Annotated in this window: 48 protein-coding genes, 1 tRNA gene and 2 riboswitches; of the genes, 6 read left to right on the top strand and 43 right to left on the bottom strand. The window is 33.5% G+C overall.

Annotated features, from left to right (window positions below; genetic code table 11):
• Positions 1 to 455, top strand: a 455-nt coding sequence (locus tag ABS911_RS05160; protein WP_350466627.1) for a transposase, incomplete at its 5' end; no start/stop codon positions are given.
• Between the two features lie 317 nt (positions 456 to 772).
• Here ABS911_RS05160 and arr read toward each other — a convergent pair.
• The gene (gene arr, locus ABS911_RS05155; RefSeq protein WP_350466626.1) at positions 773 to 1,522 is read right to left on the bottom strand and encodes an NAD(+)--rifampin ADP-ribosyltransferase; all 750 of its coding nucleotides are present in this window, start codon (positions 1,520 to 1,522) and stop codon (positions 773 to 775) included.
• Between the two features lie 193 nt (positions 1,523 to 1,715).
• Here arr and gloA point away from each other — a divergent pair, with 193 nt between their 5' ends.
• Complete coding sequence (gene gloA, locus ABS911_RS05150; protein ID WP_350466625.1) at positions 1,716 to 2,096, top strand: lactoylglutathione lyase; 381 nt, start codon at positions 1,716 to 1,718, stop codon at positions 2,094 to 2,096.
• Between the two features lie 300 nt (positions 2,097 to 2,396).
• On the opposite strand, the gene ABS911_RS05145 is transcribed toward gloA, so the two are convergent.
• The 22 genes from ABS911_RS05145 to ABS911_RS05040 all read right to left on the bottom strand — a co-directional run bounded on the left by ABS911_RS05145 (position 2,397) and on the right by ABS911_RS05040 (position 27,229).
• Positions 2,397 to 3,818: an ApeA N-terminal domain 1-containing protein gene (locus tag ABS911_RS05145; protein ID WP_350466624.1), complete on the bottom strand. Its 1,422-nt coding sequence runs from the start codon at positions 3,816 to 3,818 to the stop codon at positions 2,397 to 2,399.
• 97 nt (positions 3,819 to 3,915) lie between these two features.
• On the bottom strand, positions 3,916 to 4,158 hold the full coding sequence (locus tag ABS911_RS05140; RefSeq protein WP_350466623.1) for a hypothetical protein: 243 nt from the start codon (positions 4,156 to 4,158) through the stop codon (positions 3,916 to 3,918).
• Positions 4,159 to 4,542: 384 nt separating this feature from the next.
• Positions 4,543 to 5,454: an abortive infection family protein gene (locus ABS911_RS05135; RefSeq protein ID WP_350466622.1), complete on the bottom strand. Its 912-nt coding sequence runs from the start codon at positions 5,452 to 5,454 to the stop codon at positions 4,543 to 4,545.
• 626 nt (positions 5,455 to 6,080) lie between these two features.
• A complete protein-coding gene (locus ABS911_RS05130) occupies positions 6,081 to 7,727 on the bottom strand; it encodes a recombinase family protein (protein ID WP_350466621.1) in 1,647 nt (548 codons plus the stop codon).
• Between the two features lie 2 nt (positions 7,728 to 7,729).
• Complete coding sequence (locus tag ABS911_RS05125) at positions 7,730 to 9,139, bottom strand: recombinase family protein (protein ID WP_350466620.1); 1,410 nt, start codon at positions 9,137 to 9,139, stop codon at positions 7,730 to 7,732.
• Between the two features lie 219 nt (positions 9,140 to 9,358).
• Complete coding sequence (locus ABS911_RS05120; protein WP_350466629.1) at positions 9,359 to 11,257, bottom strand: DUF927 domain-containing protein; 1,899 nt, start codon at positions 11,255 to 11,257, stop codon at positions 9,359 to 9,361.
• A 73-nt stretch (positions 11,258 to 11,330) separates the two neighbouring features.
• Positions 11,331 to 11,729 (bottom strand): hypothetical protein, encoded by a 399-nt coding sequence (locus ABS911_RS05115; RefSeq protein ID WP_350466619.1) that lies wholly within the window; start codon positions 11,727 to 11,729, stop codon positions 11,331 to 11,333.
• Complete coding sequence (locus tag ABS911_RS05110) at positions 11,729 to 12,169, bottom strand: hypothetical protein (RefSeq protein ID WP_350466618.1); 441 nt, start codon at positions 12,167 to 12,169, stop codon at positions 11,729 to 11,731. Before ABS911_RS05110 ends, ABS911_RS05115 begins: the two co-directional genes overlap by 1 nt.
• Before the next feature lie 234 nt (positions 12,170 to 12,403).
• Positions 12,404 to 13,426: a hypothetical protein gene (locus ABS911_RS05105; RefSeq protein WP_350466617.1), complete on the bottom strand. Its 1,023-nt coding sequence runs from the start codon at positions 13,424 to 13,426 to the stop codon at positions 12,404 to 12,406.
• A gap of 105 nt (positions 13,427 to 13,531) precedes the next feature.
• Positions 13,532 to 14,053, bottom strand: coding sequence for a DUF1643 domain-containing protein (locus ABS911_RS05100; RefSeq protein ID WP_350466616.1), 522 nt, complete (start codon positions 14,051 to 14,053; stop codon positions 13,532 to 13,534).
• Positions 14,054 to 14,237: 184 nt separating this feature from the next.
• Positions 14,238 to 14,525, bottom strand: a complete 288-nt coding sequence (locus tag ABS911_RS05095) for a hypothetical protein (RefSeq protein WP_350466615.1) — start codon at positions 14,523 to 14,525, stop codon at positions 14,238 to 14,240.
• Between the two features lie 4 nt (positions 14,526 to 14,529).
• On the bottom strand, positions 14,530 to 15,021 hold the full coding sequence (gene radC, locus ABS911_RS05090) for a RadC family protein (protein WP_350466614.1): 492 nt from the start codon (positions 15,019 to 15,021) through the stop codon (positions 14,530 to 14,532).
• A 55-nt stretch (positions 15,022 to 15,076) separates the two neighbouring features.
• Positions 15,077 to 15,385, bottom strand: coding sequence for a hypothetical protein (locus ABS911_RS05085; protein ID WP_301426078.1), 309 nt, complete (start codon positions 15,383 to 15,385; stop codon positions 15,077 to 15,079).
• 117 nt (positions 15,386 to 15,502) lie between these two features.
• Positions 15,503 to 15,808, bottom strand: coding sequence for a DUF960 family protein (locus ABS911_RS05080; protein ID WP_350466613.1), 306 nt, complete (start codon positions 15,806 to 15,808; stop codon positions 15,503 to 15,505).
• Between the two features lie 540 nt (positions 15,809 to 16,348).
• Positions 16,349 to 18,205: a DEAD/DEAH box helicase gene (locus tag ABS911_RS05075; RefSeq protein WP_350466612.1), complete on the bottom strand. Its 1,857-nt coding sequence runs from the start codon at positions 18,203 to 18,205 to the stop codon at positions 16,349 to 16,351.
• On the bottom strand, positions 18,195 to 19,466 hold the full coding sequence (locus ABS911_RS05070) for a hypothetical protein (RefSeq protein WP_350466611.1): 1,272 nt from the start codon (positions 19,464 to 19,466) through the stop codon (positions 18,195 to 18,197). Before ABS911_RS05070 ends, ABS911_RS05075 begins: the two co-directional genes overlap by 11 nt.
• A complete protein-coding gene (locus tag ABS911_RS05065; protein WP_350466610.1) occupies positions 19,459 to 22,386 on the bottom strand; it encodes a type III restriction-modification system endonuclease in 2,928 nt (975 codons plus the stop codon). The genes ABS911_RS05070 and ABS911_RS05065 overlap by 8 nt, the downstream gene beginning before the upstream one ends.
• Before the next feature lie 17 nt (positions 22,387 to 22,403).
• Positions 22,404 to 24,431: a site-specific DNA-methyltransferase gene (locus ABS911_RS05060; RefSeq protein ID WP_350466609.1), complete on the bottom strand. Its 2,028-nt coding sequence runs from the start codon at positions 24,429 to 24,431 to the stop codon at positions 22,404 to 22,406.
• Between the two features lie 1,060 nt (positions 24,432 to 25,491).
• A complete protein-coding gene (locus tag ABS911_RS05055; RefSeq protein WP_350466608.1) occupies positions 25,492 to 25,992 on the bottom strand; it encodes a BAR domain-containing protein in 501 nt (166 codons plus the stop codon).
• Between the two features lie 111 nt (positions 25,993 to 26,103).
• Positions 26,104 to 26,361 carry a hypothetical protein gene (locus ABS911_RS05050; protein WP_350466607.1) on the bottom strand — a complete coding sequence of 86 codons (258 nt, stop codon included), beginning with the start codon at positions 26,359 to 26,361 and terminating at the stop codon, positions 26,104 to 26,106.
• A 139-nt stretch (positions 26,362 to 26,500) separates the two neighbouring features.
• Complete coding sequence (gene rlmH, locus ABS911_RS05045) at positions 26,501 to 26,980, bottom strand: 23S rRNA (pseudouridine(1915)-N(3))-methyltransferase RlmH (RefSeq protein WP_350466606.1); 480 nt, start codon at positions 26,978 to 26,980, stop codon at positions 26,501 to 26,503.
• Between the two features lie 66 nt (positions 26,981 to 27,046).
• Positions 27,047 to 27,229 carry a CxxH/CxxC protein gene (locus ABS911_RS05040; RefSeq protein ID WP_041556015.1) on the bottom strand — a complete coding sequence of 61 codons (183 nt, stop codon included), beginning with the start codon at positions 27,227 to 27,229 and terminating at the stop codon, positions 27,047 to 27,049.
• A gap of 262 nt (positions 27,230 to 27,491) precedes the next feature.
• Between ABS911_RS05040 and ABS911_RS05035 the strand changes: the two genes are divergently transcribed.
• A complete protein-coding gene (locus ABS911_RS05035) occupies positions 27,492 to 28,001 on the top strand; it encodes a ClbS/DfsB family four-helix bundle protein (RefSeq protein ID WP_350466605.1) in 510 nt (169 codons plus the stop codon).
• Between the two features lie 67 nt (positions 28,002 to 28,068).
• Here ABS911_RS05035 and ABS911_RS05030 read toward each other — a convergent pair whose 3' ends face one another.
• The 7 genes from ABS911_RS05030 to ABS911_RS05000 all read right to left on the bottom strand — a co-directional run bounded on the left by ABS911_RS05030 (position 28,069) and on the right by ABS911_RS05000 (position 35,957).
• Positions 28,069 to 29,292, bottom strand: a complete 1,224-nt coding sequence (locus ABS911_RS05030; RefSeq protein WP_350466604.1) for a S1C family serine protease — start codon at positions 29,290 to 29,292, stop codon at positions 28,069 to 28,071.
• Between the two features lie 195 nt (positions 29,293 to 29,487).
• Positions 29,488 to 30,300 (bottom strand): MBL fold metallo-hydrolase, encoded by an 813-nt coding sequence (locus ABS911_RS05025; RefSeq protein WP_350466603.1) that lies wholly within the window; start codon positions 30,298 to 30,300, stop codon positions 29,488 to 29,490.
• Positions 30,301 to 30,487: 187 nt separating this feature from the next.
• Positions 30,488 to 31,327 (bottom strand): two-component system regulatory protein YycI, encoded by an 840-nt coding sequence (locus ABS911_RS05020; protein ID WP_350466602.1) that lies wholly within the window; start codon positions 31,325 to 31,327, stop codon positions 30,488 to 30,490.
• Between the two features lies 1 nt (position 31,328).
• Positions 31,329 to 32,630, bottom strand: a complete 1,302-nt coding sequence (locus ABS911_RS05015; protein ID WP_350466601.1) for a YycH family regulatory protein — start codon at positions 32,628 to 32,630, stop codon at positions 31,329 to 31,331.
• Entirely contained in the window at positions 32,627 to 34,471 is a 1,845-nt protein-coding gene (gene walK / locus ABS911_RS05010) for a cell wall metabolism sensor histidine kinase WalK (protein ID WP_350466600.1), read from the bottom strand. Before walK ends, ABS911_RS05015 begins: the two co-directional genes overlap by 4 nt.
• 6 nt (positions 34,472 to 34,477) lie before the next feature.
• Entirely contained in the window at positions 34,478 to 35,185 is a 708-nt protein-coding gene (gene yycF / locus ABS911_RS05005; protein ID WP_350466599.1) for a response regulator YycF, read from the bottom strand.
• A 196-nt stretch (positions 35,186 to 35,381) separates the two neighbouring features.
• Positions 35,382 to 35,957, bottom strand: a complete 576-nt coding sequence (locus ABS911_RS05000; RefSeq protein WP_350466598.1) for a PTS sugar transporter subunit IIA — start codon at positions 35,955 to 35,957, stop codon at positions 35,382 to 35,384.
• A gap of 315 nt (positions 35,958 to 36,272) precedes the next feature.
• Between ABS911_RS05000 and ABS911_RS04995 the strand changes: the two genes are divergently transcribed.
• Together ABS911_RS04995 and ABS911_RS04990 are read left to right on the top strand one after the other, a co-directional pair.
• Positions 36,273 to 36,728: a DUF948 domain-containing protein gene (locus tag ABS911_RS04995; RefSeq protein WP_035021013.1), complete on the top strand. Its 456-nt coding sequence runs from the start codon at positions 36,273 to 36,275 to the stop codon at positions 36,726 to 36,728.
• A gap of 32 nt (positions 36,729 to 36,760) precedes the next feature.
• On the top strand, positions 36,761 to 37,144 hold the full coding sequence (locus ABS911_RS04990; RefSeq protein ID WP_350466597.1) for a YtxH domain-containing protein: 384 nt from the start codon (positions 36,761 to 36,763) through the stop codon (positions 37,142 to 37,144).
• A gap of 121 nt (positions 37,145 to 37,265) precedes the next feature.
• On the opposite strand, the gene thiE is transcribed toward ABS911_RS04990, so the two are convergent.
• From thiE to ABS911_RS04970, 4 genes are all read right to left on the bottom strand, one after another.
• Positions 37,266 to 37,886 carry a thiamine phosphate synthase gene (gene thiE, locus ABS911_RS04985; RefSeq protein ID WP_350466596.1) on the bottom strand — a complete coding sequence of 207 codons (621 nt, stop codon included), beginning with the start codon at positions 37,884 to 37,886 and terminating at the stop codon, positions 37,266 to 37,268.
• A gap of 4 nt (positions 37,887 to 37,890) precedes the next feature.
• Positions 37,891 to 38,706: a bifunctional hydroxymethylpyrimidine kinase/phosphomethylpyrimidine kinase gene (gene thiD / locus ABS911_RS04980; RefSeq protein ID WP_350466595.1), complete on the bottom strand. Its 816-nt coding sequence runs from the start codon at positions 38,704 to 38,706 to the stop codon at positions 37,891 to 37,893.
• Positions 38,703 to 39,446, bottom strand: a complete 744-nt coding sequence (gene thiM / locus ABS911_RS04975; RefSeq protein ID WP_350466594.1) for a hydroxyethylthiazole kinase — start codon at positions 39,444 to 39,446, stop codon at positions 38,703 to 38,705. Before thiM ends, thiD begins: the two co-directional genes overlap by 4 nt.
• Before the next feature lie 143 nt (positions 39,447 to 39,589).
• Positions 39,590 to 39,688: riboswitch (TPP riboswitch) on the bottom strand.
• Between the two features lie 57 nt (positions 39,689 to 39,745).
• Positions 39,746 to 39,844, bottom strand: a riboswitch (TPP riboswitch).
• 148 nt (positions 39,845 to 39,992) lie between these two features.
• Entirely contained in the window at positions 39,993 to 41,453 is a 1,461-nt protein-coding gene (locus ABS911_RS04970; RefSeq protein ID WP_350466593.1) for an alpha-amylase, read from the bottom strand.
• A 208-nt stretch (positions 41,454 to 41,661) separates the two neighbouring features.
• On the opposite strand from ABS911_RS04970, the gene ABS911_RS04965 reads away from it, so the two are divergent.
• A complete protein-coding gene (locus ABS911_RS04965; RefSeq protein WP_013709710.1) occupies positions 41,662 to 41,877 on the top strand; it encodes a DUF378 domain-containing protein in 216 nt (71 codons plus the stop codon).
• A gap of 106 nt (positions 41,878 to 41,983) precedes the next feature.
• Here ABS911_RS04965 and ABS911_RS04960 read toward each other — a convergent pair whose 3' ends face one another.
• From ABS911_RS04960 to rpsF, 9 genes are all read right to left on the bottom strand, one after another.
• Positions 41,984 to 42,796, bottom strand: coding sequence for a ZIP family metal transporter (locus ABS911_RS04960; protein WP_502880500.1), 813 nt, complete (start codon positions 42,794 to 42,796; stop codon positions 41,984 to 41,986).
• A gap of 180 nt (positions 42,797 to 42,976) precedes the next feature.
• Positions 42,977 to 43,049, bottom strand: a tRNA-Lys gene (locus ABS911_RS04955).
• Between the two features lie 152 nt (positions 43,050 to 43,201).
• Positions 43,202 to 44,494, bottom strand: a complete 1,293-nt coding sequence (locus ABS911_RS04950; protein WP_350466592.1) for an adenylosuccinate synthase — start codon at positions 44,492 to 44,494, stop codon at positions 43,202 to 43,204.
• Between the two features lie 187 nt (positions 44,495 to 44,681).
• Positions 44,682 to 46,070, bottom strand: coding sequence for a replicative DNA helicase (gene dnaB, locus ABS911_RS04945; protein ID WP_350466591.1), 1,389 nt, complete (start codon positions 46,068 to 46,070; stop codon positions 44,682 to 44,684).
• Between the two features lie 191 nt (positions 46,071 to 46,261).
• A complete protein-coding gene (gene rplI / locus ABS911_RS04940; RefSeq protein ID WP_023176499.1) occupies positions 46,262 to 46,717 on the bottom strand; it encodes a 50S ribosomal protein L9 in 456 nt (151 codons plus the stop codon).
• Between the two features lie 4 nt (positions 46,718 to 46,721).
• Complete coding sequence (locus tag ABS911_RS04935; protein ID WP_350466590.1) at positions 46,722 to 48,722, bottom strand: DHH family phosphoesterase; 2,001 nt, start codon at positions 48,720 to 48,722, stop codon at positions 46,722 to 46,724.
• A 210-nt stretch (positions 48,723 to 48,932) separates the two neighbouring features.
• The gene (rpsR, locus tag ABS911_RS04930) at positions 48,933 to 49,172 is read right to left on the bottom strand and encodes a 30S ribosomal protein S18 (protein WP_013709704.1); all 240 of its coding nucleotides are present in this window, start codon (positions 49,170 to 49,172) and stop codon (positions 48,933 to 48,935) included.
• Positions 49,173 to 49,202: 30 nt separating this feature from the next.
• The gene (gene ssb, locus ABS911_RS04925) at positions 49,203 to 49,727 is read right to left on the bottom strand and encodes a single-stranded DNA-binding protein (RefSeq protein WP_041556011.1); all 525 of its coding nucleotides are present in this window, start codon (positions 49,725 to 49,727) and stop codon (positions 49,203 to 49,205) included.
• A gap of 46 nt (positions 49,728 to 49,773) precedes the next feature.
• Positions 49,774 to 49,972 (bottom strand): 30S ribosomal protein S6 (gene rpsF, locus ABS911_RS04920; protein ID WP_350466589.1); only part of this gene is annotated, 199 nt, incomplete at its 5' end.

Here is a 49,972-nt window from a genome sequence, read left to right as displayed (position 1 = left end):
CAAAAGCAAAATACCAACATTGTTGTATCCATGTGTCTCGTAATATTGCTCATAAAGTACGTGTCAAAGACCGAAAAGAAATCTGTGATGACTTTAAGACTGTTTATCAAGCCAATTCAAAGGAAGAAGCGAATACCTTCTTGTCCTGTATGGTTGAGAAGTGGCAGAAAACTTATCCTAAAGTGACGCAGTCACTCATAGAAAACCAAGATTTATTGACTTTCTATGAGTTTCCGCCTAGTATTCGCAGAACCATTTACTCAACCAATCTGATCGAGTCTTTCAATAAGCAAATTAAGAAATACAGCCGCAGAAAAGAACAGTTTCAAAATGAAGAATCATTAGAACGTTTCCTAGTATCCATCTTTGATACATACAATCAAAAATTTCTAAACAGAAGCCATAAAGGTTTCCAACAAGTAACCGATACATTAGCTTCAATGTTTACTAAGTAACAGATTATTTTGCAGAAGGGCGATTTATTTACACAAACTTATTGACGCTCTCCGATTCTGTTTCTAGGATATTTGCAAAACTCCGCTCACAAGCATAACTTACTTTAATTATTCCAACTATTTATAATGTATATATACATTATTGTACTAAAATCCTAAATGATTTATATCAATAACAGCAGAAAAAGACGAAGATAAGTCATCATTTAACAATGGCTTCTCTCCGTCTTTATTAGTTTTCATTAAAGTGTATAAAATTGATAGAAAACCGTAAATGCTAACATAACCCATTCGTTGCACTGCTATGATCGTTAGTTTTAGTTAATAATTTCCCCTTTATTCTTAGCAAGTTTTTCATCCCATTCCTGTCGTTCTGAGCGAGTCAGTTTTTCCCAGTTCGTTACTTCTCCCAAAATTTTTAGCGGTTCTTGTGAACGATATGAACGTGTTAGGTTACCAGGGAATTTCTTGTCAGTTACATTAGGGTCGTTTTCAAATTCACCGATAGGTTCTATGATATAAACACGTTCGTTCCCTTCGCCTTTTGATAATGCTGCAGCAAGTCCCGCACCATTGATATTTGCTGTGAAATAGATGTGGTTCATTTTAAGATCTTTTTCGTAATTTGATTTCTTGCCCGCTGTCAGCAAATCACCAACTTGCAAATCTGCCTTTGACCCATGATAAAAGGGACCAGCGTCAGTCGGTCTACCTTGATATGAATGTGATAATTCACTATTTTTTCTAGCATTTTCAGTATCATTCGTTGCTTCATAACAGTTAGCGATAGTTAAATATAAAGTTGGATAAGCACTCTTAACATCATCATCATTAATTTTTAAAGCAAGGGCCAATGATTTTTCCATCCATTTTAACTTATCGTCGACATTATTTTGTCTTAATCCTAATTGATAAGCTACAATAAATTTTTCATAGTCGTCACTTGTTTGGTCCCATGCTTTAAGAAAAGTTTCGATGGCACCATCCAAATTCCCACTTTCTTCTAGGGCCATCCCTTTCATACAAAGCTGGATAATAGGATTACTTGGGTCAAATTTCATTCTCATCTTATTTTTCCTCCTAATTAACTAACTAACTTTTTTTTACTACTTATTATACGGATCCCTAAACCCCTCTAGTAAATTTTGTGCTTTTTGACTATTGAGGTAATAGAAAGCACTATAGAAGATAACATGGGCGTGCCTATATGACCTATTCATGCTAGAATAAAATAAGAAACTATTGGAGGATGATATTATTATGAAACAAGAACTCGTTGAGATTTGCCTGCGTGTCAGAGATATTGAGGCTACTTTAGACTTTTATACTAATCTATTCGATTTTGAAGTTGCCAGCCGCAGAGAATTCCCTAAAGATAAATTTGATTTAGTTTATCTGAATTCACCCGGTTCTTCTGTACAAATTGAACTCACTTACAATTACGATGCTGAGCCATACAATGTAGGAAACGGCTTCAGTCATTTAGGTGTGACTGTTAGTGACTTAGAAAAAATGCATGAAGTTTGTAAAGCTTCTGCTTACCAAACAGGTGATTTAAGAGGACTTTCAGGCGGCACACCCTCTTATTTCTTTGTGACGGACCCTGATGGCTATCGAATTGAAGTAAAGCGCGCAAAATAATTTTTCGAATATTTTAAATGTAAGCATGTTGGTTGTTGCCAATGTGCTTACATTTTTTAATTCTTTCTTATCATTATCCGTATTTAACTGATTAGCAAACATTCTAAACCATTTCGTTTAGATAATTTTCAATACTTCAATCGCGTACATCCCTAATGTTATCTTGCGTATATAAATCACTCTTTATCACCACTCAAGATTTCTTGTTAATTCATTACTATCTAAAAACCCCATTTACTTATGATACGGTTCTGCGTATCATATTAAGATGATAAAATTTATCTAAAATGGAAAATTATTTCATGAATGATTTTCTTCTATATCTCTTATTTCAAATCCAGTTCGAATATTATCAACTGATTCCCAGATTTTACTTCTTCTAAATTCAACATCTCCGAAGCCTAATTCATTAAGTAAATAGTATTCCAAAATTGTGGCTAATATTCTCACATAGGGAGATAATTCTTTTTCCTTTATGGATTGTTTTTTTAGTTTTTCATCGTAATGAGTGTAATAATTTCGCGTTTTAGTAATGACCTTTGGGAAGTCTTTGTAATCAACTTTTCCAGTATAAAAGTGTATTTCAAATTCTGCCAATAATAATTCAGCTAATCTACTTTCTAATGTTACGAAACTTTTTGAATTTGCTAGTAAAAACTTTCTATCTGCTCCCTTTAAAGAATCGGATCGTTTTGCTAATATAATCTCTTCAATTCTCTTTTTGTATCCTTTAATATTTCCGCCGTATATAAATCTAGAATGGTATGTTTCTAAGGCCTGAGTTACATTTAAAAATGCACGTACCGCTGAAATTTCATTTGAATAAACAATATCTAAGTATAAATCAATTATTGGTTCCAATTTATCCGCATTTTTAATATATCTAGAGAAATCACCGTATTCGTCTATATCACTAAGCTTAAACAAGTATGAAATTCTGTCTGATAGTTTTACACTCTTTTTATTTCTCACTTTTATTAAAGAGCTATTAACTTTTATCGAAATATCGTAATCAAACCCATTCTCCTCCAAAATTACTTTTGTTGGATAAGATCTAATTTCGATTAAATCTATCTCTTTCTTCATTGCTATTTCAATATATCGTTTAATTTTCTTATATTTTTCTACAAAATAATTAAACTCTTGTGGGCTTTCTGCTTTAATAATAATTGTCGGTTTTTGAGTTAAGGTGATTTTTTCAACAAGTAAAGACGTTTCAACAACTGGTAACATAGTTCCAAAGACATTATAACCAATACTAAATTGACTATTGGCGAAGATCTTTATTTCGCTTTCATTTAAATTTTCGGCTAGGCTATAATTATCGTTTATTTTATATTTAGACTTCTCTCCCCAAAGTAATACATCAGGTATCACGAAATTAACTTGGGTAAATTGATTATATTTAGTTTCTGGAATCTTAATCCCTTCAAGCATAAATGCTGCTGCATATGTAAATGTGTCCCTTGAACCGACATAACTATGCGTATTAGTTCTTATACAATTAATTAATGTAAGTTTAAAACCATTAGTGAGTTCACCAGAAATATAATCTATTTTAATTGGTAATTTAAGATAACTTAAAGGTCCACCCTTATGAAATATCTCGATATCTAACACGATACCTCCTTGTTCAGGATTCAAGTAAAGATTTCCATGATACTTCTTATCTTGATTTTCTATTTTGAAATATCCACTACCAGTAAAATTTAAACTTAACATGAAATCACCTTTCTCTTACTTTACTATTATAAATAGCCCCATATCCTTTTTTAATAGATATGGGGACTTATAAACCACAATAGTTCCTTTATTTCCCTTAATACATATTCCATTCGAAGTGATTAGGAATATAGTCTAAGTTGATTCCTTTACCTTCTAAATCCTTGTATACATCTTTTACAAATTCATCATTATCCGGTACATCAACATCAGTAACGGTTGGTGAAGAAACATAGTAATCTACTTTATACATATTTTTATCCATATCCCAAAGGAATTCGATGGTGACATTCACTTCATATTCAAAGTTTTTCTCTTCACCACTATTAAAGTTTTCCAAGTAATATCCATCCTTATTATATCTATAACTAAACTCAAAATCGTTAGTATCATCATTCTTAGAACTGCCAAATAAATTCTCCAAAAAACCCATAAGAATCAAATCCTTTCTTTTTCTTGATTTTTAACTCGTTCCTGCTTCTTTTATAATATTAAAGGGGAGGGCGATTTACCACGTTCTCCAATTTTGCTTTCTATTTTCTTTTTCAAGTCTTATTAGTCCGACACAAAAAACATATTTATTTTACGGCGTGCATAAAAAAACTCTTCAATTTAATATATTCTTGTCAAACAAAATACTTGATAGATTGCGTTGATGTCTCTGTGCTTATTTCCTTAATAATATTAACTTAAACTTATAATTTAAATTCTACAAATAAACTATTCAAAAATCAGACTTCTTTTCTTGATAGGTTTCCCATATGAAATAAACTATAGTAGTTGATGTTCCTACTGCTAATCTTGCGTATCTAGCAGGAAGGGATACAAAAGTTTTTGATTTTCCATGGCCATCACCAAAAATATTTCTTAACTCGGCCATACTTTGTGGGATTGCTCCCAAGTTTCCTAATAGTTTTGCCGCTATTTTCCCTGATGAGTCATCTTTCTCTTGAGTTTTAGAAGATAATCCTAGCTCTTTCATAACTCGTTTTAATAATGGAGTGAAATCCATTTTATTATCATAATCAACTTTTAATTCATCTAAAATTGTTTTTGCGCAGGATTCTAACAGTTCTTTAGATTTACCAATAGCTATATTAGGATTTTTTTCTACATTTTCCAACATAACTGATATTTGAGAATCAATATATTCTGAGCTAAATTTCACTTTTATTTGCTCACTATAATTTGTAATTACCTTTGAAGTTTTGATTGATGTTATTTTATACACTGGTCTACCACTTAACGTCTCATCCACATTTAGTTGAACATTATCATAATATAATATAGTATTTATTTTATTTAGATAGTCCTCCCAGTTATCCTTATCATCCCTAACATTTGGATTGAATATTTGTTCAATGAAATTGATAAATAGTTCTTCATCTCGTAAAAGTTTTAATCTATCATCGTAAAACACCCAATCTACTTCCCAATCATTGTTATTTACAGTATGTTGACGAATATCTTCTGTCATATTATTAAATCTGCTATCATTGCTAGATAAATCTTCTAAATTAGTTATTCGGCTTAAAAAACTAATTTCACTTAACCTCCCATGGTAATAAAATTCGCAGTTATTACGTCCTAGGGTTAAAATATCTATAATATCTCGTTTTGAAATTTCAGAAATCAAATTCTTCTCTCCCTTCACGCTTCTATCTAAAACGTTCTCATAATTCTTTTAATCAGTATGACTTCTTGCTACAGATTTGGTTAAATTATTCCATAATGCTTAGCCTCATAGGACAAGTCAGTCATTACGTAATCAGTAGACTGAATCTAGCAGATTAATCCGTTAGTCATACACACAAACCTTGATTCATTTCATTGTATCATTTTTTTGCGGCATGATAAGTCTAAACTTTCCCTCCCTATGGTTTCTGGTATCCCGCTGTCTTTATTTTAACGTCTATATTTTCCCCGGTAACCCGTAATTTTAGTCGATAAGAGGCCAATTTTTATAGACTGTTTAGGTTTTTATCCTTTTCAACTTAGTTTAGATACTATAAATAAATTTAAGGGAATACGGGATAGAATGAACAATTCATTGTTATCATTCGCTTATTATGATCCCGTTTGACTCCCGCTATCTCTAGGATAGCGGATAGCTGTGGGATTTCTTTAAATATAAGGGCTAGAAAATCAAAATTCCCTCACAAAAATTGATCATCACCTCACTAGAATCTGAGCAAATAAAAATAACAACACTAGGAGGGAATATTTATTCTTCTAGCACATGCACATGTTACCTATTTTATTTTATAGAATAAGATAGGTATTTTTAGACAAAATAATAGAGCCCTCATCCTCTAACGAAGATGAAGGCTCTATTTCAAAATTGTTGTTTAACTTTATTAGTATTTCCTTATTAAAGACTAGATGAACGTTTACTTCCTTTGTAGATTTATTGAAAGTAATTTTATCAATAAATGTCTTGTAGATTTCCTTTAGTTCTTTTTTCTCTTTATCCTTTATAGCTATACCAAGTAAGTCCAATACTCTTTGTGTTTCTTTCTTAGAAATTGACTTCCTCGTTTGATTTAACCTGTTTTCCATCTCTCGTTCTTGATTTAGGAGCTCATAACGATTATTTTCTAATTCTTTTATTCTAACATGTAAATCTTCTGCAATCTCAGGAGCGTGAGTTATTAATTCTAAAAACCGCTGTATATTTTTTTCCGTTATCTCAATTTTAGATAGAATACTTTTACGATTTTTCTCGAATGGTTCCTTTTCTTCAATCATTTTTTTGTTCATGTTCTCTATAACGGCATCTAAAACCTCTGATTGTTGTATGACTGCACTTAGTTTAGAAGCAACTTGTTCTTCTGCTACATCGGCTCTTATACTATTTGCATGACATACTGCTGCACCTTTATTTCTAAATTGGCTACAGCTATAATACCGGATTACCTTCTTAGTCCCATCTTTCAATTTATTGGTAACATTGTTTATAACCATAGGTGAACCACACTCAGGACACTTTAAAATCCCCGTTAATATACTTGCACCTTTATGATTCCATGCAGGGTTCTTACTACTCAATGCTAGCTTACCTTGTACCTTTTCCCATAATTCGTTATCTATGATCCCTTCGTGCTTACCATCAACTATAAAGACATTCTTACTTAGGCCATTTCTCCTCTTATCTGACCATTTCTCATATTTGTTATATCTTATTTTACCAATGTAAACGGGGTTCTTTAAGATATCCCTTATAGCTACGGAACTAAAACTGTTACTAAATTTTGTTTTATAGCCTATTCGATTTAGCTGATTTGCAATAGAACGATAGCCTTTTCCCTTTGCTGCTTCATGAAAGATGAGCTGTATGATTCCAGATTCTTTTTTATTAATAGCTAGTCCCTTTTTCTCATTAGAAAGTTCAATATTATCAAATCCAAGAGGAGCTTTTCCAGATATCCAATACCCCTCATGAGATAGCTTTGTCATGCTTAGTTTAACGTTCTCAGCGATTTGATTCCGTTCCATTTCATTCGTTGCAGCCATGATTTGGAGCATAAAGCGACCTGATGATGTATCTACTTGAAACTGCTCACTAATACTATAAAAGGCAATATTCTTTTTCTGTAGCAGATTAACAATCTCCAATAAGTCTACTAAATTTCTAGCAACTCGACTTATTTTCCATACTACAACACAATCATAATTCCCTTCTTCGGCATCTTGCAATAATCTTTGCATCTCGTCTCGTCCTTTAATGGATTTACCACTCTTTCCTCTATCTGCGTAAACGAACTTTAAATCTAAGTTCTCTCGCAAACAATACTCTCTAATTGTTTGCGTCTGGGCATCAAGAGAGTAACCTTTCTCTGCTTGTTCTGTCGTACTTACTCGAATATATCCAACCGCTCTCTTCTTCTCAATAGTTCCTGAATTCATCATATTTATTCAACCTCTCTCTCTAGCATACTTAAAACGTTCTTATCCATTCCTTTTAGGTAAAGACCAGTAAGCATCTTATATTCATTCACAACAATACGATCTATAATTTCTTGAAAAAACTGGTACTGCAACACAGTTGGCATAGCTTCTGGCTCCCCTAACTGCTGCATTCTTCTACTCAAATCTTTAACATCGACTATATTAGGTATTTCTTCAGTTGGTAATTTTAAAGACTGCTTATTTAAATAAGCAATCTCTTCTCTTAGTTTTTCTTGACTCAACTTTCCAAGCTCAAATTCACAAAATAACAATTGCTTATCTTTAGCCTGTTGTTGTTTATCAAGAGTCTTACTTTTTTTGATGTGTTCAATTTTCCGATCTACACTTACTCCTATCTGCTCCAAAATAGTCGTATTCAATAAAAAGCTCATGATGTCTTTTACAACCTCTGCTTCAATCTTTCTAGTGTTCAGTCGATATCCTCTACATACACTTTTTCCGTTAGCTATATAAGAAGAACAAGTATAGTAATAAATTTTGCTTAATTTGCTTAGATCTTGCGCATATTGAATAGTCAGTGCTTTATTGCAATAAGGACATTTTATTTTTTTTACTAGAAATGATCTTCTCCAGTCTTTGCGCATAAGTTGTTTACTCTCTCTAATTCCTTTTGCCTTCTCAAACAATTGAGGAGAAACGATGGCCGTATGTTGTCCTTTTACAATTCCAAAATGATTATCGATTATCCCCGTATATACAGGATTGATTAACATATTTCTTATGTGACCACTATTAAACATCTTTCCTTTAAACGTGACCTGCTCTGCATTTAAAAGGTTACTTATTTTTCTATATCCGTATCCTGTTAAATACAATTCATAAACCTTTTCGACTATCTTAGCTTCTACAAGGTCAATTTCCATTAACTTATTTTTGTATTTATATCCATAAGCTACATGAGCAGACAACGCCAGTCCTTGGCTATGTTTCTGCCTATTTCCTTCTAATTTATTTTCTCGTAGAAGTTCACGTTGCATTTCTGCAACACTACCAATTACTGAAATATGAAATCTTGTCATAGTTTCTGTAGTAACATTGATTGGATCAGCTATACTGATAATCTTAACTCCATAGCTTTGGCAAAAATCATAAAACTTAAGCATATCTGATGTGTTTCTGCTAATCCTATCCATTCTCCAAACATATAAATACTTAACCTGCTTCTTTACAAGCAATTGTTTTAACAGCTGTATTCCTTTTCTATCTAAGTTCTTACCACTAGCCTTATCTGAAAAGACATGAGCTATTTGATGATGTCTTTTTTCAGCTTCTTTTAGTAAAACGGATTCCTGTGCTCCTAAGCTTTTTTGGATTTTAGTAGACTGTCTAACATATCCTACTACCTGCTCCATAATAAACGATGTCCCATGTCACTACCACGAGACACCTTCCCTCCTCTTACCATTGGTTTTTATACAAATGCAATTCATAACTCCTTAGCCATTATTCTTTATTTGCCATCAGCCTCATCTCTTTCAATATACTTATATTGAAAGATCGATATCAACTGCTCTGCTACTGTTTCAATAAATACTTTCATTTTCTCATCTTGCATCTTTTCTCCTCCTTTTTCACAACTCAAAATCTTGCTCATCAATTGTTTGCAAATCTTTTGTATCTATTCTTTTTGAAGCATTATCAAATGACATAGCTTTGAAACTACTAGCTATAGGTATGTTTTCCTGTCTTGACAAGTTTAGTAATAGGTCATGGTATTCTTCTGGAATCTCAAAAGTGTAGGTCGTTACACGCTCTTGTTTCCCATCTATAGAAAGCAGTTTACGAAGTGTGAGTCGGTCACCCTCAGTTTTTAAAATATTTTTTCTTTGCCATTCTTTAATTACAATTTTTGCGTCTTGATAGTTTAGTTCTTCCATCATTGCTGCAAATTGATTCGTAATAATCGCCACTTCAACTATCTTTTTACTGCCATTTAATTTTATCGATAATTTACCCATCACTTCATAAGGGGTATGACTAGAATTTTCCCGTAATAGTTTTGATTGATTGGCCACCAAATACTGAGATACATCATCAAGCGCTTTTGTTGCCATATCTCTGGAGTCAAAATTCTCTCGATCGTTTTCAATGAGAAAGTTTTGTAATGCTGGAATATCAATATCTAATATCTCTAGCTTCTTAAGCAAGCTCGCTGTTGTTGTAATAGCTGCAAGCTTAATCGATATCCTTTCTGAAGTATCCGACTTAGGAATTTCAGAAAGGATATTTTTCCTTTGTAACTTGAATTCCTCGTCCACGCTATCCAACCCAGAAGCCAATAGTTCACTTACAAACAGAGGTAATAAGTGGCCATAATTCCTATTGGTTGTTTGCTTGATCATTTCTGACTGTTCAGCCGACTCTGTCCAAGCAACGTGAGCAAACTCCAAAATTCTCACACGTAATCCTAGGTTATTGTCCAAACGATTGAATATTGAGACTTCCCCGTTACTAATAATAGTTGTGGCCCATTCAGCTATTTCTCGCTGTGATCCATCTTTCCTTAATCGAGACTTTTGCCTACCTTCTGTCATAGAGTATAAAAGAGATGTTAAGTTTTTACTGCTTGACATTGAGAGCTCATCAAATGCTATAGGTATACCCTTGACATGATCTAAATGGCCAGTTATCCCATTTTGAGTGCTGTTCCACGACTTTAATAAGCCGTTGTCTCTAGATGTTGGATTGCCAGCGACGGAAAGAGCTAGCATTGTCATTGTGGTCTTACCTTGACTAGACTGGCCCGTAACGTTAACGAATAGTGTTTTTAGATCGTCATATGTTTTAGTTAAATATGCTATCACGGGTGCAGAGCACCCCAATACAACAGCAAACTCTAGAGGTGTCTTGCCTCTAATGAACCTCTCATAAGTATTCATCCATTCGTTTAAGGTCCCTTTTGGAGTTAGATTTAGTTTAGCTGAATCAGCTAGCCTGTATTCTTCTAGGGTTCCCTTTGAGGAAATAGCATTAGCATGTAGAAACACCTGTTGTTCATTAACTTCTGACCAGCCGTAGTGGTTGTAAGTGTTTAATACTTTTGCATAACCTCTAGTTTTAATTAGCACCTCTGACAATTCCTTCTTATTTCCAGCATGGACATCAATTCCATACTTCATTAAACTTTCAATTCTCATACCTGTTAACGCTTCTCCTGAAACAAGAACATGGTCTATTTTACGTGAGCTAGATCTATAATATTCGATTTCGTAATTTTCTGTATTTAAAGAAATATCGTGATTTATAGTTGAAATACGTACATAGTCAGCTAGATTTACATAGTCTTTACCCTTCTTAATTGATACTCCTTCTGTAGGGCTAATAATATACCTACCGAATTTAAGCGTCTCAGGGAGATGCTTATCCTGAGACGTAGCAACACTTTCCTCTACTAAAGAATTTTTCTCGACCTGCTGTACTGAACTTTGAAAGCTTAATTGATCTCTTGCTGCTGTATTGATTGGCTTCATTCTCTTCACTCTTTTATCCTCCATTTATATTAAAGAAATTGCTGATAGATAGACATAATGATTGAATTGGTCATCATTTAAGTGACATCACAACAATGTTTTCGAACTTCGTCTCGAATCTTCTTAGTTTTTTAACATAGCGAGGTCTAACACTTGCCATTACAAGTGCTCCTTTTAAATCAACGAGATTGACAGAACCGTCTGTATAGATTGGCAACGAGGAACCGACCCACCGAAATAATTTTTCATAAGGTGCCTTTTGATTAGCTCTAACTGACGGAAGTAGACAATCTACAATAGAATTATTTATTTCAAAAAGTAAATTATTACTATACGTTTTTTTCATAAGAAAGCGAATTTGGATTCGCTCATCTGGTAATACGCTGATATATAAGACTTCTCCTATAAAATGGACTAATTCATCGTTCTTCTTGAATAAATAGTCACTTTTTTTCATTAAAAATTGCTCCATTATTGCTTTCCCTCCTCTTCGAGATCTTGTTCTTCATTGCCAATATAAATAAGATTTAATAGATTGAAAAAAGCATGATCATTTCTTGAATCAACCTTTTTTTGAATCGTAATAAAAAACTCACGATTAATTAGCTCGGTTAAATCAACCAGACCATTTTCATATTCATTTAATTGACTGACTGATTCTAGCAGACGCGTATATGCATACGGTGCTCGACTTTTGGCATACTCAGGTGAAGGTAATCTACATACATAGAGTGATTGTATTTCAGGTATTCGATATCCGTATACGTCCCCTACGCAAAATTCTAGTATTAAATTCCGATATTGATCTTCGGTAAAATATATATTCTTTAGTTTTGCTATTGCGTGCATCCTCTTGTCCTCATCTTTGGTGAAATCATATTTATTGATCAAAATTTGATTTGAATTACTCATCTGATATGCCTCCTTTGTTATTGTGAAAAGCAATTTGCTTTACTCCTAATATTCTATCAATCTTTTTTTTGACTCCGTAGGCCTATCTGACCTCAATTTTGACCACTCGATAATACTAATACTTTTTATATTCTTGAAAGTTAAATTAGACAAAAAAAAACCAGTATAATCATTAGAGACTATACTGGTTTCAAACTACTATTAATATTGAATGTTTGTTTCGTAAAGTCTTAATTATAATGGAAATTTTTCATTGATTTTTTTAACCATCCTCTTATCTTCTTCACTCAGCTTTGCTAACATATCCTTTAGTGGATTCATATCTTCTCGTTTTTTATATTCAAGAAAGTCCTCTAATTGAGAAGAATTTGCCCATTGATTATTTTCTTTTATCTTACTTTCATATTCATCTGAAGATTTAAATTCGAATAATTCTTTAACTACATTTTTCATTATTTGAATATCATTTTCGTTCAATTCATGCATGACTTCATTTAATTCTATATATCTTTTAAATCTTATTTTTGGTTTGTCTCCCCATGAATGCTTTTCTAATATAATTAAATAATGTTTCAATTCAGGCGATTCAAAAATTTTATTAAATGAAAGAAATTCTTTGTGAAAGAACTCTAAAGCCTCTTTCATGTGTTGCATTACCTCAATGAATTCGCTACTTTTACATGAGTCTAATTTATTAATAGTGCTGTTTAATATATGGTTTAGATATAAATCTCCTACTAGCTGATCTCCATTTTGCTCAATAATATCAGTCTTGATACTTATCCCCTCTGTACTTCTTGTTAAAACTTTATTCAAGTCACTGAGTATACTAGTGTATTGATAGATGGTATCTCCTAGCTTACGTGTATAGAGTGAGTTATAAGATACAAAAATAATTAGTAAAAACATTAATGGTTTTGAATTAACCTCCCATTGATGCGTCTCTTTAGGGGTTTTATTTTTTATAATATCTATACAGTTATTTTCTAATAAACACTGCTCAAGTAGAGTTACCCCCCAATCTTCTTCAAAAATCAGTTTATAAGCTGTAGGAGAATATGCTAACAACTCAATAGTGGATGCTAAGACATTTTTTAATTGTTTACGTCTAGATGCGCCTCCATCAGCCCAATTTGTATATTCATTAGTGGATGTTATAGCTTTTCCTCTTTGTCCTTCTACTATCTTTTCTTTAACATAATTCGGGTTTCGTTTTGGTATAAAAAAGGCAAAATCATATAAACCTATAATTTTCATTTCTATCCCTCCTAACTGAATTATTATGCAAAAACTAGTTATAATCAAGTATCTTCTAGAAAAGGTTTAACTGTCCTGGAGTCCTTTATAATAATTGATTCTTAACTACCCATTTTTAAAAGGTATAAGATTCCACTTTGTCCGAACCTTACTAGTCAATGGATGATAATAGTTAGTAGAATGCTCATCACTTAGTATAAAACATTTTTTCTTTTCTTTATTTAACTTTTCTACTAATTTTTCTACTCTTTCTTTTACTATCCTATTTTTTTGGGGCAAGCTACCCCATGCAAAGATAATTTGCTTTGATTCCTTTGCACATTCTAGTATCAATTTGTCATTCTCAGTATTATTTGCTTGTTTAAACTTTTTATTCGCACTATCTGCTATTCCTATCATTGAATATAAATTCACACTAAAAAAACCACCAAATCCTTTAGTATATAATTGATTGGTAATTAACATTTGAGTCGTATCTGACAGAATAAGATCAGCTTTTCCAGGATAGAGGGTAATTATAGTCGCTAGTGGTTTTTTTGTATCCCATACCTTCTTCAATACATAGCGATGCTCGTGATTATCTGATTCTATTACATCCACTTTAACTGTAGCATTCATATTTATCATAGCGCAACTCTCCAATCTAGAAAGGTTTCTATTATAACAATTGCAATATTCATAAATAGTTGTAACATTCTTTTTTTCATTTTGTCAGCTCCTCAACTTAGTTCTTTTTTTAATAACTTGGCCATTAATTTTAATCCATCTAAAAATATTCTCAATAATTTTTCATCCATCATTTCACCTCACACTAATTGAATGGCTTGCTGTACACTAAATAATCATCTCTTATAATACCAACAAGCTGCCACTTGTTATTTTCTGCACCAGCAATAATGTATATGACATATTCTTCCATATTATAAAAATGAACCAATAACTCTTCACCTGTTTGTAACTCATCAAAATACTCCGGTAGCAAATCTGGATCTAGTTCATCTCGTCCTAATAGGATGCTCTCATATCCAAAGTCAGCTACTTCAGCTACAACATCAAACTGCTCTTTTAATAAATCAATTACATATGGCATGTTATCCATAACTTTATCCCTCCGTTCTAAAATTACCTCTCTCTTTTAAAGAAATATAAGTATCTTCGCCAATAATTAGATGATCTAACAATCTAATGCCCATTAAATCTCCTGCCTCTTCTAGTCTTTTAGTCATCATAATATCTGCTTCGCTTGGTTCTGGATTGCCTGATGGGTGATTATGTCCCACCATAATAGAAGCAGCATTACTAAGTATAGCTGGTTTGAAAACTTCTCTTGGGTGTACGAGTGAAGAGTTTAAACTTCCAATGTGACATATATTCAAAGATGTCGGCTGGTTTTTAGTGTCTAAACACATCACAATAAAATGCTCTCGGTCTACATCTCCTAAAAATTGTTTCATTAGATCAAATCCATTCTGAGGCGAGTGAACTGTCCGGTTTTTATATAACAATGACCCCTCTTTTACCATTTGGATTTTTACAATATCAACTCTTTTCGCCGCTACTTTCTTATTCTCTGTAATTACCATCTCTTGTTCCATCGTTTTTTTCCTCCATAATCAATATTATCTATGATTTATTAGATCTCCGAGCTCTTTAACTATCGTTTAATACTTCTTCATATATTTTCACACCATCTTTTAGGCAATATAAAAAAAGTGGATAGCTTGTATCGGCATCTGAGGCCACACAAACCATCCACTCTATTTCATTTATCAGACAAGTATATGTTTCAAATAAAACTAACTCGGTTACTACCTCAATTAAATCATCGGATATTTTTTCTTTATTAAGTTCATCTTTATAAAGTAATTGTGACTCTTCCTTTATTTGATTCTCACATACATTAATATTATATTTGGTAAATAGAAACAAACTAAAATTTTCCTTTCCAAAATAACACATTTCAATCCCTCCTCAACTTTGTTTTAGTATTACTTTATATACTTTTATTTTGCTATTTTAATATTACTATCAATTTCATATTGATTTTTCATTTCATATACATCCTCCTTTAAATGGTTAGTAGTCTTCCGGAAACAACATTGTTTGATACTCCACATCATCAATTACCCAAATAGTTTTACTTATAAAATCTTCCATAATGATTGGTAAAACTGTTTTATAGCTTCGCCTAGGCTTTTCTTGACTATGTCTGATCTCTTGACCCGCGTCAGTAATGTTCAATTCAAACTTTTGGAGATAATCCATTTCATTACCTTTCTTCACTTGATCGTCTATTAATCCCCACAAAATTAATTGCATCTTTGGAGATAAAGTATTATCAATACTCCTAGTAACGTAACGATTGTTCTTTGATTGAAACATATCTCATCCTCCTTTCATTTATTATTTTAGGCAAAAAGAATAGACCAAAATCCATATTTAGGATCTTGGTCTTCTTAGTTCTCTTAGTTAACAATATTCCATAACTATAATATATATTTAAAAACAAGGATTAAACTATTTAAGTAGATTACAGATTTATAGTATTAGCATGGCGAAAGAAAGCGCGTTTAAAAAGATTATCATAAGAAATACAGATATAACCGAGCTTCTATATCCCCTATGACTAAAACCTAACTCATGTATGTAGTTGTTTAATTTTCATGTACATTTGTCATTTATCCACCTTTTCCATCTACTAACAATAAAATTTTACTATCTTATCATACTATAAAGTCGGTTGTATTTTAGAAATGTGGCCCATTATTATCTGGCAAAAATGGTCTACTTTAGTTTAGCCGTTACATATGCTATCATTACCCCAAACTGGCGAGTGGACTAATTAAAAAGTGATAAGTTAATATTCTCCAGTTATGGATTTACTTTGGAGAATGATAGCTGTGTCAACATTAGAACTTAATATTAACTTTCCAAAAACATCCTCTTTATATCATCTAAGTAATTATCCGATACTTCGGGTGAAAGATACTGACCGTCAATTGCATTCAACATTATCGCTTCTTTTTCTTTCAGACGATTGTAAACTTGTTTGTCAATAAATCCATTATGAGCTGAATCGCCCTCAGTCATCAAATAATAATATCGAGTATATTGATCTTTTGCTAAACCTAAACGATGAATACGATCTCTAGATTGCAACATGAAAGTTAGATTGAAATTATACTCAAAATAAATGGCATCATGCACTGTTTGATGTAAAGAAATGGATTCACCTAGGGTAGCTGGATTCGAAATTAGAACTTGAATATCTCCATCACGGAATTCATTAATTAAATCCACTCGCTTATCTTTTGGGGTTGCTCCATAAATTAGATGAGTAGAAATGCCATTTCCATTCAATTCTTCATGAATTTTTCCCATCGTTCCGACAAACATGCCCCATACGATAACTTTCTTTCCTTCAGAAACTAGCTGACGTATCAACTGCATTCCTTTTTCAAATTTAGGCGTTCTAATACTTTCAACACCTAAATCCAAATACATACGCTGTTTAGCTTTATTTTTTTCATTTGCATCTAGAGCCGATTCAACACTAAAATCAATTTCATCAAATAAAAAGCCTAAATTATGCAAGTCAATTTTTTCAGTCAGTAAAGCTGGGTTAGTAGACGCTTGGAGTAGACGAATATACCGCCCTAATACATTACCTTCTACTTCATGAATTGTTTTAGCTATTTCTTGTTGTTCCGTACTAGGTAATACTTCTAGAACTTTGTCCATATCTGCTGGCGGTACATTCAAGTCCTCTTTATTTGTTCGCCAAAAGAATGGCTGTAACTTCTCATTAATCTCAGATGTGTTAGGATTTTCTAAATCAGCAATTCCCCAACCAAAAAAAGTATTATACTCGTTATCATAAAGTAAATGTAAGAAGTTATAAATGTCTTTGTATGAATTAGGAATAGGGGTCCCTGTCAAAACATAATGATAACGCGCTTGTTTTCCTAATTTTAAAGCACTATTAGCTCTTTTTCCTTCAGGATTTTTCACCCGATGAACCTCATCAAAAACAATCATTGTTTTTTCATTAATTAATCCATTTAGAACAGATAGTTTCCAACCAAACAAAGATTCATAATTCAACACAATCACATTAGCGACACCCCAATTTGTACGAATATTACCAACATCATTATAATCTTTCATATTCATATAATGCAGTTTACGTTTTTCCCCAAAAACTTCTTCAAACTCTGTTCGCCATGCTTCAAATGCATTCAACGGTGAAACCACTAAAATTCTATCTACTTCATTAATTTTAGGTGCACTTAAATAAGCAAATGCTCCGTACATCATAGCGGTTTTGCCAGAGCCTGGGACGCTAAAGTTAGCAGCACGCTTCATCATGGCAAGAAAGAAACTGGCTTGAATCTGTTGCATTTTTAGAGGGCGCGTAATTTCTTTATCTATAATCAATTGGAACTCTTCTAATTCTTTATTCCATCGCTCGTCGTATTCTTTTATAGTTATTCCAGCAATACGCTGTTCTTCAATAGCGTAACGGTTTTGAGAAATAAATGCTTGAATTTCGCCATCAATCTCAAGTTCGGTATCAATTCTAGCATTAATTTTATCTATGAGTTCAATTAATTCAACATAGTTCAATTCAGTTGATAAGTTTAAATTATCAAAGTCTTCAAAGTATGATCGATAACGTTCAAATAGACGTCCAACTTTACGCGATTTCAAAGCTCCATCATCACTATCAATAAATCTGAAAATACTATTATCGCTAATCAACTTTGGGTTATAATTCATCCTCATACACCTCAATTAAATCTCCACTAACAAGATTAATTTTAATGAGTATTTCACGAATTTCTGAAACTTGATCTTTGCTAAAGTTATTGAAATGCAAATTTCCTGTCAACCCATCTCTACGTTTAATATCTTGTAGCATATTTAAGGTTTCTTTTATATCAGAAATAAAGTTATCGACATTCTTCCCCCTATTCTGACGGTTGATAGTATTATTGTAAACCTCAGTCACTTCACGCAATTCTGGGGTAGCTTCTTCTAATCGTTTACGATAATCTGCTGCGGAAGTTATTTTTTTAGATTCTAATTTATCTCGAATCTCCTCAACAGTATCTTCAATCGCATCGTTATAGTCATCATTTATTGGCGAGGTTACAACATTTTTAATATATTCTCTAATTTCACGAACCGTATCTCCACCTGTTAAAACCATCTTTCCAAGCAAAGTAAATGCAGTTGCTTTCGTTTGTTCATATTTAGGTCCTTTAGTAGGGAAACTTATTATGAATTTCTTCGCTAGTTCATACAAAGGATTATACAATTTAGCATCTTTAATAATGTAGTAGGCATCCATTGAAGCATTAATGAAGGTTAAAAAATCATGTATTAATTCAACAGTCGAAATTCTGTTTTCTACATCTTTTAAGCTCATATTTGCTTCAAGTGAATAGTCTTTCCTGCTCATTAGTTCATCTTTGACAATTGTTTGATAAACATCAACTGCTAAGTCAACTGGATCATATTGAAGTTTCTCTTCTATTCCCATTTGGATTGCAAGTTCTAAACGCTTGATTTGAGCACGATCAGCTTTTGCGTCATAAGTAAACGGCAGAATGACTGCTTCAAAATAGTATGTAGACCCAGTTTCAATCTCTAACTGACGAAGAGCAGTAAAACGTCTATTTCCGTCTATAATACGGCCATCAAGTAAAACATACCCATAAACTTGCTGTCCTTTGTCCTTGATAGACTTTTTTGTTTTCTTTAATGCAGGAGCATTATCTTCTTCAATAAACTCAGCAATTTTATTATTGTAATCAGTTCCCATTTCATCACTATGCGGATTTAAACTCCCAAATTCCCGTTTGATTTGGGTGGAGATACGACCGTTTTCATCATTGTAATACAAATACTTAAGTGGAATACGATACACGTCGAGCATCGTATTCGTTAAGTTTGGAATAGTCGTTGGTAATTTTGGTTTAGCACCCGTGGTAGTAATTTCACCAGCTTCTGCTAAATTCATTAAATTGTTAACCATTATCTTTTGTCACCTCTCTTAATTTTGTATAAACGTCCTCTGCCGTCGTGGCTTCTTTATATTCAACGCCAAATTCTTTGAGTTTTCCAAAGAACTTATCTTGAATAGCAACAATCTGTTCATCACTTAATCGTTTTCCAGAGCCCTCTGCTTTTGTTTCGACAAGTAGATAGACGTTTGTCCCATCTTCTCGTTCTACCATGTATACAAAATCCGGTGTTGTGGTTCCACCCATATACTTAGGAACCTGAATTGCTTTTTTAGGAAGTTTTCCGAATGAAAGCACACTCGAATCATATCCACGCTTCAGCAGGTCTTTTTCAGGATGTACTGAATCATAACGAAGCGGTGGCATTTCATATAGTTGACGTTTATCTTCAAATGTATCATTGTCTTCATTTACACCTATGACAGTAGCCAAAATATCGTCTTTAAAGTCACCTAACTTAGCATCAAATACTGAAGTACTTGCTTGGAAATCTAGTGCCTGGTATTGATAACTTTGTGCATATCGTTCTTCAAATCTTTGCTTAAAGTCACGTATTAAATTATTAAAGGTTACTTCATTTAAGTATTTCGTATCACCATGATATTCATTTTTCATATTTTCAACTAACGCACGATGAAGCTGAGCTGGTTTAAGTTTGGTTGCTTTTGCCAATTTCAACAAGAATTCTCCATATATCATGCCATCAATAGGCTTACGACTTTCATAATTTGAAGTTTGCTCACGAACACGCATCTCACCTTGTTCGTCATTATAATATAATTCTCCATGTGTAAATTCTGGATACTGCAAAACAAAATTTACATTGTTTTTCATTATTTCATCGATCAATAATTGCATTGCTTCATCATTAATATGCTCAAACTCAAGCATATAGCGATTAGCAAAAGTTTGCCATAACTCACGCATCTTGTTCCAATTATCTTTGTTGAGTTTGATACGCTGTTTTGATTTTGGGCCACCTGTTGTAATTTTATCTTTTTTGATACGGTTCACATCTGTTAATATTGGATAAAGTTCAATAAGTTTTTCAAATCCATTCTCTTCGAAATCGTTGTTTCGTTTAATGATTTTCGCTGCATCTAATTGCTCAAGCAAAGTTTCTTCATCAAGTTTATCGGTCTTTTCAATAATTAGTTGAATCATTGCATTTGTTAATTTTATTTCGTCTAACTTAACTGTTGCATCAGCATTTACTTCAGAAACTAATTTTCCAGCAAAATCTTTTTCATCATACCCAATTAAAAAGCGTAAGCGACTAGGTAGTTCATCTTGCTGTAATCGATGACCATTTTCATCTACTGGTAAGCGTAAACCACGCCCTACTTCTTGGATTTTTGAATTCTCACTACCAGATGTCCGGAGCTTAGCAATGACAAAGACATTAGGATTATCCCAACCTTCACGCAGTGTCCATTTTGAAAATAAGAATCGGCGTGTTTCCCAATTGCCTTTGTCATCTTTAAACGACAATAACTTTTCTTTATTGCGTAAAATATCATCCACCTCTGCTTGAATTGCTTCATCACCACTACCACGATCTTCTCCAAAATATCCAGCATGCACATTTTTCGTTAGATTGGCTAAGGTCGCTTGTAAAAATGATAAATATTCTTGTTCACGTGGCAATTTTTTCAACCGGAATTCGCGTAACAATGACTCCACTTTTCGCTGTAATAATTTTTCAAAGATTTCTTTTAACCACCCTTGTTCATTACGATAGGATCTAATTGAATCAATAAAAAACAACGAGAGTGTTTTTACTTTTGCTTGATTACTATTTTCACGCATAAAGTTTTCAATCTCAGCTTCAAAATGTTTGTCAATCGCATCTCGAATAATCATTTCCTGATATGAACTGGTCATTGTGGCCGGCAAAAACTCCATTTTTTTTTCAAGTTCTAAACCATTTGAAAGTATCTTCGCACCTTCATAAGTAATATCGCCGTCAAACCCAATATCGTCTCCTACAGTATAGGTGTATTTAGTTGTACCATTTCTCAAAACCAGCTGTTTATTAGTAACTGAATCAACAATATACTTATTCTTAGCTTCTGATTCAGAAACGTTTGGGTAATAAATATCAATCCCTTTAACTAATCCTTCATTAAACGACGTTACTGCATTTAAATTAAATTGAGGTTGCTTACGATAATAGTCTGTAACTTCTTTTACATTTTTACCAATTTTAATTTTTGGAAATGTTGCGCCGAAACGAATAATCATCTGTGGATGAACATTTTGAATCGCCTTATAAAATTCTCCATCACGTGGGAATCGGTGCGGTTCATCGACTAATACAATTGGACGTGTCGCTTGAATCGCTTCTAATGGCTTTGTAAAGCCTGAAAGCATTGTTTGGTTGAATCGTTCTTGCCCTTTGTTTTTACCACGAGAGATAACGCCTTTCATATTATCTGAATTCAGCATAGACGCGTTAATCAATAGGACTTGAATCGTCGATGAATTTAATCGATCACCTTCAATAAATTCTACTAAGTGCGCTGGTAATAATCCCTTTTTGCTATTAAAATCCCCAGCGTTAATTACATTTAGGTTGATTTGTGCATTTTCATAGTCTATAGAAAAATGCTGTTTCGCATAGTCCGCTTCAATAAAATTTTTCCAGCCTTCTTTAATAGCTGGCGTGGGCACTACTACAATAAATTTGAACAGACCATATTTTTGATGCAAGTCATACATTGTTCGAACACCAACGTATGTTTTCCCTGTACCGGTTTCCATTTTGATATCAATATTAGTGCTATCCACACCCCTACCTTTTATAATCGGATTGGCATAGACATAATTTTTGTTAGGGTCAGTCGTTGCTTTATCTATTCCACAAAATGCATCATCTAGAGCTTGTAGTGCTTCTAGCTGGTGTGGTAGTTCCTCTAATAAAATTTTCATGTTTTTTCACACACCTCCTAGTATCTTACTAGTAAATTCACTTTATTTTCTAGTTGATTCAATGCAATCTCAAGTTCGCGTAAGCTTTCCATTTCCATGGTGTAGCCATAAACAACAATCGTTTGAACCGAAATTTCATTTGTACCAATCACATTTACTAAAGCTTTTGTGTTATCAGATTTCCAGTCATTCGTAATGATATAAATACGTTGATTGTTAACATGGGGCAGTTGAACACCTCCAAAATCACGCATCTTAATAGGCACATCAAATTTGTAATTATCACTTACTAGATAAGTTTGAAGAATTGTATCATTTCCATCCGCATTTCCACCCACGCCAAGTTTGTCACTAGAGAATAAGGTAATCATATCGTCAAACATATTTAACTGCATGTCGTCGTTATACTCAATTTTATCCAGCGCTTGTTGGTTAGATTCTACTGCTCGATAATGTTTGAAACCAAAATCTTGTTTATCGATTAAAAGTGGGTTCTCTGACTGAATCTTATAGCTTGCACGAACAATACGCTCTCTAGAAATTTCATCAATTGATTTAAATCCAGCTTCAAAGGCTGATTTCCCACCTTTTGTTGGTGCTTTTTTTCCATCAGAATTTATAGTAAAAGTTGACTCAGGTAAAGTGCACATTATAAATTGGCGATTGCCACCATCTTCTGCATTCAATTGCATAACAGCATCAGCAGTAGTAGAAGAACCTGCAAAGAAATCTAAAATTATGGCATTTTTTTGATCATAAGTAATCATGTTTACTAAATACTTTATTAAAGAGCTAGGTTTGTTATATGAGAATATCTCTCCAGCTTCCATAGAAAAAAGTTTAGATATCTCATCAGTTGCATCTTCGTTAGTTCCAACACCAACTTTTGAATCAATGATAGTAGAAGGTGCTTTAATTCTATCTTCTTGCCCAGACCTTAAAACATTAAATCCATATTTTGTAGAAAGATTTACTATACTTCCACTTGCAATTTCTTTATTTAGATAATCTTGGCTCCATGTAAACCTTGCTTTTGCTTTTATTTCATTTATAACAAGTCCGTTTTTAACGATAAATCCATTTTGAAAACTCACTCCTGTTGGTGAATCATTAAAAATTCTATTGTATGAACCATCGCTAAGTTTAGTTCTAATGGTATTTGCAGGAAAATTTAGTTCTTTCATAGAATTTGTCCTTTTAACAATCGGTTGCATTTTATCTGAATATGCCTTTTCACCAAAATTAATATGTGTATTAAGTGAAGAAGTATAATATAAAACGTATTCTGTCATTTTCCTGATTTTTTTATTTAAAAATGCTCCCTTTTTCTTTCTCGTCCAAATAAATTCCCCTCCAAAACTTCCTTCCCCAAACACATCATCCATCAACAATTTCAAATTTGCTTGCTCATTATCATCAATCGATATAAATATAACACCTGAATCTTTTAATAATCTTTTCGCCAAATGCAGCCTAGGATACATAAAAGCTAACCATGCACTGTGCGTGGATTTTCCTTGAATTGATTTTAAACGTTTGAGCTCATCTTCGTTCAGTCCAAACATATTTTTAAGTTGTTCATCAGTATACTCGAAGTTATCGGGGTAAACAAACCCATCTGAACCTGTATTATAAGGTGGATCAATATATATAAAATCTACACTATTCGCATAGTTTTGTTTTAAATGGCGTAACACTTCTAAATTATCCCCAGTAAAGAATAGATTTTTACTATCTTTATTCTCTGGTTTTTCATTATGTTCATTATCTGGCACAATAACAGTTGTAGATCGCTCACCAGCTTGTTTCTTTGCATAGTTTTTACCAATAAAATCTATTTGGTAACCGCTAGATAGCTCATCAACATTTTGTTCTTTTAATGCTCTTTGGAATTTTTCCATATCAAATTTGGCTTCTTCAACAATATTTCCTTCGTCATCATATTTCTTTGCAGTAAAAAATTCTGGCAGCTTTTGGCTTAACTCAGCTAAAAATACAGAATTCGGTTTAATCGATTCATTAAATCGTTGATTATCTTTTAACATTTTCACACTTCCTCTTAATCATTATATTGCACTTTTAATTATTCAAACTTATAGAAGAGACCTATACTCAATAGGCTTTTGTCACTTAGATACCATAAAATCAGTAATTCTTACCTAATCAATTTTTACCTAACCATTATTGGGACACCTAACTTAAAGATTTCTGTTTCTTTTTCTTTGAATAAACTCAATAAGTTTTCATTCAGCCTAAATTTTCAAAAAATATAAATTACTAATTTAAAATAATATAATAATGTAACTCAACATTTAGCATTATTACATCTGTTTCTCATTTCCTTAATAAACAAACTTTATCATTTAAGTATATATCTAAGTTACGCTTTCCACTTACCATTATACCAATATTTATTAAGCAAAACACAAGAGTATATGACAATATCATAAAAGAATGTGACCATTTGTGTTATGTGAATATTTTTCATAATTGTCTTTGAACATATTCTAACCCTCCGAAATTTTTTCTCGCTATACTCTGAAGGATTATTCGAATAATCTTCTGCGAAAAGACAAGTTGCCAAAAGAAAATGATATTATCGAAAACTGTTAGTAGCATTTTTGAGTTACACATTAGCAAAATAGGATTGCCAACTTAATTTTGACAAACTAAAGAATTAAAAATTACTGACATCATCTTTTCCTTATACAGCAACAAAAAAAAGTACCTCTTAAATAACCATGAAGTACTTAATATCATAGATATACAACTGAAGTTTACCGCGTGTTTAGAATTTGGCTGTTTTGCGAGCTTTTTAAGATCTAGTTCAATGGATTTGGTTCTAGTGAGCTTGAATAAAATTTAATAGCAGTGATCATAAAGGGTTAGCAAATTTAAACCTTCATTGAGTTCCACGTAATTTAAACTCATTGGTGCCTTTTTAAACAATCAGAAATAGTACTAAAAAATTGTCAATTGTATTTCATATAGTAGCCGTAACACATAAGAAAGTTTATCACCATCTTTGCACCATTCTTATAAACATGATACTCATCGTTGTTATTCACCGGATCTATATTACTAATAATTAAGCGGTAAAAAGTTTTATATTTTTAACTTCGGAAATTTGATATTAGTGTTTCCACCTAATACACTTGCCCCAGCACCTATAGCTGCAATAGCTAAAAAAGCTCCTGCTGAAACAATTTTCCAGTTAAAATGTTTATTTTCTGTATCTTTTTTTTCCTTCATTTCAATAATTCTAATCATCTCATTTAAAAAGTATTTTTTCTCGTCAAAACTTATATTTTCATTTTCCAAACATTTATCTAATGCGTTAATTACCTTATCACAGCTATTATAAAAAGACATATTACTTTCAGAATTTGCATCAACAGTCTTTTCAAGAATTTCTCGATAATTTTTTACTATTTCAGTTATTATTTTTGTCAATTCTGGGAACTGCTCTAGTGCTCTCTTAGCTACCTTTGGGTCCATATTTTGTATCATAGATGCAAACGATACAACCTTATCTTTTGTCATATGCCGAAAATCTGGAATACCTAATTTTTGTAATACTTGATGCTCTGTTAATTGACTGCTCATCCTTTTTTCCTCCCGTTTAATTAATGTACCCTTCCATTTAAATTCTTCAATTATTCTCAACTCTTCTTCGTTTGGAACATTATTACTCTGATTCATATTATAAAATTCCGTTTAATTGAGTCCCCAATCATCAAAATTACTGGAGAAATCCAATAAGATTTGTACCTCTAATTTTTCATAACTCTTCTGCTTCTTCTCGAATGGAATTTTATTCCCAATATGTTCAACCAGTTCTTTTACTTCGGAGTCTGATGTATTTAGAAAATAACTTGTCTGCCATTTTTGCGGTAAGATATGCTTAATTTCCCATCTAACTGGCAGTAATTCTTCTTGATGTTGATAAGCTAATATTTTAATTAACTTTACCACCTTCATAGATCTCATTACTTCTTAAAAATGATTTATATTTAACAACTTTTAATAATATAAATAGTTCAACTTACTTATCTACGTTATTTATTAAGTGTTTTAGAATTTAGTCTTATTTCCGAAACATACTAAAATGACCTCATTTATGATATGGTTCATTCCGGACAATTTTGAAGCCACGATAGATCTGTTCAATTAAAACTAGTCGCATCAATTGATGAGGTAGTGTCATTTTTCCAAATGAGATAGGCGTATTGCTCCTTTTCATTACTGCATCGCTTAAACCTAATGATCCGCCTATAACAAAAACGATTGTACTTTTGCCCTGTACACCTAATTGTTCAATTTCTTTTGCAAATGCTTCTGAAGTTCGTTGCTTTCCTTCAATTGCCAATGCAAAAACATATGCTTGGTCTGGAATTTTGGCTAAAATACGTTCGCCTTCTTTTTCTTTGACTTGAACCATTTCAGCTTCACTTAATTTTTCAGGTGCTTTTTCATCTGGAACTTCGATTAATTCTAATTTACAATAGGCTCCTAATCGTTTCGCATATTCTGCGATACCCATTTTCAAATATTTTTCTTTTAACTTACCCACAGTTATTATTTTGATGTTCAAAAAGTTATCCTCCTATAATCACAGGTTATCCACAAAAGTTATACACATGTCCACAACTTTAAATCATTATATAGTGGTAGAATGCTTGTTCGACACTACATATATTGCATCCTTCTCGCAATAACCACATTTTTGTTTCGAGTTATCAACAGGTAACAATTGGTCTAGTACCGGCAGTTCAAAACCTCCATAAACTGCGTCATCTAAAGCTTCTTCCACATGTTCCTTACAAGCTAAAATTTTATCCATCCACAACACCTTCCTCATTTTGTGGATAACTTATTTCGTCTCCACATACCTACCTCTATTATTTTACAGCACTTATCCACAATGTTCAAAACTTTTCACACTTACTTGTCCACAAAAGTTTAAAAAACCAATTAAAAATTGGTTTATTTCATCATTTTTTCAGGTTAAAGAATTCGTTTCCAATTTTTTTACGAAGACCTAGACTTTTTATATTCTACACCTTATTCTTTTCTTATTACTAAACTATTAGGAGGAATTTTTTATGAGAGAATATCAAAGTAAAACTGAATTAATAACCACCATTAAAGGACACTACCAAAAATACATCATCGAATTTGATTCTATCTCTGAAGAACTTAAAGACAAAAGAATCATAGAAGTAGAACAAACTCCTTCTGAAAACTTATCTTATCAGATTGGTTGGATCAATCTCTTACTTCAATGGGAAAAAAATGAACAACAAGGAAAAACTGTTCAAACACCTACTGAAGAATACAAATGGAACAATCTAGGTGGATTGTATCAATCTTTCTATCAAGAATATGAAAATTATTCTTTAGCAAAACAAAAAGAACTATTAACTCAGTTAGTTGAAGAGTTATGCCAGTGGGTGGAAAGTCTCTCTGATACTGAATTATTTGAACCCGAACAACGAAATTGGGCTACTACAAAAGCCAAATGGCCTATTTGGAAATGGATTCACATAAATACAGTTGCACCATTTACGAATTTTAGAACCAAAATTCGTAAATGGAAAAAAGTAACTAGCTAATTACAAAAAAATGGAGTCTGAGTGATAAAAACTCAGACTCCATTTTCATTTTGAAACCTTTATTTTATTATAGAGTTGGTTCTGAAGCAGTCATTGTGACCGTCGTTTTTTGAAGTTCACCATTACGATAAAACTCGACTTCAATTTCTTTTCCGAGTTCAGAAGCATAAATTTCTTTACGCAATGATATTGAATCTGTAACTTCTTTACCATTGAATTTCACAATAACATCGTATTGCTCTAATCCAGCGACTTCGGCCGCTGAGTCTGGTTGAACTTCAGCTACTACAACACCAGAAGTAACATTTTCCGGTAATTTCAAGACTGATTCTTGTTGTTGTTCAGATATTTCACTTAAATCCAATAAGCTGATTCCCAATACTGGACGAACAACTTCACCGTTTGCTTCCAATTGATTAATGATGCTGACAACGTCATTGCTTGGAATAGCAAATCCCATTCCTTCAACAGTATCACTAGAGATTTTCATTGAATTTATCCCTATCACTTGACCAGCTATATTGATTAAAGCACCACCAGAATTACCTGGATTGATAGCTGCGTCGGTTTGAAGAGCTGTAACTTCCCAATCTACTACGCCATCGCCTGTAATATCCGTTTCAACACTGCGATTTTTAGCAGATATAATCCCTTGAGTAACGGAAGAAGCAAAGTTTGTTCCTAGTGGAGAACCGATTGCAATGGCAGGTTCGCCAACAGTCACTGCATCTGAATCACCGAAAGTAGCAACTGTGGTTACCTTTTCAGAAGGAATAGACAATACAGCTAAATCTGTCCAAATATCTGTTCCGATTAATTCAGCTTCAACTTTTGTGCCATCTTTCAAAATAACTTCAATTGCATCTGAACCATCAATAACATGATTATTGGTTACGACATAAGCTGTATCACCGTCTTTTTTATAAATCACTCCACTACCTTCACCAGCTGTCTGTAAGTTGCCGTCTTCCTCTTGCGTGCTATCTGTCTCAAGTGCACCACCTAAGCCTCCATCAGCCTGTGATTGCATATTAACAACTGATACAACTGAATCTTCTACTTTAGCGACAGCTTCTGTTACATTTGAAGTCACATCTACGCTGACATTGGTTGTGATCACTTCGCCTGTGTCTTTATCGACCATGCCTGTACCGGTTTCATTATTGATTCCATTATCTGTTGCTGCTAAGTATCCTCCACCTAGTGCCGCTACTACAAGTCCACCTATTATCCCTCCGACAATTCCATTTTTCCAAGAACCTCTTTTTTTGTTTCGTGTTTCCTCACTCATTGTATTCACCCCTCGTAGTCTTTTTATGATGCTAGTATAATCTTTACATTTGAATTTTATATGAAACTTTGGGGACCTTTTTATTAATTCATTATTATATTAACATTAAATCTACTTTACACGATAGTGAATGATCTTATACAAAATTGAAAACCTCTCTTGACTTTTAGTCGCGAGAGGCTTACTTTTCAAACTTTAAACAACAAATAAAGAAGTAGGTACAACTGGATCTGTATCAAATACTAAAAATTTGTCCTCAACACCTGTTTCTTTTTCTTTTAAAATGTTTACAGCAGTTAAATGAGCCAACTCTTTTAAATTATTATCTTTACTTAGATGACCTAAATACACTCTTTTCGTAGCGTCTCCTATTATTTCAGCTAAAGCTAATGCACCATCTTCATTTGAAAGATGCCCTTTGTCTCCCAAAATACGTTGTTTTAGATGCCACGGGTAATTTCCCATTCGCAGCATTTCAAGATCATGATTGCTCTCAAATAAATACGCATCTGCGTTCGAAACAATACCTCTCATACGATCACTAACATAACCCGTATCCGTCAGCATTACAAAACATTTATTGTCTTTATGAAAACTATAAAACTGAGGTGCAATCGCATCATGTGAAACTCCAAAACTTTCTACGTCTATATCGCCAATGGTCATTGTTTTTCCCATTTCAAATAAGTATTTCTGTTCCGTTTTAATCGTACCAATTATGGGTGTCATGGCTTCCCACGTTTGTTCATTAGCGTAAACATCTAAATGATATTTTCTAGCTAAAACACCCACTCCGTGTACATGATCGCGGTGTTCGTGTGTGACTAATATCCCATCCAAATCTGCTACATTTCGGTCAATTTTTTTTAACAATTCAGTTATTTTTTTTCCACTTAATCCACTATCAACTAAAATCTTCTTTTTTTCAGATTCTATATATGTCACATTTCCAGAACTTCCGCTGGCAAGAATACTAACCTTTAAACCATTACTTTCTTTGGATACCATCTAAAAAATCCTCCTCTATTACCTTTATCATTCTACATCAAACTTATATAAATTCAAGTTTTCGCAACGTAAAAAAAGACCCAAAGAAAGGGAGAGTGACAAGACAATTCTTGTTCGCCTCTTGCTTTGGGTCTATCTTTAATCTAGAAAATCGTTATTTTTAAATCTTTCATTTCAGTTTCTAAAGCTATTCTGCTGCAGATTCTTCATCAGCTGGTGTTTCGCTCGTCGGCGTTCGTATAATACTACCGCTCAGTGCATCTACTCGTTCGATCTCGGTATTTCCACTGTTAACAATTTCAATGTACCACATTGGTGCATACATGCTTAATTTCTGTAGCGAAAGTGTTTTTGAATACGTTAATTTTGGTTTTCTTACGGTAGCATTTGCTTGTATTTCGTCATTTTGGTATAAAATTTCAACAGCATTTTTATCTGTAATCAGCTTTCGACTTTCTCCTTGAACAGTAACTGGACCTACATACGTTTGATCATAAGAGATGACTTGTTTCTTATTATTCAAATGAAATACAATTTCTGATGTTCCATCTGCAATTGGAATATTGTTCGCTATTTGAGCGTACACTATTTTTTGCTCTGTTGGGCTATAGCTAAAATAACGATACTGTTTACCAAAAAGAACTTGATCACTTAACACAAATTCATCGAGCAACTCAATGTCTTCCTTTGTCAATTCTTTCTCTTCTGATAAAGCAAGTGGATTAGAAAGTAAGCTCATGTAAAGTGAGCCGTCTTTTTCAATAGTTCCAGAACGATTTTTTAATTTATCTATATTATCTTCTAATAAACTATTGGCTTCTGCTTGAACATAAGGTACTTTATTCTCAGTTTCTGAAAATTTTGGCAATTTAATATTTTCATTTTCCATCTCTTCCATAAAATCAATTAATTGATTTGAACTACTAGTATAATAATTTTTATTTTTATCTAAATACGTGAATATCAAAAAAGTATTTAGAAAGAGAAATGTAATAATAAAAATAATTTGAATTCGTTTGAAATCCATTTTATTGACCTCCTTCATTGAGAAGTAGGCTTTGGGCAAGTTGCCATTTGCCATTGATCTTAACATACCAATCAGGCTCTAAGTTGATCACACGATCAGATTCCGTACTATTTATCCAAGTATAACCGATTTTTATATCATCGATTTCTTCACTAGTATAGCCACTTGCCGATAGAGATTCCAAGACACTCACACCGCTTTGAAGTGTTTTTTGTTCTTCAACATCGGAAATAGGTGTTTGAGCAATAACTAAAGGAACTTGTAACCGTGACAATCCATCTTCAAAAACGGTTATATGAGTCGTTCCATAGTCAGAAAATTCACTAAACACTGGAAATCCTGCAATATAGCGACGATAAGTGACTTCTCTCGTAGAATCATTATAGTCAAAATAATGAACATCCGAAGCCCAGTTTTCATACTGGATCAATTCGTTGTAACTTACTCTAAGTGTTTCTGTAATGGATAACTTATTTTCAGCATTTCGATTGCGATAATACGTTAAAATATCGGTATTTTCGTTTATTTGCAGTTCACTCACATAGTCATTGTAGCTAACAATATTTTCATCGTTAGCACTATTTTCTCTTACTTCTGAAGTATCATCAAACAACCGTTCAATAAATAATTGATTCGTTTGCCTTTCAACTAAATAACTTAAATAAGGCAATTCTATTTCCTCTATTGAAGTATAAACTTGATTGCCTTCATCTAGAACAGCATTTGCCAAGTAAGATTTAGCCTTTTCTTCTTCTATCAGTTTATCTATTTTACTTTGATCTATTCCTTCTATTGCTTCACTGTAAAACAACTTCGAATGCGTATTATAAAAATAAATCTGATTTGGATTATCTTTTGAAAAATATATACGATTAAATGACCGATCTTGATACTCGCCTGCAAGATCATTAAATAAATCTGGGAAAACACCAAATGAAATATTTTCAACAAAAACCATTTCTAATGCATTGGTCTGACTTAATTTTTCTTCGTATTCTTCATTCGTTAATTCAATCGGCTCTTCAATCGCATCTACTTTCCATTTAGTAAATTCTCTAGTTATATCAGTTACAATTTCTGTTTGAGTAAATACATTTATTTCCCCATTTTTATGAAGGACAATTTGAGTTGGACCAAATACTTGGGACATATCGCGTGCGATAGACACAGAAGAGGTTGTTCCTTGACTCGCATTTGTTTCTTCACTAAATTGGCTAGGCATAGTCCAAATCATAAAGGTTAGGAAGAGACTCAGTATGATAAGAACTACTAGAACTACTTTTATGATTAAATCTTTTTTCATTCCCAATCATCCTCCTCATACGGAAGATAAGGTAGTGAAATATAAAAAGTCGTTCCTTTCCCCTCCGTACTTTCTGCCCATATTTTACCTTTATGTTGATGAATTACTTCCTTAGAAATGGCTAAACCTAATCCAGTTCCACCCATTGAGCGTGCTCTAGCTTTGTCGACTCTAAAGAAACGATCAAATACATTTGCTAAATCTCGTTTCGGAATACCAAGACCTTCATCACTAATACTTAAAACGACGCTATCATTTGTTTCAAAAAGTCCACAAGTAATCGTTCCTCCATCTGGAGAATACTTAATAGCATTATTCATGATATTATCTAAAACTTGAATCATTTTATCAGCGTCCACTTCAACCCATAATTGTCTATCCGTAAAGTTTCGTTTGATTAAAAAATCTTTTGTTGATTTGTCAGAAGACTGTATCATCATTTCAAAACGTTTGATGACATGATCAAACAACTCATTTACATTCAAGTATTCTAAATCTAACATACCTTTACCAGAATCCATGCGAGATAAATCCAACAGATCTTTGATCATCCGGATCATACGATCTGTTTCTTCTTGTGTTACTTGTAAAAATTGCGGAGCGATTTCCGGATCTTTCCATGCACCATCAAGTAACGCCTCTAAATAACTTCTCATACTTGTTAAAGGCGTTCTGAGTTCATGGGAAACATTTGAAACAAACTCTTTTCGCTCATTTTCTATTTTTTCTTGCTTCGTTACATCATGCAACACACAAACAATTCCACTGATAAATCCAGTTTCTCTTTGAATAAGAGTAAACTCACCCCTCAAAGTTACTGGTATCTCATCATTTGAAAAATCAAAATGCATATCATCTTCATTTTCCAATAATTTGCGCAACGTGTATTCTTTATCTATTTTTAATACTTTTAAAATTGAAACACCTAGCGCCATTTCCTGGGAAATATTCAACATTTCCATAGCTTTGTCATTGATAATAACAATGACTCCTCTTCGGTCTGTTGCAATAACTCCATCTGTCATGTGGGTCAACACACTATTTAAACGTCTTCGTTCAGATTCTGTCGTTTCTTGAGCTTCTTCAACCTTAGTTGACAAATCATTGATTGCCATAGATAAAATACCTAATTCATCTTTACTATAGACTTTAACTTGTCCGGAATAATCTCCATCCGCCATTTGAATCGTTTGCTGTGTCATTTCAGTGATCGGTTTTGTTATTGCCCGGGAAATAAATAGTGCCAAAATAACAGTTAATGCGACTGCTATCAAAGAAGAATTAAGAAAAATGAGCGTTATTTCGCTGATTTGTTCGTAGACACTTTCGATATTTGTCGTTAACGCTATTACACCCAATATTTCATTTGAGCCATCACTTGCAATAATTGGAGAAACCAACTTCCAGATTCGGTCGTTGGTCGTTTGATCTCTGTATTGGCTGGTGACTGTATTTCCCAACAATAATGCTTGTTGAACATCCTTATCATTTGTTTTACTACCAACACTATTTTGCTGCGTACTGTCACTAGTTCCTAATAAATAGTGTTGGGCATCAATAATCTGAACTTCTAAAATCCCATTTCCTGAGAAGTCTTCAATCAACCGTTCAATCTCGGTACTATCTTCTGCTGTTTCATCATCAAATAAAATAGGCTGAATAGTGTTATCTAAAAAACCTACTTGAAGTCTTTTTTCTTCTTGAAAATTAGTGACTAGCTGTGTTTCTAATTGTCTAACAAAATACGTTCCAATTAATTCTAATGCCACCAGTAATAGAATAATGAACACGAAAATTATTTTGAAATCAATAGATTGAAAAAAAGTGATTTTTTTCTTCATGAAACATTACTCCTGTTCAGGATTTCTTAAATAATAGCCAACTCCACGTCTTGTTACAAGCCAAGTTGGGTGACTAGGGTTGTCTTCTATTTTTTCTCTTAATCTTCTAACCGTTACATCGACCGTTCTTACATCACCAAAATAATCGTAGCCCCAAACCGTTTGTAACAAATGCTCTCTGGTCATTACTTGACCTAAATGTTTGGCTAAATAATGCAGCAACTCAAATTCACGGTGCGTTAATTCAATTGTAGCTCCTCTTTTAGAAACAATGTAAGCATCTGGATGAATCGTTAGAGCACCTACTTCAATATCATTTGTTTCAATTTCTTCAACAACAGGTGTCTTAGCATTATCATGTCTTCTTAAATTTGCTTTTACACGAGCTGTCAATTCTCTATTAGAAAAAGGTTTTGTGACATAATCATCCGCACCAAGTTCTAATCCAAGTACTTTATCGATTTCCGAGTCTTTTGCTGTAACCATAATAATAGGCATATCATGACTTTTACGTACTTCGCGACAAACTTCTAGCCCATCTTTTTTAGGAAGCATTAAGTCTAAAATGATAAGATCTGGCAATACTTCTTCTACTTTTTCTAAAGCTTCTTCTCCATCATATGCAGTAAATACTTCATATCCTTCTTTTGTTAAATTAAATTTAACGATATCTGAAATTGGTTTCTCATCATCAACTACTAATATTTTTTTCAAAATGAAACCTCCTTGGAATTTCTGCTTTTTTTATGATTGTTTTTTATATTAATGGTTTATTACTTTTTAATTAATTTGCTATAAGAATGACAAACTATTCTACGTTTCATTATACCGAACATACGGTAAGAGTGCAAAAACAAAATCAAGAGCTGTATACATGCTCTTGATTTTATATCATTGATTGGCTAATTTTTTAATAACCCTCGATAGTTAATGCAATTGTTTTTCCAGCTTGAGCTTCGACTTCATTATTTGGTTTGAATACGTAATGGTAATTTTCATTTTCTCCATTTATCACAATGACTGGTATAAACAATCGGCAACCGCGGCTAAGTAGGTATTCCTTATCAAACTTTACCAGCGGGTCTCCTTGTTTAACGGTCATACCTTTTTTTAAATGCGTTTCAAAACCTTCTCCATTTAAGGTTACTGTATCTAAACCAACATGTACGAGAACTTCTAAATCGTCATCTGTGCGGATTTCAAATGCATGAGATGCATCTGCTACTTGGAATAATCTTCCGCCAATAGGTGCACAAACTACATTAGAAGTAGGAATCATAGCAAAACCTTCTCCCATCATTTTCTCAGAAAACACAAGATCCGGCACTTCTTCTATCGGTATCATACTACCATCTGTTACAGCTACCAATGATGATTTTTTCTTCCCTAGCAATTCGTTTTGTGCTTCTTGTTTTGAAGATACGTCCATTCCAATAAATCCTCCAATACCTAACTCTTTTTTATTCATCTCTTGATCTTTCCTCATTATTTATTTTATCTCTAATTGTACCGGATTCTAAATGCTTTGACCATCTTTAAAAAAAATCTATCCAAATTCATTCGTTATTTAATTTTAGAGAAATTAAGAATTTTAAGTTTGTCTTCTCTTTTATACATTAGTCACATTTTACAATAATACGATTTCATTTTATTTGGCTATTCCCATTTTTAATGGTATTCTTATAGAAAATAAAGGTAAACTGATTACTCATTGATAAAATGAGTGGCTAATTTTACCTATTTCTTATTAAGTTAAACCAATTTTAAACTCTATCTTTAATGAAAGGAGCGTAAAAGCTAAATGTCAATCGAATTTATCATAGCTATTGGTATCGTGGTTTTAGCCTTGGTTGCTTTAGTTATTGTCGGAATACTCATTGGTAAAAAGGTAGGGAGTTTGATGAAAGAAATTAATTCAACTCAGACTACTGTTCAAGATCAAATAACTCATTTTACAAAAGAAACAGATGCTATAACAAGTAAAATAGACCATATGACCACTCGAGTAGATAGTATGACAAAAGATGTAGCTGTTAAACAAGCTTATATTTCTGATTTTACTCAGACAACAGCTGATTTTGGAGATTCTATCAACGATTTAAAACAAAATAGCACTAAAGTCGCTTCCTATTTCCTTTCTAGTTCAAGGAGAAAAGTAACAGTTACTCCTCCTCGAATAACAAAAGTAGGAAAAACAGCTTTAAAGATGTACCAGAGTAGAAAAAATAGAACAAAAAAACGTTTTTCATTTAACTAAACCAAATCAATTTAGAAAAGGGGAACTTTGTTATGGCTAATAGTTTTACTAGAACTTTATTTGTAGGAGCTGCTGCTGCAGTTACTGCCTTATTACTCGCTCCTAAATCAGGAAAAGAATTACGACAAGATATTAAAACGCAAGCAAACGATTTAAAAGATCAAGCAATGGATCAAGTAAATAGTTTTGCTGATGAAGTAAAACAAAGTTACAAAGAAGTTGAAGAGGAAATCAGTTATACTGATCCTGAATTAGCTGCTACCATTGAAGATATTGAAACAGACTTAAATTTACACTCTGAACCACTTGATAATTCAGATTTTACAGGTGCTGTGGAAGTTCCACCAACAGCTGTAGTTGAAGACTTATCTAATGCTCCTGACTTATCTGTTGAAGAAAGACGTGGACAATTATAGACCTAAAACGAACTTAAGATAAAAACAACACTCCCGCTAATGAGCAAATCATTAGCGGGAGTGTTGTTTATTTATGACTATTCAAATAATAAAGAAACGGTATATGGATCCTTTAAAACAATTAATTTATTCTTTTCGTTAGAAGGAGGTTTTTAACCGTTTGCCTAATATCTTTACTGCGACAGATAACTGAAATAACCGATACCCCGTCTGCTCCTGAAGAAAGAACGTCACTAGCATTTTCTTCTGTGATTCCTCCTATACCAACAATAGGAAAGTTATTAAACTGTTTTCGCATAACACTTAAAAAATGCAATCCAGCAGGAGGCTTCGCGTCTTTTTTAGAGCATGTTTTGTATATTGGACCAATTCCCACATAATCTGCTCCATTAAGTATTGCTTGTTCCATTTCTTTAGAATTGTGTACAGAAACGCCTACTATTTTTCCTTTCGCTTGTTTACGAAATCTAGAAAGAGCTAAATCTTCTTGTCCAATATGGATACCATCAGCATCTAGTTTAAGCGCTAGTTCAACATCATCGTTGACGATAAAAGGCACTTGATATGCTTGACACATTTTTTGGCAAGCACGAGCAAACTCTTCATAGATGATACCTGTTAATGCCCCTTCACCTTTTTCACGTAATTGGAAACATGTAATACCTGCTTTTAATGCTTCTTCAAGTGTTTTCAAAGGGTCTTTTGTGCAGTTCCTTGTTCCCATTATAAAATAGACGCTCAATATATTACAATCCACTTACTACTACCTCACAGATTCCTTGCTGACCATTATAAGCAAAATGATTTGTTGGTCCATGTCCATTTCCAATATGAAGAGGAGTGGAAATAGCTAGATGGATGAATTTTTTTGCTTCAATTATAGATTCCTTTATCGATAGTCCTTTTGCAATATTTGCTGTAAGAGCTGCAGAAAACGTACAACCTGTCCCATGTGTATCTTTTGTTTGTATACGAGGGGTGCTTATCGAAAAAGAATGCTGACGAGTGTATACTCTATCCGTTGCCTGTTCTCCATCTAAATGACCTCCTTTTATAATCACGCATTCAACCCCCATTTGAAGGATTTGCTGTGCAGCTTCTTCAATATCTTTAACCTCTTTAATTCGTCTACCTGTTAACAGTTCTGCCTCAGGAATATTTGGTGTGCAGATTGTTGTATAAGGAAAAAGTTTTTCTATTAATGTTGTTACTGCTGCATCCTGTAAAAGATTTGCTCCGCCCTTTGCGACCATCACAGGATCAACAATCAACGGAATATTTTGTTGTTGTATGATTTTAGCTACAACTTCAATAATTTCAGTTGAGAATAACATGCCGGTTTTAATTGCTTTTATAGAAAAATCATCCAGCACAGTTTGTACTTGTTGTTGTACAAATCTTGGTGATACTTCAAAAATGCCGTGGACTCCTAGTGTATTTTGGTCAGTTAATGCTGTAATAGCTGTTGTCCCAAATACACCAAGTTCTTGAAATGTTTTTACATCTGCTTGAATTCCAGCACCACCACCTGAATCTGATCCGGCAATTGTTAATGCAATCATTTCTCCATCTCCGCTAACTCTTGCAAGGCATTCATAAATTGTAAAGCAAACGTTCCTACCTCATTTGTACTATGCTCAGCAGCTTGTTTGTAGTCTTTTAGCGTTGTTGCTAAATCTTGCAGTTGATTTGTATCTCCAATAGCAAGAGACGCTGCACAGATAGCACTTAATAAACACCCAGTACCTGTAATGTGTGTCGCTATTTCCTTGCCTCCTGAAATATGAATTCCCTCATGCCCATCTGTTATAAAATCTGATTCACCTGTTACAATAACAAAGCACTTATACTGCAAAGACATTCGCTTTGCTACTAGAGCAATATCTATTTCACCTGTGCCGCTATCTACACCTTTTGATTGCCAAACCTCACCTGCAATTGCTGCTAATTCTCCTACATTGCATCGAATTAAATCAAACTGAATATTTTTTAAAAATAGTTGAACCAATTGTCTCCGATAACTTGTAGAACCAACGCCTACAGGATCCAACACTATAGGAATGGATAATTCATTGGCTTTTTTCCCAGCTAACATCATAGATTCTGCTGTACGATCATTCACAGTGCCAATATTAATAAGCAATGCTTGGGCAATCGACACTATTTCAGAGACCTCGTTCATTTCATCAGCCATAATAGGTGAAGCACCGACTGCAAGCAACCCATTCGCTGTAAAATTAGCAACCACATAATTTGTCATGCAATGCACTAAAGGAGCTTTTTTTTTAATTTGTACTAACATGTTTCATTCCTCTTTCCTCTACTTTTTTTGTCTGCCATTTCTTTCACTATTCATCAAAAAAAACTAATTTTCAGTCCTCCTTTATTTTGGACGCAAGCAAAAAAAAGCCTCTACAACAGTTGTAGAGGCTAAAAAAGTGTATAAGAAAAACACTAATCGCTCCCTACGTCAGTATTAACTAACAGGTTCAAAGGGTCAGGTTTTAACCTTCTCAACACAAGTGTGTCCCCCCGCAATTAAAAGTTTTACAAAAGAAAAACTCCCCATAAAAATGGAGAGCTCAGTACGTATAATCTAATACATATGTACATAGTGCTCCCTACGTCAGTGTTAACTAACAGGTTCAAAGGGTCAGGTTTTAACCTTCTCAACACACATGTGTCCCCCTGCAAAACATTTAATTACTTATAAGCTTACTATAGACAAACTATTTAATCAATTCTCTTAAGTAAATAGACATTAAGAGTACAAAAAATTAACTAATGAATAGACTTTTTCAGTCTATTCATTAGTTAGCAACAACTTGATCTTTTTCTTTTAGTTTAATTATTCTTCTTTATTAACCCATACAGATATGGATCCAGCTTCTACAAGAAAATGACCATTTCCTTCCTCATCAATAATTACTGTCTCCGCACAATTGCCTAAATAATCTTCATAAACAAATCCCTTTTTTTCTTTTCCTACAAGCATATCTTTATATCCTTCTTCACTATTTGAAATGACTACGGCACAGCCCTTTGGATACTCTTCATTTCCTGATCGAGTCCAACCAATACAATTTCTGTGATCAAAATAATCTGTTTGATTTCCATAAGCATAATTCTTTTTAAGGTACAATAATTTATCGATTATTTCACGTTGAGGTTCAATTGGGTTATCCCCTTTAATACCATAATAATCACCGTAAAAGAGCACTGGATAGCCTTCTTGTCTTAGTAAGATAACTCCATAAGCTGCAGGCTTAAACCAAGGTTCAACAAATGATTCAAGAGATTGGCTTGGCTGTGAATCATGATTGTCTACAAATGTTACAGCTTGTGTAGGATTGTTTTTGATTAATGTTTGGTCAAGTAAATGTGTCAAATCAAATTCATTACCTATTTTTGAAGCTTGTTCCAATTGATGATGTAAACCCACATCAAATAAATCCAACTTGTAATCTTGACTATCTAAGTAATTATTTAAACTAGAGTAATTTTGATCCCAATATTCTCCAACAATAAAGAATTGTTTGCCAAAATTAGATTCAATACTTTCACGTAATTCATAAATGAAATTTTCGTTGATGTGTTTGACTGCATCTAACCTAAATCCATCTACTCCCGTTTCTTCAATAAACCAGTTAGCCCATTTTTTTGTTTCTTCAATAACTTCTGGATGACTGTAATCAATATCAGCGTACATTAGGTAATCGTAATTGCCATATTCATCATCTACTGTTTTATCATCTGCCCAGCCTTTATTTTGTCCTTCAATGCGATAAATAGCTTTTTTCTCGTTTTCTTGATTGTAATCCGTTCCTGAAAAATGGTACCAATGCCATTGGAAATCAGAGTATTTTCCTTTTCTACCTGGAAAAGTAAACTCTGTCCATCCTTCAATTTCATAGGGTTCACTGATTGTTTGATTGCGATCATCCGGATCCACTTCAATCGCTTTAAATCGCTCAACTCCATCTGCACCTGCTTTATGATTTAAAACAACATCTGCATAAACTTGGATCTCGTATTTATGCAGCTCCTCAATTGCTGCTATTAGTTCCTCTTTTGTACCATATTTAGTACGCACAGTTCCTTTTTGATCAAATTCTCCTAAATCGTATAAGTCATAAATGCCATATCCATTATCTTTTTCCCCAGTACCTTTAAAACAGGGTGGAATCCATACACTTGTTACCCCGATTTCACTTAAATGTTTTGCATCTTCTTTTAACCGTTTCCAATGCTTTCCATCATTTTCTACATACCATTCGAAATACTGCATCATCAGTCCATTTTTATGCATGATCTTCATCCTTTCGAGAACTAATCCATTATCTAGCCAATTATTTAATTTATTGCTTGCTTAAAAATTACACTTTAGTGATTTTATCAATTTTATCATTTTTTCATCAAAAAGAATAATAACAAGAATTTCTTTTGCAAGTCACATTAATCGACAACCAATTTTAAACAAAGTATAGTTATTCTATCAAATAAAGGAGGTTATCTAGATGAAAGCATTGGATAGTATTGCGTTAGCACTACTAATTGTTGGCGGTTTAAACTGGCTCTTGGTTGGACTATTTGAATTTGATCTCGTTGCTACAATTTTTGGCGGACAAACATCGTTGTTATCTAAAATTGTTTATATCATCGTTGGTTTATGTGCATTGTATTCCTTAAAGTTCTTCCCTTTATTAACTTCAAACCACAAAGATAGACATTAATTTATTCATAGAAATTAAATACCGTATAAAAAAGGGACTCAACATTAATTTGTTGGGTCCCTTTCCTATTTTAATTATTCAACTAAGTAAACAGATTTACTTTTTTCTACCCAAGAGCTACATCTAAAATCATCATAATTGTAAAACCAATCATTAACCACATTGATGCTAAATCCTTATTGCCATTTTCTTGGGAACCAGGTATAACTTCCTCTGCAACAACAAAAATCATAGCTCCAGCAGCGAAGCTTAATGCATATGGAAGTAGAGGTTCCATGACTGTAACAGCTAATACACCTAGAACAGCTGCCAGTGGTTCTACAGCTCCGGAAAGTTGTCCATAGTAAAAACTTTTGGCTCTGGACATACCATCACGTCTTAATGGCATAGAAACAGCTGTACCTTCTGGAAAATTTTGAATACCCATACCAATAGCTAAAGCAACTGCACCTGCGATAGAAGCTTCGGGATTACCGGCTGCAACTGAACCAAACGCAACTCCTACTGCCAGTCCTTCTGGTATATTGTGCATTGTAATGGCTAAAACTAATAAGGTACTTCGTTTTCTCTTTTGAGGATTAACACCTTCAGCTTCTGATGGAGGCATGTTTGGATTTAAATGGGGCAATAAATTATCCGCACCCCATAAAAAGAAACCACCTAACATAAAACCAATAGCTGCAGGCACCCATGCCGGAAGTGGACCACTTTCAGCCATGGAAATAGCAGGTGATAAAAGTGACCAAAAACTGGCTGCAATCATTACTCCCCCAGCAAAACCTAGCATGCCATCCATTAACTTTTGATTCACATTCTTAGTAGAAAATACTAAAGCAGCTCCTAACGCTGTCATTCCCCATGTAAAGAGCGATGCAACTATCGTTTGTACTATAGGACTTAAAGAACTAAAAAACTCAATCACTTACTTCACTCCTTATATATAATCCTAACTATTTATTCTTATTCAGTATAAGTCTCTTTTCATTTTTCTACAAATAGTTAGACGCAGATATATATAGAAAATAAAAAAGAGACGCAATAAACGTTTTCGAAATGCTTTCGCACCAACGTTTATTCGTCTCGTGGGTTTGGCACCCAATGGGCTGTGGGGGGCTCGAACCCTCGACCCGCTGATTAAGAGTCAGCTGCTCTACCAACTGAGCTAACAACCCATTTTTTTACCTTTTTGCTTACAAAGTATAGTTTAACACATTTTATTGTTTTTATGTAAAAAAAATTGCCAAAAAAGATCCTTTTTCTAACTTTTATTAACTAAAAAAATTAACCAAACAAAAAATCTTTTGCTTGGTTAATCGTTAATTTATTATACTTGTGCCCAAACACTTTCTAAGATGTTTGTTTGGTCGCGGTCAGGTCCAACTGAGAACGTTGAAATACGAACACCTACTAATTCAGAAATGCGGTGTACATAATTTCTTGCGTTTTCAGGGAGCTCTGCTAAAGTACGACATCCTGTAATATCTTCACTCCAACCTGGTAATTCTTCGTAGATTGGTGAACATTCAGCTAACTCTTTTAGACTTGCTGGATAATGTAAAATTTCTTCTCCATTGCGTTCATAAGCTGTACAAATCTTAACCGTCTCTAAACCACTTAAAACATCAATTGAGTTTAAAGAAAGATTAGTGATTCCAGATACTCGTTTTGAATGACGCATCACTACAGTATCAAACCAACCAATACGACGTGGACGTCCAGTAGTTGTACCATATTCACGACCAACATCACGGATACGTTGTCCTACTTCGTCAAATAATTCAGTTGGGAACGGACCGTCTCCAACACGTGAAGTGTATGCTTTACATACGCCAACTACTTTATCAATTTTTGAAGGACCAACACCACTACCGATAGTAACTCCACCAGCTACTGGATTAGAAGAAGTAACGAAAGGATACGTACCTTGATCAATATCCAACATAACCCCTTGAGCTCCCTCAAATAAGACACGTTTGCCATCATCTAAAGCATTATTTAATACTACTGATGTATCACAAACATACTGTTTAAGTTCTTGTCCATATTGATAGTACTCTTCGAAAACATCTTCAAAGTCAATTGCAGTAGAATCATACATTTTTACAAAACTACGATTTTTTTCTTCTAAATTAATACGCAAACGTTCTTCAAAAATTTCTTTATCTAGTAAATCAGCAATTCGGATACCGATACGAGCCGCTTTATCCATATATGCTGGTCCAATACCTTTGATCGTTGTTCCAAGTTTTTGATCACCTTTAGAATCTTCTTGTAATTGATCTAATTGAATATGATAAGGCAAGATAACATGAGCACGATCAGAAATACGTAGATTCTCTGTTGTTATTCCTTTGTCATGTAAATAAGCTAACTCTTTAATAAGTGCTTTAGGATTTACAACAACACCATTTCCAATAACACTGATTTTATCTTTAGAGAAAATTCCTGATGGGATTAAATGCAATTTGTAAGTTTCGCCATCAAATTGAATAGTATGTCCGGCATTGTCACCACCTTGATAACGTGCAATGACTTCCGCATTTTCACTTAGAAAGTCCGTAATTTTACCTTTTCCTTCATCGCCCCATTGTGTACCAACGACTACTACTGAAGACATATAAACACCTCATTAATTTTTTTTTACCCAAATACTTATTAATTTTAGCAGTAAATGATGATTGTTTCAACAAAAAAACGAATATTTTATTTTATTTTAACTAAAAAAACCTAAATAAACGAACATTATTTTTTTATTTCTAAAAAAAAAAAGACAAAATGCGAACAATATCTCGCATGAGTCTTTTTTAACGTTGAGCCATATCATCAGGATAATAGCTTAATGAAGAAAACTTATTGTATTCTTTTATAAATAAAAGTTTAACTGTACCCCTTGCACCACTTCTATTTTTTTCAATAATGACTTCTATCACATTGTCTTCACCGGCAGATCCATGATCATCATCGTCATCTTCTCCCTCTTCGCGATCATAATAATCATCACGATATAGGAAGGCTACGATATCAGCATCTTGTTCAATTGATCCAGATTCACGAATATCACTTAATACTGGACGTTTATCTTGACGTTGTTCCACACCACGTGATAATTGGGATAATGCTATAACAGGAACTTTTAATTCTTTTGCTAATTTTTTTAATTGACGGGAAATCTCAGAGACTTCTTGTTGTCTACTTTCACGTCCAGTACCTTCAATTAATTGCAGGTAATCAATCAATACCAAGCCAAGATTGCCTTTTTCTTGTTTTAATCGACGACATTTAGCACGAATTTCAGCTATTCTAATTCCTGGTGTATCATCGATGTAAATGTTGGCTTTTGATAAACTACCCATAGCTACAATCAGGCTTTGCCATTCTTCCTCTGATAATGTCCCCGTTCTCAAATGGCCAGCGTCTATACTTCCTTCTGCACAAAGCATCCGATTGACCAATGATTCTGCTCCCATTTCTAAACTAAAAATAGCAACTGTTTCATCCGTCTTTGTTCCAATATTTTGAGCAATATTTAAAGCAAATGCCGTTTTCCCTACAGCGGGACGCGCAGCTAAAATAATTAATTCTTCTTTTTGTAGTCCAGCTGTCATTTTATCTAATGCCTGATAACCTGTAGGCAAACCAGTAATTTCTTCATTATTTTGATACAGCTGATCTATTTGTGCAATAGAGCTGTTCAACACGTCTGAAATAGCTAAAAAACCGCTCCTGTTGCGTCTTTCAGATACTTCTAGAATACTACGCTCTGCCTCGTCTAAAATCGATGCTAGCTCGTCTCCTTCTTCATATCCTTTAGTAACGATGTCTGTTGCTGTATGGATCAGATTTCGTAAAATAGCTTTTTGTTCTATTATCTTTGCGTAATACTCCATATTAGCAGCTGTTGGGACAGCGACAGCTAATTCTGCTAAGTAAGCCATTCCGCCAATATCTTCTAGCTGATTTTTAGATTCTAGTGCATTGGTTACTGTAACGATATCGATAGCTTCATTATGGTTATTTAATTCTAACATTGATTGAAATATCAATTGATGTCCGCGACGATAAAAATCCTTCGACTCAATAAATTCTAAAGCGCCAACAACCGTCTCAGGATCTAGAAATATTGAACCTAAAACAGCTTGTTCAGCTTCTATACTCTGTGGCGGTAAGCGATCTTGAAAAGCTTCTTGTACCAATAAATTCTCTCTCCTTCATTATCAACACTCTTTTTAGTTTGGATTTTTTTGTTGGATTCAATTCTATTATTTTACCTTAAAACAACCCCAAACACAATCTACCAAAAAGAACTCTTGTTCCCTTTTTTATTTTAAACAAAAAACATTTGGCTCTTAAAATGTTTTTAAGCCAAATGTTTTGTTTCATTCATTTAATTTTCTGGTAAAACTCTGACAGTAATTGTTGCAACTACTTCAGGATGAATTTTCACGTCGATTTTCATTGAAGCTAAACTTCTGATTGGAACGGGTAATTCTATTTTACGTTTATCAAGTTTTATGTTTAACTGCTTTTGTGCTGCAGCAGCGATTTGTTTTGTTGTAACTGAACCAAACAAACGACCATCTTCAGCAGCTTTTGTTTTGATCTCGATTGCATTTTCATCTTTTTCGAGAAATTCTTTTACCTTTTTAGCTTCTTGTAGAATCTCTTCTTCTTTTTTTTCATCCGCTTTTATTTTACCATTCAATTCACTAATACTAGCTGAAGTAGCTTCTTTAGCTAAGTTGTTTTTCAATAAAAAGTTATGTGCGTATCCATCTGCTACGTTTTTGACATCACCTTTTTTTCCTTTACCTTTTACATCTGCTAAAAATATAACTTTCATAATTTTATTCCTCCTTAGTTTGGTTTAAAATAACCTCACGCAATTGTTCTTTTGCTTCTTTTATCGTAATATTTTCTAATTGCGTAGCTGCATTAGATAAATGTCCGCCGCCACCTAACTGTTCCATAATAACTTGAACATTTATTTCACCTAAACTGCGGGCACTAATGCCAATTTTATTATCTGTACGTTTAGTAATGACAAAAGCTGCATCTACGTTAGACATAGAAAGCATCGTATCAGCTGTTTGTGCTGCTACCACTGTATCATAAATAGTATTCTCTTCACCAACAGCAACCGCTATATTTTTAGTCACAAATTCGATGGTCTCAATTAAATGACTACGAAGCAGGTAAGTTTCTTTATCTTCTTTCAATAGTCGTTGGATCATAACTGCATCTGCACCACAAGACCTTAAGTAACTTGCAGCATCAAAAGTACGAGATCCCGTTCTAAGAGAAAAACTATTAGTATCTACAATAATTCCACCTAATAACGCAGTAGCCTCGATCTTATTTATGGGATCTGCTTCTTCTGATTGGTACTCGAATAGTTCTGTAATCAGTTCAGCTGACGATGAAGCATAAGGTTCGATGTAAACTAAAGCTGGATTTTCTGGAAATGCTTCTCCACGACGATGATGATCAATGACAACTACCTTATTTGTTCGAGAAATTAAATCTGGAGCTATACCCATAGAGGGACGGTGGAAATCAACTAACACAACTAAACTATTGTTTGTAATCATTTGTTCAGCAACAGCAGGTGTTATAATATATCGGCTAATTTCATTGTCCTTTTCTACTTCTTTCATTAACTTAGAAATATCCTTGCTAAATTCGTCTGGATTTACAATAACCCAGGCTTCTTTATTGTTCATTTCAGCAATTCTTCTAATGCCTAATGAAGCACCAATAGCATCTAAATCAGGATACTTATGTCCCATAATAAAAATTTGATCAGATTGTTTCATTAATTCTTGAAGCGCTTGACTGATCATCCGAGAACGAACGCGCGTTCTTTTCTCCATAGGATTTGTTTTCCCACCATAATAACGCGGCTCAGCATCATAACCTTTTACAACAACTTGGTCTCCACCTCTACCTAGGGCTAAATCTAGATTACTTTGGGCTAATATAGATAATTCACTTAAATCTTCAGATCCATATGCAATACCTATACTCAATGTTAGAGGGAAATTTTGTTTTGAAGTTCTCTCTCTAATTTGATCAACAATACTGAATTTTTCTTCTTCCATTTTAGCTAAAGACCTTTTATGCATCATCACGATAAAGCGATCTTCTGTTATGCGCTTTAAGTACACATGATGCAATTTAGCCCAATTAGATAATTGAGTTGTAATAAAATTATCTAAATTAGATATATTTCTATCGGTCATTCCTTGAGTAATCTCATCATGATTGTCGACAAATATATTTCCAATAACTATTTGTTCTTCCTCATACTTAGATTGAATGATAGCGTATTCTGTAATATCCATAAGATAAACAACTCTAATATCTTTCTGAACAATTATTTGAAAAACTTTGTCGCCCCATTTTGCCTTTTTCAACCCAGAGTCTTGGCTTTCTTTGACAAGTATTGCTAATTCGCTATCAACGTCTTCTAACTGCTTACCTAACACTTCTTGGTAACCTAAATGCGATTGAAGATAAGGGTTAATCCATTGCAATTGTAAATTTTCATTAAATAAAAGAATACCAATGGGCATCTTTATCAGAGCTTCTTGCTCTCCGCGCTTAATTCGAAATGCTAAATCTGAAATGTATTTTTTATTCTCAACGGATAATTTCTTTGCCAAATCATACAATAAGAATATTACCCCTATAAAAATAACTAATAACGCTAAACCGATTCCAAAGTTAGCGATAAATCCTAAAACAATTGTAACCAACTGAAACACCATTATAATGGCTATAATAGTCTGGATTTTTTTATCATTTAAGAATTCCGGAAGTTTTTCTTGAGATAGTTTCTTATTCATAACAGGCCCCTTTTTCCATCTCTCTCCTAATTAAAGTTCAACCTCTATTTTACCACTTGTTCTCTAAGTAGACAACTTGTTTCACATGAAACAAAATCATAAAAAAGTTTCACGTGAAACATATTCCATTAAGCATTTTCAAACTCAAACTAACAATTGAATTTTAAAAAATAAAAAGAGTCGAGACATTTGCCTCAACTCTTCATCTTTTTATTGTTCGTCAGTTACGAAAGGTAATAATCCCATAATACGAGCACGTTTAATTGCTTTAGTTAATTTACGTTGGTTTTTCGCGTATGTTCCAGTAACACGGCGCGGTAAAATTCTACCTCTTTCAGAGATAAAACGTTTCAATAGGTCAATATCTTTGTAGTCCACGTGTTCGATGTGGTTTGCTGCAAAGAAATCAACTTTACGGCGTTTTTTTCCGCCTCTACGTTGTTGAGCCATTTCATATTCCTCCTTTACGTCCCATTCTTTTTAGAATGGTAAATCGTCATCTGAAATATCAATCGGTTGTCCGCTCTTTTCAAAAGGATCAGAGTTTCCAAAATTTTGATATTGTTGGTTACGGGGAGCTTCTTGTGAATTACTTTGTGTGTTATTGTTATAAGGTTTTTGTTGAGAACCGTATGATCCCGATTGAGCTTGAGAGTCATTCTGATCTTTACGTTGGTCATTTTTAGATTTTGATTCTAATAATGAGAACGTTTCAACAACTACTTCTGTAACATATACACGTTGCCCTTGTTGATTATCATAAGAACGTGTTTGGATACGGCCTTCTACACCTACTAATGCACCTTTTCTGGTGAAGTTTGCAAATGATTCAGCACTCTTTCTCCAGATCACACAGTTGATAAAATCGGCATCTCTTTCACCTTTTTGGTTTGTAAACTGTCTGTTTACAGCCAATGAAAAAGTTGCTACCGCTGTGCCGTTTGAAGTGTATCTTAAATCAGCATCTTTTGTTAATCTTCCAACTAAAACAACATTGTTAATCACATTGCCCACTCCTTCCGATAAAATGTTTCATGTGAAACATTTTTGCTTAGTCTTCTTCTCTAATTGTCATATGACGCAGAATATCAGAACTGATTTTAGACAAACGATCGAATTCGTTAATTGCAGCTGCATCATTAGCAGTAAGTTTTACGATATGGTAGATTCCTTCGTGGAAATCTTTGATTTCGTAAGCAAAACGACGTTTCGACCAGTCTTTAGATTCAGTGATTTCAGCACCATTATCT

Source organism: Carnobacterium sp. (genome assembly GCF_040274425.1).
The sequence above is the reverse complement of the archived record's forward strand: the minus strand, read 5'-3'. Positions and strand labels throughout refer to the sequence as shown.

Excerpts from the sequence above, each read along its gene's own strand:
- arr (WP_350466626.1), bottom strand. The coding sequence starts at position 1,522 with ATGAGAATGAAATTTGACCCAAGTAATCCTATTATCCAGCTTTGTATG.
- gloA (WP_350466625.1), top strand. The coding sequence starts at position 1,716 with ATGAAACAAGAACTCGTTGAGATTTGCCTGCGTGTCAGAGATATTGAG.
- ABS911_RS05145 (WP_350466624.1), bottom strand. The coding sequence starts at position 3,818 with ATGTTAAGTTTAAATTTTACTGGTAGTGGATATTTCAAAATAGAAAAT.
- ABS911_RS05130 (WP_350466621.1), bottom strand. The coding sequence starts at position 7,727 with ATGATGAATTCAGGAACTATTGAGAAGAAGAGAGCGGTTGGATATATT.
- ABS911_RS05125 (WP_350466620.1), bottom strand. The coding sequence starts at position 9,139 with ATGGAGCAGGTAGTAGGATATGTTAGACAGTCTACTAAAATCCAAAAA.
- ABS911_RS05120 (WP_350466629.1), bottom strand. The coding sequence starts at position 11,257 with ATGAAGCCAATCAATACAGCAGCAAGAGATCAATTAAGCTTTCAAAGT.
- ABS911_RS05115 (WP_350466619.1), bottom strand. The coding sequence starts at position 11,729 with ATGGAGCAATTTTTAATGAAAAAAAGTGACTATTTATTCAAGAAGAAC.
- ABS911_RS05110 (WP_350466618.1), bottom strand. The coding sequence starts at position 12,169 with ATGAGTAATTCAAATCAAATTTTGATCAATAAATATGATTTCACCAAA.
- ABS911_RS05105 (WP_350466617.1), bottom strand. The coding sequence starts at position 13,426 with ATGAAAATTATAGGTTTATATGATTTTGCCTTTTTTATACCAAAACGA.
- ABS911_RS05100 (WP_350466616.1), bottom strand. The coding sequence starts at position 14,053 with ATGATAAATATGAATGCTACAGTTAAAGTGGATGTAATAGAATCAGAT.
- ABS911_RS05095 (WP_350466615.1), bottom strand. The coding sequence starts at position 14,525 with ATGGATAACATGCCATATGTAATTGATTTATTAAAAGAGCAGTTTGAT.
- radC (WP_350466614.1), bottom strand. The coding sequence starts at position 15,021 with ATGGAACAAGAGATGGTAATTACAGAGAATAAGAAAGTAGCGGCGAAA.
- ABS911_RS05085 (WP_301426078.1), bottom strand. The coding sequence starts at position 15,385 with ATGTGTTATTTTGGAAAGGAAAATTTTAGTTTGTTTCTATTTACCAAA.
- ABS911_RS05080 (WP_350466613.1), bottom strand. The coding sequence starts at position 15,808 with ATGTTTCAATCAAAGAACAATCGTTACGTTACTAGGAGTATTGATAAT.
- ABS911_RS05075 (WP_350466612.1), bottom strand. The coding sequence starts at position 18,205 with ATGAATTATAACCCAAAGTTGATTAGCGATAATAGTATTTTCAGATTT.
- ABS911_RS05070 (WP_350466611.1), bottom strand. The coding sequence starts at position 19,466 with ATGGTTAACAATTTAATGAATTTAGCAGAAGCTGGTGAAATTACTACC.
- ABS911_RS05065 (WP_350466610.1), bottom strand. The coding sequence starts at position 22,386 with ATGAAAATTTTATTAGAGGAACTACCACACCAGCTAGAAGCACTACAA.
- ABS911_RS05060 (WP_350466609.1), bottom strand. The coding sequence starts at position 24,431 with ATGTTAAAAGATAATCAACGATTTAATGAATCGATTAAACCGAATTCT.
- ABS911_RS05055 (WP_350466608.1), bottom strand. The coding sequence starts at position 25,992 with ATGAGCAGTCAATTAACAGAGCATCAAGTATTACAAAAATTAGGTATT.
- ABS911_RS05040 (WP_041556015.1), bottom strand. The coding sequence starts at position 27,229 with ATGGATAAAATTTTAGCTTGTAAGGAACATGTGGAAGAAGCTTTAGAT.
- ABS911_RS05035 (WP_350466605.1), top strand. The coding sequence starts at position 27,492 with ATGAGAGAATATCAAAGTAAAACTGAATTAATAACCACCATTAAAGGA.
- ABS911_RS05030 (WP_350466604.1), bottom strand. The coding sequence starts at position 29,292 with ATGAGTGAGGAAACACGAAACAAAAAAAGAGGTTCTTGGAAAAATGGA.
- ABS911_RS05025 (WP_350466603.1), bottom strand. The coding sequence starts at position 30,300 with ATGGTATCCAAAGAAAGTAATGGTTTAAAGGTTAGTATTCTTGCCAGC.
- ABS911_RS05020 (WP_350466602.1), bottom strand. The coding sequence starts at position 31,327 with ATGGATTTCAAACGAATTCAAATTATTTTTATTATTACATTTCTCTTT.
- ABS911_RS05015 (WP_350466601.1), bottom strand. The coding sequence starts at position 32,630 with ATGAAAAAAGATTTAATCATAAAAGTAGTTCTAGTAGTTCTTATCATA.
- walK (WP_350466600.1), bottom strand. The coding sequence starts at position 34,471 with ATGAAGAAAAAAATCACTTTTTTTCAATCTATTGATTTCAAAATAATT.
- ABS911_RS05000 (WP_350466598.1), bottom strand. The coding sequence starts at position 35,957 with ATGAGGAAAGATCAAGAGATGAATAAAAAAGAGTTAGGTATTGGAGGA.
- ABS911_RS04995 (WP_035021013.1), top strand. The coding sequence starts at position 36,273 with ATGTCAATCGAATTTATCATAGCTATTGGTATCGTGGTTTTAGCCTTG.
- ABS911_RS04990 (WP_350466597.1), top strand. The coding sequence starts at position 36,761 with ATGGCTAATAGTTTTACTAGAACTTTATTTGTAGGAGCTGCTGCTGCA.
- thiD (WP_350466595.1), bottom strand. The coding sequence starts at position 38,706 with ATGATTGCATTAACAATTGCCGGATCAGATTCAGGTGGTGGTGCTGGA.
- thiM (WP_350466594.1), bottom strand. The coding sequence starts at position 39,446 with ATGTTAGTACAAATTAAAAAAAAAGCTCCTTTAGTGCATTGCATGACA.
- ABS911_RS04970 (WP_350466593.1), bottom strand. The coding sequence starts at position 41,453 with ATGCATAAAAATGGACTGATGATGCAGTATTTCGAATGGTATGTAGAA.
- ABS911_RS04965 (WP_013709710.1), top strand. The coding sequence starts at position 41,662 with ATGAAAGCATTGGATAGTATTGCGTTAGCACTACTAATTGTTGGCGGT.
- ABS911_RS04950 (WP_350466592.1), bottom strand. The coding sequence starts at position 44,494 with ATGTCTTCAGTAGTAGTCGTTGGTACACAATGGGGCGATGAAGGAAAA.
- rplI (WP_023176499.1), bottom strand. The coding sequence starts at position 46,717 with ATGAAAGTTATATTTTTAGCAGATGTAAAAGGTAAAGGAAAAAAAGGT.
- ABS911_RS04935 (WP_350466590.1), bottom strand. The coding sequence starts at position 48,722 with ATGAATAAGAAACTATCTCAAGAAAAACTTCCGGAATTCTTAAATGAT.
- rpsR (WP_013709704.1), bottom strand. The coding sequence starts at position 49,172 with ATGGCTCAACAACGTAGAGGCGGAAAAAAACGCCGTAAAGTTGATTTC.